The 43,097-nt window shown below is 69.5% G+C and carries 36 protein-coding genes and 1 pseudogene; 24 read left to right on the top strand and 13 right to left on the bottom strand.

Annotated features, from left to right (window positions below):
- The 3 genes from ACLEQD_RS02355 to ACLEQD_RS02365 all read left to right on the top strand — a co-directional run.
- Positions 1-886: ATP-binding protein (locus tag ACLEQD_RS02355; protein ID WP_410381402.1), on the top strand; the 886-nt coding region annotated here is incomplete at its 5' end.
- A 99-nt stretch (positions 887-985) separates the two neighbouring features.
- Positions 986-1,405 carry a hypothetical protein gene (locus ACLEQD_RS02360; RefSeq protein WP_410381404.1) on the top strand — a complete coding sequence of 140 codons (420 nt, stop codon included), beginning with the start codon at positions 986-988 and terminating at the stop codon, positions 1,403-1,405.
- Between the two features lie 306 nt (positions 1,406-1,711).
- Entirely contained in the window at positions 1,712-3,409 is a 1,698-nt protein-coding gene (locus ACLEQD_RS02365; protein ID WP_410381406.1) for a DUF4157 domain-containing protein, read from the top strand.
- A gap of 108 nt (positions 3,410-3,517) precedes the next feature.
- On the opposite strand, the gene ACLEQD_RS02370 is transcribed toward ACLEQD_RS02365, so the two are convergent.
- From ACLEQD_RS02370 to ACLEQD_RS02390, 5 genes are all read right to left on the bottom strand, one after another.
- Complete coding sequence (locus tag ACLEQD_RS02370) at positions 3,518-6,625, bottom strand: efflux RND transporter permease subunit (RefSeq protein WP_410381408.1); 3,108 nt, start codon at positions 6,623-6,625, stop codon at positions 3,518-3,520.
- 20 nt (positions 6,626-6,645) lie between these two features.
- Positions 6,646-7,761: an efflux RND transporter periplasmic adaptor subunit gene (locus tag ACLEQD_RS02375; RefSeq protein WP_410381410.1), complete on the bottom strand. Its 1,116-nt coding sequence runs from the start codon at positions 7,759-7,761 to the stop codon at positions 6,646-6,648.
- A gap of 244 nt (positions 7,762-8,005) precedes the next feature.
- Positions 8,006-9,514, bottom strand: a complete 1,509-nt coding sequence (locus ACLEQD_RS02380; RefSeq protein ID WP_410381412.1) for an aldehyde dehydrogenase family protein — start codon at positions 9,512-9,514, stop codon at positions 8,006-8,008.
- Between the two features lie 164 nt (positions 9,515-9,678).
- On the bottom strand, positions 9,679-10,506 hold the full coding sequence (locus ACLEQD_RS02385) for a hypothetical protein (protein ID WP_410381414.1): 828 nt from the start codon (positions 10,504-10,506) through the stop codon (positions 9,679-9,681).
- 219 nt (positions 10,507-10,725) lie between these two features.
- A complete protein-coding gene (locus tag ACLEQD_RS02390; protein WP_410381416.1) occupies positions 10,726-11,634 on the bottom strand; it encodes an RluA family pseudouridine synthase in 909 nt (302 codons plus the stop codon).
- A 196-nt stretch (positions 11,635-11,830) separates the two neighbouring features.
- Between ACLEQD_RS02390 and ACLEQD_RS02395 the strand changes: the two genes are divergently transcribed.
- Genes ACLEQD_RS02395 through ACLEQD_RS02420 form a run of 6 tightly spaced genes read left to right on the top strand, consistent with a single transcriptional unit; the run spans position 11,831 to position 18,421 of the window.
- Positions 11,831-12,796 (top strand): ATP-binding cassette domain-containing protein, encoded by a 966-nt coding sequence (locus ACLEQD_RS02395; protein ID WP_410381418.1) that lies wholly within the window; start codon positions 11,831-11,833, stop codon positions 12,794-12,796.
- A complete protein-coding gene (locus ACLEQD_RS02400) occupies positions 12,793-13,602 on the top strand; it encodes an ABC transporter permease (protein WP_338263312.1) in 810 nt (269 codons plus the stop codon). The genes ACLEQD_RS02395 and ACLEQD_RS02400 overlap by 4 nt, the downstream gene beginning before the upstream one ends.
- Positions 13,589-14,839, top strand: a complete 1,251-nt coding sequence (locus ACLEQD_RS02405; protein WP_410381421.1) for an aminotransferase class I/II-fold pyridoxal phosphate-dependent enzyme — start codon at positions 13,589-13,591, stop codon at positions 14,837-14,839. The genes ACLEQD_RS02400 and ACLEQD_RS02405 overlap by 14 nt, the downstream gene beginning before the upstream one ends.
- Complete coding sequence (locus ACLEQD_RS02410) at positions 14,836-15,747, top strand: nucleotidyltransferase domain-containing protein (RefSeq protein WP_410381423.1); 912 nt, start codon at positions 14,836-14,838, stop codon at positions 15,745-15,747. Before ACLEQD_RS02405 ends, ACLEQD_RS02410 begins: the two co-directional genes overlap by 4 nt.
- A complete protein-coding gene (locus ACLEQD_RS02415; RefSeq protein WP_410381424.1) occupies positions 15,744-17,435 on the top strand; it encodes an alpha-amylase family glycosyl hydrolase in 1,692 nt (563 codons plus the stop codon). The genes ACLEQD_RS02410 and ACLEQD_RS02415 overlap by 4 nt, the downstream gene beginning before the upstream one ends.
- Positions 17,432-18,421 (top strand): nucleoside-diphosphate kinase, encoded by a 990-nt coding sequence (locus ACLEQD_RS02420; RefSeq protein WP_410381426.1) that lies wholly within the window; start codon positions 17,432-17,434, stop codon positions 18,419-18,421. The genes ACLEQD_RS02415 and ACLEQD_RS02420 overlap by 4 nt, the downstream gene beginning before the upstream one ends.
- A 5-nt stretch (positions 18,422-18,426) precedes the next feature.
- On the opposite strand, the gene ACLEQD_RS02425 is transcribed toward ACLEQD_RS02420, so the two are convergent.
- A complete protein-coding gene (locus ACLEQD_RS02425) occupies positions 18,427-19,215 on the bottom strand; it encodes a hypothetical protein (protein WP_410381428.1) in 789 nt (262 codons plus the stop codon).
- Between the two features lie 176 nt (positions 19,216-19,391).
- On the opposite strand from ACLEQD_RS02425, the gene ACLEQD_RS02430 reads away from it, so the two are divergent.
- The 3 genes from ACLEQD_RS02430 to ACLEQD_RS02440 are packed head-to-tail and all read left to right on the top strand — an operon-like array spanning position 19,392 to position 23,432.
- Entirely contained in the window at positions 19,392-22,043 is a 2,652-nt protein-coding gene (locus ACLEQD_RS02430; RefSeq protein ID WP_410381429.1) for a PEP-utilizing enzyme, read from the top strand.
- Between the two features lie 7 nt (positions 22,044-22,050).
- A complete protein-coding gene (locus ACLEQD_RS02435; RefSeq protein WP_410381431.1) occupies positions 22,051-22,665 on the top strand; it encodes a gamma-glutamyl-gamma-aminobutyrate hydrolase family protein in 615 nt (204 codons plus the stop codon).
- Positions 22,662-23,432: an NTP transferase domain-containing protein gene (locus tag ACLEQD_RS02440; RefSeq protein ID WP_410381432.1), complete on the top strand. Its 771-nt coding sequence runs from the start codon at positions 22,662-22,664 to the stop codon at positions 23,430-23,432. Before ACLEQD_RS02435 ends, ACLEQD_RS02440 begins: the two co-directional genes overlap by 4 nt.
- Here ACLEQD_RS02440 and ACLEQD_RS02445 read toward each other — a convergent pair.
- The 3 genes from ACLEQD_RS02445 to ACLEQD_RS02455 all read right to left on the bottom strand — a co-directional run bounded on the left by ACLEQD_RS02445 (position 23,425) and on the right by ACLEQD_RS02455 (position 25,738).
- On the bottom strand, positions 23,425-23,940 hold the full coding sequence (locus ACLEQD_RS02445; RefSeq protein WP_410381435.1) for a hypothetical protein: 516 nt from the start codon (positions 23,938-23,940) through the stop codon (positions 23,425-23,427). The genes ACLEQD_RS02440 and ACLEQD_RS02445 overlap by 8 nt on opposite strands.
- Positions 23,941-24,444: 504 nt before the next feature.
- Entirely contained in the window at positions 24,445-24,816 is a 372-nt protein-coding gene (locus ACLEQD_RS02450) for a hypothetical protein (RefSeq protein ID WP_410381437.1), read from the bottom strand.
- Between the two features lie 478 nt (positions 24,817-25,294).
- A complete protein-coding gene (locus ACLEQD_RS02455) occupies positions 25,295-25,738 on the bottom strand; it encodes a hypothetical protein (RefSeq protein WP_410381439.1) in 444 nt (147 codons plus the stop codon).
- Between the two features lie 94 nt (positions 25,739-25,832).
- Here ACLEQD_RS02455 and ACLEQD_RS02460 point away from each other — a divergent pair, with 94 nt between their 5' ends.
- Complete coding sequence (locus ACLEQD_RS02460; protein WP_410381441.1) at positions 25,833-26,744, top strand: YybH family protein; 912 nt, start codon at positions 25,833-25,835, stop codon at positions 26,742-26,744.
- A 41-nt stretch (positions 26,745-26,785) separates the two neighbouring features.
- Here ACLEQD_RS02460 and ACLEQD_RS02465 read toward each other — a convergent pair whose 3' ends face one another.
- Positions 26,786-28,102, bottom strand: coding sequence for a hypothetical protein (locus tag ACLEQD_RS02465; protein WP_410381443.1), 1,317 nt, complete (start codon positions 28,100-28,102; stop codon positions 26,786-26,788).
- 410 nt (positions 28,103-28,512) lie between these two features.
- Between ACLEQD_RS02465 and ACLEQD_RS02470 the strand changes: the two genes are divergently transcribed.
- The 6 genes and pseudogenes from ACLEQD_RS02470 to ACLEQD_RS02495 all read left to right on the top strand — a co-directional run bounded on the left by ACLEQD_RS02470 (position 28,513) and on the right by ACLEQD_RS02495 (position 35,737).
- The gene (locus ACLEQD_RS02470) at positions 28,513-30,015 is read left to right on the top strand and encodes a hypothetical protein (protein WP_410381445.1); all 1,503 of its coding nucleotides are present in this window, start codon (positions 28,513-28,515) and stop codon (positions 30,013-30,015) included.
- The gene (locus tag ACLEQD_RS02475; protein ID WP_410381447.1) at positions 30,012-31,202 is read left to right on the top strand and encodes an ARPP-2 domain-containing protein; all 1,191 of its coding nucleotides are present in this window, start codon (positions 30,012-30,014) and stop codon (positions 31,200-31,202) included. The genes ACLEQD_RS02470 and ACLEQD_RS02475 overlap by 4 nt, the downstream gene beginning before the upstream one ends.
- A gap of 115 nt (positions 31,203-31,317) precedes the next feature.
- A pseudogene (locus tag ACLEQD_RS02480) lies at positions 31,318-32,655 on the top strand (LodA/GoxA family CTQ-dependent oxidase); the annotation flags it as partial.
- 232 nt (positions 32,656-32,887) lie between these two features.
- Entirely contained in the window at positions 32,888-33,184 is a 297-nt protein-coding gene (locus ACLEQD_RS02485) for a hypothetical protein (protein WP_410381467.1), read from the top strand.
- A gap of 4 nt (positions 33,185-33,188) precedes the next feature.
- The gene (locus ACLEQD_RS02490; RefSeq protein WP_410381449.1) at positions 33,189-34,280 is read left to right on the top strand and encodes an NAD(P)/FAD-dependent oxidoreductase; all 1,092 of its coding nucleotides are present in this window, start codon (positions 33,189-33,191) and stop codon (positions 34,278-34,280) included.
- A gap of 128 nt (positions 34,281-34,408) precedes the next feature.
- A complete protein-coding gene (locus ACLEQD_RS02495; RefSeq protein ID WP_410381451.1) occupies positions 34,409-35,737 on the top strand; it encodes a DUF418 domain-containing protein in 1,329 nt (442 codons plus the stop codon).
- A gap of 25 nt (positions 35,738-35,762) precedes the next feature.
- Here ACLEQD_RS02495 and ACLEQD_RS02500 read toward each other — a convergent pair whose 3' ends face one another.
- Complete coding sequence (locus ACLEQD_RS02500) at positions 35,763-36,905, bottom strand: hypothetical protein (RefSeq protein ID WP_410381453.1); 1,143 nt, start codon at positions 36,903-36,905, stop codon at positions 35,763-35,765.
- A 141-nt stretch (positions 36,906-37,046) separates the two neighbouring features.
- On the opposite strand from ACLEQD_RS02500, the gene ACLEQD_RS02505 reads away from it, so the two are divergent.
- Complete coding sequence (locus ACLEQD_RS02505) at positions 37,047-37,844, top strand: hypothetical protein (RefSeq protein ID WP_410381455.1); 798 nt, start codon at positions 37,047-37,049, stop codon at positions 37,842-37,844.
- A gap of 140 nt (positions 37,845-37,984) precedes the next feature.
- Positions 37,985-39,556 (top strand): serine hydrolase, encoded by a 1,572-nt coding sequence (locus ACLEQD_RS02510; protein ID WP_410381456.1) that lies wholly within the window; start codon positions 37,985-37,987, stop codon positions 39,554-39,556.
- 2 nt (positions 39,557-39,558) lie between these two features.
- Here ACLEQD_RS02510 and ACLEQD_RS02515 read toward each other — a convergent pair whose 3' ends face one another.
- Positions 39,559-40,314: a DNA alkylation repair protein gene (locus ACLEQD_RS02515; protein WP_410381458.1), complete on the bottom strand. Its 756-nt coding sequence runs from the start codon at positions 40,312-40,314 to the stop codon at positions 39,559-39,561.
- Between the two features lie 163 nt (positions 40,315-40,477).
- Between ACLEQD_RS02515 and ACLEQD_RS02520 the strand changes: the two genes are divergently transcribed.
- On the top strand, positions 40,478-41,584 hold the full coding sequence (locus tag ACLEQD_RS02520; protein WP_410381460.1) for an ATP-binding protein: 1,107 nt from the start codon (positions 40,478-40,480) through the stop codon (positions 41,582-41,584).
- An 85-nt stretch (positions 41,585-41,669) separates the two neighbouring features.
- Here the strand turns inward: ACLEQD_RS02520 and ACLEQD_RS02525 are convergent, their stop codons facing one another.
- On the bottom strand, positions 41,670-41,804 hold the full coding sequence (locus ACLEQD_RS02525) for a hypothetical protein (protein ID WP_410381462.1): 135 nt from the start codon (positions 41,802-41,804) through the stop codon (positions 41,670-41,672).
- 241 nt (positions 41,805-42,045) lie between these two features.
- Between ACLEQD_RS02525 and ACLEQD_RS02530 the strand changes: the two genes are divergently transcribed.
- Together ACLEQD_RS02530 and ACLEQD_RS02535 are read left to right on the top strand one after the other, a co-directional pair.
- Positions 42,046-42,261 carry a hypothetical protein gene (locus ACLEQD_RS02530; protein WP_410381464.1) on the top strand — a complete coding sequence of 72 codons (216 nt, stop codon included), beginning with the start codon at positions 42,046-42,048 and terminating at the stop codon, positions 42,259-42,261.
- Between the two features lie 311 nt (positions 42,262-42,572).
- A partial coding sequence (locus ACLEQD_RS02535) for a hypothetical protein (protein WP_410381466.1) occupies positions 42,573-43,097 on the top strand: 525 nt, incomplete at its 3' end.

A 43,097-nucleotide genomic window follows, 5' to 3' on the forward strand; every position in this document is an offset into this window, starting at 1 on the left:
GCCCCCCGGGGGCGGCGCGGTGACACCGGCGGACGTGGACGCGGCCTGCCGCCAGCACCTGCGCCCACGGCTGGGACCTCTCGTCCGCCGGGTGGCCACGCCCTGGAACTGGGAAGACCTGGTGTTGCCGGCCAGCCGGCTGGAGCAGCTCCGCGAGCTCCGCGACCAGGCGCGGTTCCGGCTCCGCGTCCTGGAGGGCTGGGGCTTCGCGCGCACGCTCGGCGGGAGCCAGGGAATGGTCCTGCTCTTCGCGGGCCCGCCCGGCACCGGGAAGACGCTCACCGCGGGCGTGCTCGCGGCGGACCTGGGGCTGGAGCTGTACCGGATCGACCTGTCCTCGGTGGTGAGCAAGTACATCGGCGAGACGGAGAAGCACCTGGCCCACCTCTTCGACGAAGCCGAGCGCGGTCAGGCCGTCCTGCTCTTCGACGAGGCGGATGCGCTGTTCGCCCGGCGCACCGAGGCGCGCGACGCGCACGACCGCTACGCCAACCTGGAGACCGGCTACCTGCTGCAGCGCCTGGAGGCATTCACCGGGCTGGCCATCCTCACCACCAACCTGCTGTCCAACCTGGACCCGGCGTTCGTGCGCCGGCTGCGGGCCATCGTGGAGTTCCCCCTGCCGGGCGAGCGGGAGCGGCGCCTGCTGTGGCAGCGCATCTGGCCGCAAGGCACGCCACTCGCCCCGGAGCTGGACTGGGACTTCATGGCCCAGCGGTTCGAGCTGTCGGGCGCCTCCATTCGCGACATCGCCCTGGCCGCCGCATTCCTTGCCGCGGCCCAGGGGCACCCCGTCCGCATGGCGCACCTGCTGCACGCCACGCGGCGTGAATGCCAGAAGCTGGGCAGGGTGCTGGACGAAGCACGCTTCTCCTGGCCGCCGTGAACCCCTGCCACCGCCAGTGCATGGGCTGGAGCCAATACCCATATCAGACAGGAGAGGGCCCCTGATACGCGCCACACCGGGCTTTTGAAGGAGCACGCAATGCAAGTGAAGATGACCTTCTACGGCTTCCCAGACAACGATCCCCCCGGCAGAGCCATTGCCTTTCCCCACTCCTCCGACCCGCGAACCCTCCATGAGGAGGCAGGAGGGGTCGGCACCTTCGAGGACCCCATCACGACGGCAGCCGCCACGGGAGGGGCCTTCTCACCCGGCACCCGGCTGTATGTGCCCGACCTGAAGAAGTATCTGATCATCGAGGACATGTGCGCGTCGTGCGAGCCCGACCAGATCGATGTCTGGATGGAGAGCACGGGAGACTGCCCGAGCGACCAGGTGCTGGAGTGCGAGAACACCTGGACGCCCGATGACCCCATCGAGGTGGAGGTGGAGCCGGGCCCGGGACGCGCGCTGGACATGAAGCCCTTCTTCAACATCCAGAACTGCGACTGCGCGAAGTAGCCCTGGGACTTCATGCCCCTCCGAGGCGGGACCATGTCCGTCGGACAGAAAGTGCCAGCGGGAATGAAGAAAGCCACCCTCCCTCCTACCCATTGCCCGGCACCGTGCCAGCGCCAGCGCCGCCTCCAGGACTCTTCGCGGAGCCGAGCAGTGGCGCATTCCCCCTTGCGACCTTCGTTACAGCCCGCTGTCGCGAAGGCGGGAGGCAGGGATGCACATGCTCCGCCTGCGCGGCAGGCCACCCGGATCCAGTTTCTTCAAGGGACCATTGGCAATCGAGCGGTCCAGCGCATCCTGGCGGGACTGTTGTCGCCACGGGAAGAGGACATCTCGGCGGCCAGCATCCATCAAGCCGCGGCGCAGGGCATCCAGACGCCATCCATGCGACTGCCCTTCCTGGAGAAGTTTCAGCCGCTGTTCGGCCGCTACGACCTGAGCCAGGTACGGGCACACGTAGGCCCGGAGGCCACCGCTACCGCCACCGCCATGAATGCCCGTGCCTATTGCACGGGAGCGCACGTGGTGTTCGCCGGGACGCCAGATCCGCGCACCGCCGCGCATGAAGCGGCGCACGTGGTGCAGCAGCGGGCCGGAGTGCGGCTTCCGGGCGGCGGTGGACAGGTGGAGGACATGTACGAGCAGCATGCTGGCGCCGTGGCCGACAGAGTGGCGTCGGGACAGTCGGCGGAAGGACTGCTTCAGCTCACGGCCGCGATGCGCGCCGATGCGCCCGGACCTTCCGTGCAGAGATCGAAGAGGCACGCGGAGAAATACATCCTCGCCAAGAAGCTCGGATTCGAGGCCTCGTGCAAAGAAGTGCTTGCGTACATCAAGAACAAAGAGAATGACAAGGAGTTGCGTCGCGGTCTGCTTCTGGCGTGGAACCTGAATCAGATTAAGACGAACCGCATCGAACCACCCTCGGATCTTGCCCCGACGAGCACCCAGGTCCACGAGATGGAGGACATCGCCGGCTGGAGCTCCGACGAAGACACCGATTGGGATCTGAGCCGGATCAAGGAGAGCCTGTCGAAAGGGCAGGCCAGCCTGCTCCGCTCCGGTCACACGGAGAACCGCACCGGAGTACACGAACTGAGCCCCTTCGACGCCGTTCGCTTCGGGCGGCAGGTCGTCAAACGCGATGCGTACGAGCAGTTGCCAATCATCACCTCGATCGGCGGCTTTCACTTCGAGCTCAACAATCCGGGCACGAAGGACATCTACGCGACGCCCCTGCTGCAGCTGAGCGACATCGAAGAGGAGCAGAAGGAGCGCAGCGCGGAGGTGCTCGGCATCCAGCAGCGTGTCTTCAAGCGAGCGGGGCAGAGCGAGCAGTTCAACTGGCAGAACCTCACCCGGAATCTCCAGACGCGTCACCAGGGCAAGACGCGCGAGACGCTCCATCAGCTCCTGGACTCGTTGCTGAAGAAGGCGACCGTCACGATGAGTCAGGAGATGGCTGAAGCCACCGCTGCCATCCTGGCGGACCTCATGAAAGGGAGCCATGGCGGGCGGCACCACCTGCACCAGATGCGGCGCCACCTTGGGACCGCGTCGGGAAATCCGGGCGACATGGACTTCAAGATGTTCTTCACCGGCGAAAAGCCAATCTACGCGCCAGCAGCGAAGGGTGGACGTAAACGGGTGAAGATGAGCCACACCGAGGTCCAGACGGATGCGGAGCAACTCCTCGGAGTCAATAACTGCCTCATTCACGCGATTTCACAGGCAGCACGTCACCGCAACGCCAGCCTCCGCGAGCTGAAGCTCATCCGGGAGCATCTGAACAACTACGGCGAGATGCTGGTCGCCTCACCCAAGATCATCCGTTTGATTCGCGAGGTGCTGGGGATCGCGCAGCCGATCACCGTCGCGTACAGAGATGTCCCTTGGGAGGACTTTCCGGGGAACGGAACGGGGGTGACGGTCTACCACACGGGCGCGGAGCACTTCGAACACGAGCAACCCCAGGACTACCCGGACCGGCCCAGCCTGCCCCACTGATGAGCGCGGCGGAGTGCACCTCGTGCCTCAGCGCCCTGGCCGAGGATGAGCGCGCCGCCGTGCCCGTGGACCGGCGGCGCTGTCGGACTTCCTCGCGGACGCCTTCCGCTACGCGGCGACCTCGGGCTGCTCCCGCGGCGCCACGGCTTCGCTGGCGGCCACGGTGCGCGTCTTGGCGATGAGCAGGTAGATGGCCGGCACGAAGTAGAGGGTGAAGAGTGTGCCCAGCGCCATGCCCGTCACCAGCACCAGCCCGATGCTGTTGCGCGCCGCCGCGCCCGGGCCCGACACCAGCACCAGCGGGAAGTGGCCCGCGACCGTGGCCACGGTCGTCATCAGGATGGGACGGAGCCGTTCGGCGGCCGCTTCCTTCACCGCCTCCAGCTTCGTCCGGCCCTCCTCCTGGAGGCGGTTGGCGAAGTCCACGATGAGGATGCCGTTCTTCGCGATGAGCCCCACCAGCGTCACCAGCCCCACCTGGGAGTAGATGTTGAGCGTGGTGGTGAAGCTGTCCGTGAAGTACGGCATCGTCGGGTTCGGCATCCGCAGGAACGTGGTCGTCAGCGCGCCGAAGAGCGCCAGCGGCACCGACCCGGCGAGGATGATGAGCGGATCCCGGAAGCTGTTGAACTGCGCCGCCAGCACCAGGAAGATGAGCACCACCGCCAGCCCGAACGCCGGGGCGAACGAGTCACCCTCCAGGCGCAGCTGCCGGGACTCGCCCGTGTAGTCGATGCGGTAGCCCGCGGGCAGGATCTTCGCGGCCTCCGTCTCCAGGTAGGTGAGCGCCTCATCCAGCGGACGGATGGCCACGCCGCTCAGCTTGACGGCGTTGAGCTGCTGGAAGCGGTTGAGCGACCGGGGCGCCACCTTCTCCTTGAGGGACGCGATGGACGACAGCGCCACGAGCTTGCCGTCGGGCCCCGTGACGTGGAGGTCCTTGAGCTGCTCCGGGTTGAGGCGGGAGGTCCGCAGGACCTGCGGGATGACCTTGTAGCTGCGCCCAGCGATGTTGAACCGGTTGACGTAGTTGCCGCCCACGGCCGACCCCAGGTCCATGCCCACCGTCCCCAGGTTCAGCCCCAGCTGCGCGACCTTCTCACGGTCGACCTCCACCTCCGACTGGGGCTGGTCCAGCTTCACGTCGATGATGGGCGGGAAGGCGAACAGCCCGCTCTGCGCCGCCTTCTCCTGGAGCTGCTGCGCGAAGCCCAGCAGCTCATCCGCCTCCGCCGTGGACGCGATGACGAACTCCACCGGGAAGTTGCCACCGCCCGGCAGCGCGGGGGGCTGCAGGGCGAACGTCTGGACCGTCGGGATGGTGCTCACCCGCGCCTGCGCCTCCGCCAGCACCTGCGCCGTGGTGCGCTTGCGCTCCTTGAACGGCTTCAGCACCAGGCCCCAGAAGCCATTGGTCGGCTGCACGATCTGGAAGTTGAAGCTGGACTCCGGCATGTCCATCAGCAGCTCGCTCGTCCGGGTCACGGCCGGCTTCAGCTGATCCAGGGTGGAGTTGGACGGGGTGCTGACGATGCCGATGACGAAGTCCTGGTCCTCCACGGGCGCCAGCTCCCGGGCCGACTGGCTGAACATCACCAGGGCGAGCACGCTCAGGAAGATCCACGCCGCGTAGACGGGCCCGCGGACGAGCAGCGAGCTGTCCAGGGAGCGGGCATACGCGGCCCGCAGGCGCGCGAAGCCGCGGTTGATGACGCCCGCGAACCCCTGGTCCTCGTGGCCCGCCTTCAGGAGCACGGAGGACATCATCGGGGAGAGCGTCAGCGCCACCACGCCCGACAGGGTGACGGCGCCTGCCAGCGTGAGCGCGAACTCGCGGAACAGCGAGCCCGTGAGGCCACCCTGGAAGGCGATGGGCGCGTACACCGCGGCCAGCGTGAGCGTCATCGCGATGATGGGGCCCACCAGCTCCCGCGCGCTCTTGAGGGCGGCGTCCACCGGGCGCAGGCCGTCGCGCAGGTGGCGCTCCACGTTCTCCACCACGACGATGGCGTCGTCCACGACCAGGCCCACCGACAGCACCACCGCGAGCAGCGTGAGCAGGTTCACCGTGAAGCCGAACACCTGCATCAGGAACACCGTGCCGATGAGCGACACCGGGATGGCCACCACCGGCACCAGGATGGAGCGCACGGAGCCCAGGAACAGGAAGATGACCAGGACCACGATGAGCAGCGTCTCGCCGAGCGTGCTCACCACCTCGTCGATGGCGTTCTGGATGTAGTTCGTGCCGTCGAAGGCGACGCCGCCGTGGATCTGCTCGGGCAGGTCCTGCTTGAGCGAGTCCATCTCCTTGCGGATGCGCTGCATGACGTCCAGCGAGTTGGCGTTGGGGAGCGACCAGATGCCGATGAAGACCGCCGTCTTCCCGTTGAGCGTCACGTCGGTGTCGTAGTCCTCGGCGCCGAGCACCACGTCCGCGACGTCCGACAGCCGCACCACCGCGCCCCCGTCCTTGCGGACGATGAGCTGCTTGAACTCCTCCACGGAGCGCAGGCCCGTGTTCGCGGTGAGGTTCACCTGGACGAGCGAGCCCTTCGTCTGGCCCACGGCCGCGAGCGCGTTGTTGGCGGTGAGCGCCTGGCGGACCTGGATGGGGCTGACGTTGAGCGCGGCCATCGCGTCCGGCTTCATCCACACCCGCATGGCGAACGTGCGCGCCCCGAGGATGTCCGCGCGCTGCACGCCCTCCACCGAGGACAGTCGGGGCTGCACCACGCGCACCAGGTAGTCGGACAGCTCGTTCTGTTCGAGGAAGTCGGAGGTGAAGTTGAGGTACGCGATGGCGAACTGGCTGTCCGCGGACTCGATGCTCAGCACGGGGACCTGGGATTCGGGCGGAAGGTCGCCGCGCACCTGGTCCACCTTGGCGCTGATTTCACTCAGGGCGCGGTTGGCGTCGTAGTTGAGCTTGAGCCGGGCACGGATGATGGAGATGTTCTGCGAGCTGGTGGACTCGACGTAGTCGATGCCGTCCGCCGCGGCGATGACGCGCTCCAGCGGCGTGGTGATGAAGCCACGGACGAGCTCCGCGTTGGCGCCGACGTAGACCGTGGTGACGGTGATGTCGGCGTTCTCGCTGCGCGGGTACTGCCGCACGTTGAGGGTGCGCAGGGCCTGCAGGCCCGCGATGATGATGACGAGGTTGACGACCAGCGCCACGACCGGACGCCGGATGAACAGGTCGGTGAAGTTCATGGGTTCGCCTCTCCGCGGCCCTACGGGTTCACCGGCTGGGGCGCGGCCTCGACGGGAGGCGCCAGCGCGTTGTTCACGACGACGGCCGCGCCGTTCTTCAGCTTGAAGACGCCGCTGCTGACCACGGTCTGCCCGGGCTTGAGGCCGGACGTCACCGCGACGTAGTCACCCCGGCGCTCGCCCAGCCGCACGAACTGCTGGCGCGCCAGCAGGGCCGTCTTTCCCGCGGCGTCCTTGCCCTCGGCGAGGGTGAACACCGAGTCGCCATAGGGCGCGAAGAGGACGGCGGTGGCGGGGATGGCGACCACGGGCTCGCTGGCGCCGGAGAGCACCTCCACGCTGGCGAACATGCCCGGCAGGAGCCGGCCGTCCGCGTTGGGCACGGTGGCGCGCATGCGCACGTTGCGCGAGGACATCTCCACCTCCGGGTTGATGGTGGTGAGGTCCCCCTCCCAGGACTCGCCCGGGAAGACGTCGACGCGCAGGCGCACCTTCTGGCCCTGCTTCACCTGGGCCAGCGCCTGCTGGGGGAGCTGGAACTCCACGAGCGCGGGGCTGGTGGACTGGAGGGAGACGACGGGGTTGCCCGGGGAGACGAGCTGCCCCAGCTCCACCTGCCGGATGCCGACGCGGCCCTCGAAGGGCGCGCGGAGGGTCTTCTTCGCGATGAGGGTCTTCAGGTGGGCCACCGTGGCCTCGGCCTGCGTGGCCCGGGCCCGGACGGCATCCAGGTCCGACTGGGTGTTGGCCCCCTGGGCGTTGAGCTTCTCGGCGCGCTCCCGGTTCAGCCGCGCCAGCTGGGCCTCGGCCTCGGCGCCGGCCAGCTGCGCCAGCTCGCTGGAGGTGTCCAGCTGGACGAGCACCTGGCCCTTCTTCACCGACGCGCCGCTGTCGAAGCGGATGTCGCTGACGACGCCCGGCAGCTCCGCGCTCAGGGTCACGCCTCGCAGCGCGATCACCGTGCCGACGGCGCTCCGTGTCCCCTGCCAGTCGAAGGACTCCGCCTGGGCGGACGTGACGGCCTCCGGCGGCGGCACGAAGGTTTCACCGGCGTTGATCATCGCGACAATCTGGCCCGCCTTGACCGCGACGAGCCCGCGAAGACCGCGAGCAGCAGCAGCACGCCGATGACCCACCGCTTGACGCGGCTGGCACGGCGCGGTGGGGAGAGCGTCACTTCAGGAGCAGGAGCATGCATCGTGGGCACTCGAACCGGCTGACAGGAGCAGCCGTCTCAGGGGATGCGCCGCGCTGTAGCCGAATCGCTCCGAGTTTGCGCCCTTGAAAATCCGTTCAGGTTGTGACCTCTTCGGTTGGCCCCCCCGCGGGGCGATTTCCAAGCGAAGAGGTCACGTACCCGTTAGGGGTCCGCGCCTGCCTTCATCCCGGCCAGTTGCCCTCCATGGGATGGGGGCCGTCGGTGAAGGCGCGCACCAGGTGGGTGCCGCCCACGAAGGCGCCCGCCCACGAGCCCCCCTTGCCGCCGAAGGCCTCCTCGCGGTCGCCGCGCGAGCGCAGCGCGTTGATGCCGACCTTGAAGGCGTGGAGCCGCGCGGCGATGCGCCGGGCGAGCCCGGGGTCGTCCGTCGCCACCGAGGCCACGAGCGCGCCGTTGGAGACGTTGGCCTCCCGCACCAGCTCCTCCTCGGAGTCCACCGACACCAGGACATCGACGGGACCGAAGGGCTCGCGCAGGTAGAGCTCGCTGTCTCGCGGAACGCCGAAGAGCAGGACGGGCGGCAGGTACGCGCCCCGCTCCTGCCGCGCGGTGAAGGCGTCCTCCGCGAGCACCCCCTCATGCAGCACCGCCGTGCCCCGCGCCCGCGCTCCGGCGATGAGGGAGCGCAGCTCCTGGGCCTTGCTGGGAGAGATGAGGGGCCCGAAGTCCACGTGCGCGCCCAGGACCGGGTTGCCGACGCGCAGCGTGGAGACGGCGTCGACATAGGTCCGGACGAACCTGGGGACGAGCGAGCGCTCGACGACCCAGCGGGTGTACGCGGTGCAGCGCTGCTTGCCGAAGTCGAAGCCCGCGCGAAGCTGTGCGCCGAGCGCGTCCCAGTCCGTGAAGTGCGTGATGGCGTAGGCGTTCACGCCCTCCATCTCCAGCGCATAGCGCTTGTCCGTGTCGCGCAGGCGGCGGTGGACCTCCGCACCGTTGGCGCGGCCGCCGATGAAGGCGACCCCCGCGATGCGAGGATGGCCGACGAGCGCCTCGGAGAGGTCCCTGCCGCGCCCGCCGACGAGCGAGACGGGAAGGCCCGCGCCGCGCAGCAGGGCGAAGGCGAGCGTGAGTGAGACACCGCCCCCCTGGGTCGGGATCTTCGCGATGACCGAGTTGCCCGCGAGCGTCTGGACGAGCACGTTGAGCAGCAGCACGGAGAAGGGATAGTTCCAGGAGGCGATGTTCGACACGAGGCCGAGCGGCTTCCGGCCGTCGAGCATCGTGCCCATCCGCTCCAGGTACCACGCGATGCCCGCCAGGCACCGGTCCACGTCGTTGGCGGCCGTGGGCAGCGTCTTGCCGATGTCCCAGGCGAGGACCCGGACGAGCAGGTCCCGGTGCGCATGGAGCAGCACCACCGCCTCCGCGACGGAGCGGGCGCGATCCTCGAGCGGACGGGCCGCCCAGGGAGCGAACTCCGCCGCTGCCTGCTCCACGCCTGAAGCGACCTGTCCGGCGCCGAGCAGCGGCAGCTCCGCGAGGACGCTGACGTCGATGGGCGAGACGGCGTCGAACCAGGCAGGCGGCTGGATCCACCTCCCAGCGATGGGCGAGAGCAGCCGGCCCTGGGCGTCGAAGGCTTCCGGGACGGCCCGCCGGGCTTCGGCCAGCAGGCTGCGGCTCTCGAGATGAGGCAGGGGCTCGCCAACGGATTCGGTATTCAGCACGGTTGCTCCTCCTCGCGCGTCGGGGTCGCGACGAATCAGTTGAAGCCGCGGCTCATGACGAGCCGCGGCATGGCTGAATATCGTCACGCGCGCGCCGTGCGTCTGGGGAGGCGGGCAAGGGCCTGGCGGGCGGGAACCGAACGCTCCCGCCCGCGCCCCGGAGCTCAACAGTCGAGCGAGTACGACTGGGTCGCGTCCCCCGGCGAGTCGACCTGGATGGTGTTGGAGCCGTCGAACGTCGTGGTGAACGTCCCTTCGCTCGTCTGCGACGTCACCGTCCCCGCCGAGGGGCACTGGTTGGCGCAGCGCTGGTAGCCCGAGACGTTCGTGGTCGAGCTGCGGTCACCCCGCGTGGACTGCGACTGTTCATCCAGGGTGAAGCACCCGCTGCCCGAAACCCACGTGACGGTGCTCTGGGAGGACCGCGTGTCGAAGCGATCCGGCGAGTAGCTGTTGGAGGTGATGGTCACCTGGCGCTGGTCCCCGTTGGGAGGCGAGCCGGTGATCTGCATGGACAGGTTGTACGGCGCTCCGTTGATGGTGAGGTTGGAGGAGGTGGCGTTGATGGAGAGCTGCCCCTGGTTGTCCGCGAGCACCAGCTGCACGTTGCCGGAGATCTGCTGGAGCGCGACCTGCGCCCCGCAGTTGTTGAAGGTGTAGTTCACCGTCGCGCCCGACGCGGTGGCGGTGGCGCACCCGGCGGGAGTGAAGGTGGAGGAGGCGTTCGCCGCGAGCTGGGCGGCCGCCGCGTTCACGTCGACGGAGTCCTGAGGCAGCCCGCTGACGGTGGACTGCGGCAGCACCCCGCCAATGCTGGAGTACCAATAGCCGTAGACGGGATCGGCCCAGGAGTAGCTCCACGCCGCGTCGTACGCTCCGTAGTACGGGTCGTAATAGGCGGCGTCGTAGTAGTACGGGTCGTAATCGTCGTCGGTGCAGCCAGAGACCGCGAGCAGCGACAAGCACCCCAGCGCCCATTTCAGCTTCTTCATCTTGCCCCCATCCTGTTTGTCTTCAGACCGCGTGCTCACCGAGCGGTGGGCGTGCAGGGCCGACCGATGCACCCGAGCTCTCTCGGGGGGTCGGAACCGGGACGAAGGTGGAAACCGGTGGCCCAAGGAAGAACTGGCCCGAGGACTGGCCCGAGTGAGGGCTGGCGGTCATTCGAGCCACGTGCCCCAGGAAGAGGCGAGCGGGCCAGCGGGGGTACGTCAGCCTTCGGAGGTCCTCAGCCCGGGAGGCGGTGGCGCGTGCAACCGCAGGCGCTCCCCCGTCAGCGGATGGGTGAAGGCGAGCGTCTCCGCGTGGAGCAGGTAGCCGCCATCTCCGGGCAGCCCGGGCGAGTGCTCGCGGGGCAGCCCCCCGCGGCGAACAGCGGGTCTCCGGCGAGCGGGTGGCCGATGAACGCCAGGTGGATGCGGATCTGCTCGGGCGCCCGTGTGGATGTGCACCTCGAAGAGCGTCTGGCCGGCACGCCGCTCCAGCACCCGGGCGCTGCTGCTCGACGCCTTGCCCTGGGGGGTTGCCCCGTGCACGGTGCCCAGCAGGGGATGGGGCACCAGCCCGATGGGCGCGCGGATCTCGTAATGCTCCTGCGTCGCGAGCCCCTCCGAGAGCGCGCGGTAGCGCTTCTCCACGCTGCCCTCGCGCCAGTCGCGCGACAGGCGTGCGGCCGCCTCGCGCGTGCGGGAGAAGAGCACGAGCCCCGAGGTCGCCCGCCCCAGGCGGTGCAGCGCCGAAGCCTCCGGCCAGCGCTTCCGCACGAACGAGAGCAGCGTGTTCTTGAGGAAGCCGCCCGAGGGAATCGTCGGCAAGCCGCCCGGCTTGATGACCGCGAGCAGCGTCTCGTCCTCGTGCACCAGCTCGAAGCTGTCCGGCGTCTCTCCCTCCTGCCAGGGAGGGCGGTGCCAGCACAGCACCTGCCGGGCGCGCAGCACTTCGTCGCCGGTCGCCGTGACGCCATCCAGCTGGACCTCACCGCGCAGGAAGCGGGCGCGCCACTCCGCTTCGGAGGAGTGCCGGTACGTGTCCGTCAGGTAGGCAAGCGCGCTGCGCCCGGCGCCGGCTTCAATCTGCTCGCGATACACGTAGCCGTCGTTCAGGCCTGAGTTGGACGTCACCCGTCCATCCTAACCGGCCCGTCGAGGATCCTCACGGTCCGCGGAGAGCAACCGGAGAGCGCCGCGGCGGCGAGCAGGACGTGCGAGGTGACAAAGGCTTTCATCGGGCGCTCCGTGATGGGTATGGCCAGCGCATCCTCGACGCAGGCTGCTGACGCCGGATGTCAGACCGCATCTGTAGAAGGTCATCCCGACGATGACCGACAAACATTCTTTTCCTGAACAAGAAGCATTTCAGGATCCAATCAAGACACCTGGGCGTCTTCGTCAATCCCTGGGGCCCGCGCACGGAACCGCCCTGCTCTCCGCGGAGCGGCTTTCGTTCGCCTTCGCCCAGGGGACGCCCGTCCTCCGCGATGCCTCCCTCCACTTGAAGGCGGGAACGTCCGTGGGGCTGCTCGGAGCCAACGGCGCGGGCAAGACGACGCTGCTGGGGGCGCTCACCGGCACCGTGCGGGGCACGACGGGAGGCTCGGTGCGGCTCGACGTGGGCGGACTGCCCGCGCGCCGCGCCATCGGGTTCGCGACGCAGGCCATCGCGCTCTATCCCGTGCTCACGGTGGAGGAGAACGTCGGGCACCTGGCCCGGCTGTTGTTGGGGCGCGCGGAGGCGAAGGCCGCCATCGAGCGGACCCTGGAGGAGTTCGCGCTGGGTCCCATTGCCCGCACGCGCGTGCATCACCTGTCAGGGGGGCAGCGGCGGCTGGTGCACCTGGCGGCGAGCTTCGTCCATGCGCCGCCCATCCGGCTGCTGGATGAGCCCACCGTCGCGCTCGACTTCGAGGCCCGCCAGCTGGTGGTGCGCCGGGTGCGCGCGTGGCGCGAGGAGGGCGCCGCGGTGCTGGTCACCGCGCACTACCCCGAGGACATCGAGGAGCTTTCCACGGAGCTGGTGCTGCTGCGCGACGGGAAGACGCGAGACCTGGGCGCGCTGGGAGCGGTCCTGTCGAACCAGGCGCGCACGCTGTCGCTGCGGGGCGCCGAGGCTTCGTGGGAGCTCACGCTCGCCACCAGCAGCCTGGAGGAGGTCCGCTCCAAGCTGGGCGAGGTCCCCTCCGACGTCCATCTGTCCGAGCTGCGCCTGTCCGGCAACCGGCTGCGCGACATCCTGCTGCGGGACCCCTCCCTGAGCGCCTTCGCCCGGGAGTCGGAAGGGCCATGAATCCAGACATCGCTTCCAGTGCCCCCTCCGCGCCCAGCGGCGTGGCGGGCTTTGTCAACGTCGTGCGTTGCTACGCGCTGACGGAGTGGCGGGTGCTCGCGCGCGAGCGCACGGCCATGGTGTTCATCTTCATCCTGCCCGCGGTGCTCTCCGCCATCCTGGGCCCGGGGGTGTCGGGGCTCGACGCGGCCCCGGGCGCCATGGGCCGGGCCACCATCGGCTTCGCGGTGATGTTCAGCTACATGGTGGTGACCTACTCCGGTCACGCCTTCTACCGGGACTTCTGGTACCACACCCACGGCAGGCAGGCGTTGATCCGCCCCGCCCGGCTCGCGTTCGCCATGGGCAAGGTGCTGCCCGCGTGCGCGATGTCTTTCGTGCAGCTGCTGCTCTTCACGGGCTTCGCGGCGGTGTTCCTGGGTCTGCCATTGAATGGCGACGTCCTCCAGGTGGCCCTCACCGGCGCGGCGCTGGTGACCAGCGGTTCGGCGCTGGGCTTCCTCCTCTTCGCCATCACGCGCAGCACCGCCACGCTCTCCAACCTCTCCTACCTGGTGCTGGTGACGTTCAGCGCGGTGGGTGGCGCCATCGTCGCCACCGAAGCGCTGCCGGGTTGGTCGCGCACGCTCGGCTACGCCACGCCGCACTACTGGGCCCTGCGCGCGCTCAACGAAGCCACCTTCGGCCAGGGCCGCTGGAGCGTCGTGCTCCAGAGCACCGCCGTCATCCTCACCTTCACCGCTGTCTGCGCGACCGCCGCGAGTCTGGCGTTCGACTTCCGGGACCAAAAACATGACACGACCTGAACAAGACACGGCGGGCCGCCCTCGGGCGCCCGTCATCCAGCGGCTGCTCGGGGACCCGCGCGTGGCGCAGGCTCGGCTGGGCAAGCGCATTGGCCGCCTCCCCTACTTCACGCGGGTGGAGTCGGCCACCGGCCCCATCACCCGCATGGAGGGCCGGGACATCCTCAACTTCGGCTCCAACAACTACCTGGGGCTCGCGAACGACCCGCGCGTCATCGCCGCCGCGCAGGAGGCGTCCGGCCGCTGGGGCGCGGGCGTGACGGGCTCGCGGTTGCTCAACGGCAACCTGGCGCTCCACGAGGAGCTGGAGGACGCCCTGCGGCGCTTCTACGGCCGCACCGGCGCCATGGTGTTCTCCACGGGCTACGGCGCCAACCTGGGCCTGATGAGCTCGCTCCTGGGCCGCAATGACCGCGCCTGGGTGGACGAGGAGATGCACGCCTCCGTCCTGGACGGGGTGTGGCTGGCGCGCGCGACCATGAAGCGCTTCGGCCACAACGACCCGGAGCACCTGCTGGCCCAGGCGAAGGAGGACACCGCCTCCGGCCTCTGCGTCGTGGAGGGCGTCTATTCCATGCGCGGAGACCGGGCCCCGCTGCGCCGGTTCCTGGAGGTGTGCCGCGAGACGCGGCTGGCGCTCGTCGTGGACGAGGCGCACGGCCTGGGCACGGTGGGGACGCGGGGGCTGGGCACCGTGGAGGAGGACGGCGTCGTCCAGGACGCGGACTTCATCACCATCACCTTCTCCAAGAGCCTGGGCTCCTGCGGCGGCGCCATCATCGGGGACCAGGAGCAGATTGAAGCGCTGCGCGTCCTCACGCGGCCCTTCCTCTTCACCGCCGCCAACACGCCGGCCTCCGTGGCCGCGGCGCTGGCCGCCCTGCGCATCCTCCAGGAGGACCCGGGGCTGGTGGCCCAGCTGAAGGAGCGGGTGCGCTCGCTGCGCGAGGCGCTGGTGGCGCGCGGGCTGCGGCCCCTTCCGTCGGACGGTCCCATCGTCAGCGTGGAGGTGGGCGCGGACTTCGACACGCTCCAGGCGTGGAGGCTGCTGTGGAACCGGGGCATCTACGCCAACCCGGTCATCCACCCGGCCGTCCCTGCGGGCCGCGGCCTGCTGCGCCTGAGCGTGATGCGGACGCATGAGGAGCAGATGGTGCGCACCGTCGCGGACGCGTGCGCGGACGTTTTCTCGGACTTGCAGCTGTCCCATGAGGGACGCGGGAAGGTGGCATCATGAAGCGCACACATCAGCTCTCCAGTGGTCAACCGCTCACCACGCAGACGCTCCGCGCCCACGGCGTGGACGTCGAGCGCATCCTGTCGGAGCTGGTCAGCGACCCCGCCTCGTGCGGCGTGCTGCTGACGGGTTCGCTCGCGGCCGGCAACGGCACGCCCAGCTCGGACGTGGACCTGATGGTGCTGGTGCCGCACCGCACGTCGCTCATCTCCACGAAGGACGGCGTGCGCTTCAAGAACAGCCGCTTCAGCGAAGCGCTCCAGTACTGCGACGGCGTCGAGGTCAACATCGAGCTCGCGGAGCGCGGCCGCGTGGCGGAGATCATGACGTGGATGACGGCCATCGCGCCGGCGCTCTACAAGCCGTCCGAGCTGAAGTTCATCCCCATCATCGACGGCCCGGAGCTGCGCTTCCTGCACCGGCTGCGCGCGGGGCTCCCGCTGCTGAACCCGAGCCTGGTGGCGAGCTGGCGGGACGAGTTCCTGGTGGAGCTGCTGCCCACCTACCTCACCGTGCGGCACTTCATGGAGGTCCACGAGTACCTGGAGGACGCCATCAGCCACCGCGCCGTCAGCGAGGAGTCCAGCCGGCACGTGGCGCGAATCGCGGTGGAGGAGGCGCTGGTCTCCATCCTCGCGGCCCTGGGCGTGACGAGCGCGGCGCGCAAGTGGCTGCTCATCGAGTCGCGCAAGGCGATGGCCACCGCGGGCGAAGTGGACCGGAGCCTGCTCGCGGAGGGGCTCTCCATCCACGCGGACTGCGCGACGGGGCCGCTGGGTGAATGCCTCACGCGCATCGAAGCGCTCCACCAGCGCATGGCCAGGCGCATGGCCGCGGAGCCGGAGCTGGCGCGCGCGGTGGAGTTCCTCCAGGGCAGCATCACCTACGTCCTCGAGCACCAGGGATGAGCGCCTCCGGGAACACGGCGACCCCACTCGTGCTGGCACGGCTGGGGGACGCGCTGGGACAGCTCTACGGGGCGGAGCGCGCGGAGGCGCTCGTCCGGGAGCTGTCCCAGACGGCGGAGGGCGTCCGCGCGCGCCTGAAGCCCGGACGCGCGGCGGTGGACGCGCGGCCCGCGGTCATCGCCGTGTACCCGGACCACGTGGTCGACGGGGAGCTGGCGCCCCTCGCGGCGCTGCGGCGCTTCCTCCTGGAAGAGGTGGGCGGCGTGGGGCCGGCCCTGCTGCATGTGCTGCCGCCCTATGTGTCGGACGGGGATGACGGCTTCGCGGTGGTGGACCACCAGTCCGTGCATCCGCGCCTGGGGGGATGGGAGGACCTGGAGCGGCTGTCGGAGGTGGGCAGCGGGCTGATGCTCGACCTGGTGATGAACCACGTGTCCACGGCGCACCCGGCGTTCCGGGACGTGCTGCGCGGGGAGGGGCGGCCCGGGGACTTCCACCTCTTCTCCGAGCCGCAAGCCATCGAGTGGGGCACGCGGGTGCGGACCTCCTCCATCCTCCAGCGCTTCGACACGGGGATCCGCGCGGTCTGGGCGTGGTGCACGTACGGGCGCGCGCAGGTGGACTTGAACCACGGCTCGCCGGACGTCTTCCTGTCCATGGCGGGGACGCTGCTGCGGCTGGTGGAGGCGGGCGCGCGGGTCGTGCGCCTGGATGCCCTTCCCCACGCGTGGAAGCGCGTCCCCGGAGGGCCGCACCAGCCGGAGGCGAAGCTGCTGGTGCGCGCGCTGCGAGCCGTGACTGACCTGGCGGACCCTTCGGTGCGCCTGCTCGCGGAGACGGACCACCGCACAGGAGACCGGTGCTACCTGGGCGAGGAGCTGGCGCAGCACGACAACCACCTCGCGGTGCCGCTGCTCGTCTTCGCGGCGGCGCTCGCGGGTGAGGCGGGGCCGCTGGTGGACTGGGTGAACGCGTCCGCGGCGGATGCCCACGGCCGTGACGGCTACGCCTTCCTCCAGACACATGACGGCGTGCACCTGCGTCCCATGGATCCGCCGCTGGAGGCCCCGACGCTGCGGCGGGTGCTGGAGCGGATGGAGCGCGCTGGCGTCCGGGTGTCCCACGCGGACGTGGGGGGCGAACCCCGGCCGTACGAGCTCAACAGCTCCCTGCATCGCATCTTCTCCACGGAGGCGGGGCTCGACGTCGAGCGCTACCTGGCCGCGCACGCGCTGCTCTTCGCGCTCCCGGCCACGCCGTGCCTCTACTTCCCCACGCTGTTCGGGTTGCCGGACGCGGTGGGCGTCGAGCCCTCCACCCCCCGCGCCGCGAACCGGCACCGCTACTCGGAGGGCGCCCTGCGTGCGTTGGTCCGGCAGCCGGTGCACGCGCGCATCCGGAAGTCCCTGCTGAACCTCATCCGCCTGCGCGACCGGACGCTCGCGCTGCGGGAGGCCCCTGGCTGCGAGGCGCGGCTGCCGGCGCCTGGGGTCCTGCACCTGGCGCGAGGCCATGGCCGTCAGCCCCTGCACGTCCTGGTGAACTTCGGAGTGGAACCCGTGTCCGTGCCCGTGCCGCTGCGGGAGTGGAAGGACCTGCTCGGCGGGCGTCAGGGGCAGGGAGACGTCCTGCTCGCGCCAGCAGAGGCGCTGTGGCTCGTGGAGCCCGGGAGTGGAGACCGCACATGAGAAACGCAGCCAGTGTGTCCGGACTCGTGGAGGCCTTCGGCTCGCGTCCGGGGAGCGAGGAACTCGTCTTCACGTTCTTCGACCCGTACGCCATCGGGCTCGGGCTCGCGGAAGAGGCGCTCGCGTTCCTGGAGGGCGAGGGCTTCCGCGTCGTGGACCGGCGCTTCGTCCACTACACGCAGAGCAGCATCGAGGCGGTGTACAGCCCCAACCGTCCCATCGCGCTCGACAAGACGTGGGCCGTCCCCAGCGAGGTGTACCTGCTGGAGTCCTCCTGCGCGCTCATCCTCCGCACCCCGGGCCGGTCGGCCTGCGCGGCGTTCAAGTCGCTCAAGGGGTCGGCGGATCCGCGCAAGCGCTCACCGCTCCACCTGCGCAGCCGGCTACAGGCCCCGACGCGTGCGCTGAGCCTCATGCACTCCTCGGACGACACGCGCGCCATGATTGAAGAGGCCGCCACGGCCTTCGACCCGCGAGAGCTGCGCATGCTCCTGGAGTCGGAAGGACGCCCCACCCGGCGCGCGGGCTCCGCCATCCAGCAGTTGCCGGGGGCCGTCGTGGGGCGGGCGTGGCGGCCTTCGCCCACGGAGTTCCTGGTCCACCTCCGCCTGCGCCTCGCGGAGGAGGTGGAGCTCGTCGCCCCCTGGCCGGAGGAGCTGGTCGCGCCGTGGCGTGAGGCCGTGGGCGAACTGGAGGGCCTCCGCTCCGAACCTTCCGCATCCCGCGAGGTGTACCTGCGCGTCGTCGCCCGCGAGGCGGCGCTGGTGGACGACGCGGTCCAGGGGGGGCTTTCGCATCCGCGCCGGCCCGGGATGTTCGACTACCGCGTGGAGCCGGCGCTCGCCGCCACGGTGCTGGAGCTGCTCCACCACCCGGCGCTGTACCGCGAGACGGACCTCACGCGGCTCATCGGTCCGCTGGGGGCGCTGGTCCGCAACGCCTACGAGCGCGTGCTCCTGCGCAGCGCGCTCCAGGAGTTCGAATGAACCCGTCACCCCGTCAGCGGCACGCGTTCGAGCACCCGGCTCTTGAGGATGAGGTCGTCGTGCGTGCGCAGGATGGAGAGCTCGGTCACGTCGAGCTCTACGATGGTCGTCTCCCGGAAGCCGCGCAGCACGCCGAAGAGCTCGTCCGCCTCGTGCACGTCCAGCTCGGAGTTGAAGCGCAGGTGGTCCATCAACTGGAGACAGCCGATGTAGAAGCCCGGGTGGAGCGAGTGGCCCAGGCGCGTCTGGACCTCGGTGAGGTGGTCCACGGGGTTCGGGCCGTCCGTCAGCTCCGGGTAGACGGGGAAGTAGATGCGGCCGTTCTTCTTGCCCCAGAACCAGCCGCCCTTCACCTGGATGCGGAAGCGGGGGAAGCCCTCCAGCCGCTGCTTCACGAACGGCACGATGTCCGCGATGGGCAGGCGTTCGTGCAGCCCGTTGCAGATGGTGAAGTGGTGTCTGTATTTGCGCCGCTCGACGGTCTCCCAGGAGATCTTCCGCGCCGCGGCGGTCATGGCCACTGCGTTCATGAAGCGGTTGAACTGGGGGCTCTGGGCGAAGGCGCCGAAGTCCACGAAGCCCACCAGCGAGACGCGGGGCGCGCGGTAGGTGCCCAGCCAGTCGTAGCCGGCCTTGAGGTCGAACGGCACGACCTCCGGGTGGTCGGGCCGCACCAGCGGCAGCTGCATCAAGCGGTACTCGTAGGAGAGGACATGGTCCTCGGACGGGCGGGGCTGAAGCTCATTGCCCGGGCGGCGGTACGCCAGCCGTTCATCCGTGGCGAAGGTTCTCATGCATCGAATCCACCACACGTGGGCAGGGGCCACAATGCGCTGCCGCGCACGCGCCATGCACCACGTCCGCTCGTGCGAGGTCTCCCGTGACAGCCCTGGACCGCGAAGCCGCGACGCTTCGCCCCACCCCTCCGGTTGGAATTGCGCCGGACTGCCGCATCCGGGGCGTCGGCCCCGTGCACGCCTCCATGTGGATCTGGGCCGAGCGCGTCCTGGACACGCTCGCCCAGACGTACGGCGGCGTGCCGCTGACGCTCGCGTTCAAGGGGACTGTGCTCCCGCGTCCGCGCGCGCTCCGCGTGCGGCTCCAGGCGGCCTCCGCCGTCATCGCGACCTGGCGGGGAGAGTGCCGCTTCATCGTCGGAAGGACCCAGGCGGTGCGGGAAGCGCTGGAGGGAGCGGACCTGGACGCGGCGGCGGACCGGCTGCTCCGGACCGGAGACGTGGCGCGCTTCGAGCTGGAAGCGACCGAGGCTTCGAGCGAGTCCCTGGCCCCCGTGGGCCGGCTCGTCCTGGGGGACAAGGCGCGCACGCTCGACATCCTGTCGGAGCTGCACGGGCCGTGGTGCATCTCCCCGCCGCACATCGTGCGGGGTGAGGACTGGGTCCGGGACCGGGACGCCGTGCTCCAGCGTGTGCGGGAGCGCTTCGGAAGCGAGCGCGTCGTGGTGCGCTCCTCCTGCTCCGCGGAGGATGCGTGGACGGAGTCGAACGCGGGACGCTTCCTCTCGGTGCTCGACGTGGACGCGGGCGATGCCGTGGCCGTGGGCAGCGCCATCTCGGACGTGTTCGGTTCGTACGGTCCTGGGGCTGAGGAGGAGAAGGTCTTCCTCCAGTCCTACGTCCACCCCGTGAGCGAGAGCGGCGTGCTGATGGCGCGGCACCCGGAGACGCTGGCCTCGTACTGGGTGGTGGCGTCGGACGTCTCCAGCGGGCGCACGGATCAGATTACTTCCGGCGCATTGGAGAAGCCCTCCTCCGCGTACGTGGAGCACGGCGTGCCCCGGGGCCTGTTGCCGGACTCGCTCCGTCGCGTCGTCACCGTGGGGCGTGAGCTGGTGAAGCTCATGGGCGTGGATGCGCTGGACATCGAGTTCGCGCTGGCGGGCGGTGACTTCCACCTCTTCCAGGTGCGCCCCATCGCCAAGGGGTCGTCGCAGCCGGAGGGGAACGAGGTCCGCCGGGCGCTGCTGCTGGCGGATGCCTGCACGGCGCACCAGGCGCTGCTGCGGCCCCAGGCCCCCGTCGTCGGAGAGGGGCCCGTCTACAGCACGATGACGGACTGGAACCCGGCGGAGATGATTGGCCGGCGCCCGCTCCCGCTCGCGAGGACGCTCTACGGCAGGCTCATCACAGACCGGACCTGGGCGGAGCAGCGCGCGGCCTACGGCTACCGCGACCTGCGCGGCACGCCCCTGCTGCGCGACTTCGCGGGGCACGCCTACGTGGACGTCCGCGCCTCCCTCAACTCCTTCATCCCGGCCGTCACCCCGGCGCGCGTGGCGGAGGTCCTGGTCTCCCGGCAGCTGGCCCGGCTGGCCCACGCCCCCGAGCTGCATGACAAGGTGGAGTTCGAGATCGCGGACACGTGCGCGAGCCTCGGCCTGCGCGAGCGGCTTCGGAGGCTCTACGCGTCCTCGTTGGATGCAGGGGAGCTGGACGCCCTGGCCACCGCGCTGCGGGACATCACGCTCCACGGCCTTGCGGACCTGCCCGCGCAGGTGGAGCAGGTGGAGCGGCTGCGGTCCCATCCGTTCGCGCCGGGCTTCGAGGGCGGGCTCGGCCCCATCCTCGCGCGCCTGCGAGAGCTGGGCACCCTGCCCTTCGCACACCTGGCACGGACGGCGTTCGTGGTGACCGCGCTGCTCAAGAGCTTCGTGCGCGAAGGCGTGATGGACTCAAGCGAGCAGCGCGAAGTGCTCCAGCGCATCCGGACGGTGGCGGGGCAACTGCAAGCGGACGCGCTCCGCGTGCGGCGGGGCGAGCTGGGCCTGGAGGCGCTCGTCGCGGAGTTCGGGCACCTGCGCCCGGGGACCTATGACATCCGGATGCCCCGCTATGACGCGGACCCGGAGCGCTACTTCGGCCCGCTCATCTCCGGAGCGGAGGAGCCGTTCAGGCACGAGGCCCCCCTGCCCCGGAGCCTCCACGAGCGGCTGAGTGCGGGCCTGCGGAGCGCCGGCCTGTCGATGACCAGCGAGGTGTTCCTCGCACACCTGGGCGCGGGCATCGCGGGGCGCGAGTACGGCAAGCACGTGTTCACGAAGACGCTGAGTGGCGTGCTCGAACATCTGGCGGATTGGGGCGAGCCGCTGGGGCTGAGCCGGGATGACCTGGCGCACCTGTCGCTGGAGCAGGTGGAGGCCGCCCTGGCGCTTCCGCCGCGCGAAGCCCGGTCGCGGTGCCGCGACGCCGTGGAGGAGGCCCGCGAGCACGCCGCCGCCGTCAACCTCATCGAGTTGCCGGACATCCTGGTGCGCACGTCGCACCTGCTCTTCCACGTGAGCAGTGGAGAGCAGCCCCTGTTCGTCACCAAGGCGTGCGTGCGCGCGCCGGTGCTGGTCGCGGATGGGCTGCCGGACCCGGAGCGCGTGCGCGGCAACATCGTGCTGCTGGAGCGCGCCGACCCCGGCTACGACGGGCTGCTCGCGCTGGGCGTCGCCGGCATCGTCACGGCGTACGGGGGCGCGAACTCGCACATGGCGGTGCGCTGCACCGAGCTGCAGCTGCCCGCCGCCATCGGCGTGGGCCGGGAGCAGTTCCGGCGGCTGTCGGGTGGGCGGGTGATGACGCTGGACTGCGGGGGGCGCAGGCTCGTCCATGAGTGAGCGCCGCGTGGCACTGATCACCCAGCGCAGCGACCGTGTTCCGGGGCGTCCGGAGGTGCGGGAGGCGCTCGAGGACTCCTGGGCTTCAGGCCTGTGGGAGGCCGGCTGGGTGCCCTTCCCCGCGGTGAACGTGGCCGCCGCGGCCGTGGCGCAGTTCGAAGCCCTGCGTCCAGGGCTCGTCATCCTGAGTGGAGGCAACGACGCGCCGGGGACGGGACCGGATGCGGTTCCCGCGCGCGACGAGACGGAGTCGGTCCTGTTGTCGCTCGCCGCCCGGACGCGAACGCCGGTGCTGGGCGTGTGCCGGGGCGCGCAGATGCTCGCGCGCTTCGCGGGGATGCTGCTGGTGCCTGTCGAAGGCCACGTGCGCGTGCGCCACGTGCTGACGGGTCCCCTTGCCCATGCGTGGCGGGGCCCGGCGCAGGTGGCGAGCTTCCACCACTGGGGCGTGGCGGAGGACTCGATGCCTGACGGATGGGACGTCCTCGCGCGCTCGGAGGACGGCGCGGTGGAGGCCTTCGCGAGCCGGGAGCGGCGCTCGCTGGGCGTCCTCTGGCACCCCGAGCGTGAGCCCCGTCACCTTCCCGCGGTCCTTGAAGTCATGGAGGCATACGAACCATGAAAGCCATCATCCTGGCCGCAGGCCTGGGCACCCGCATGGGGCCGCTCGCGGCGAACCGTCCGAAGTGCCTGGTGGAGCTGGCGGGAGCCCCGCTGCTCGACCATCAACTGGCGGTCTACGAGCACTTCGGCGTGGACGTCGCGGTGATGGCCGGCGCGTATCCCGAGCTGACGCAAGCGGGCCGCAACGTGCGCGTCGTGGTGAACCCGGCGTACACGACGGGCAACATGGTCTCCACGCTGCGCTTCAGCCTGCCGGTGGTGTCGCGGACGGAGCCGGTCCTCGTCTCCTATGGGGACATCGTCTTCTCGTACGAGGTGCTGGCGCGGATGCTGGCCGCGTCCCGGGACGTGGAGGTCGCCATCGACACGCAGTGGCGCCGGCTCTGGGAGCTGCGGATGGAGGACCCCACGACGGACTGCGAGTCCTTGCGCCTGGAAGGCGAGCGCATCGTGGACATCGGCGCGAGGGTGCGTTCGGTGGAGGAGGTGCAGGGGCAGTACATCGGGCTGCTGCGCTTCGGCCCCGGCGTCCTGCACGCGCTGATGGAGCGCTTCGAGCAGCGAGTGGCGAAGGACCCGCGCTACTGGAACATCTCCATGACAGCCTTCCTCCAGGACCTCATCTCCGACGGAGTGGCGATCCACGCCGTGCCCATCGCGTCCGGCTGGCTGGAGGCGGACAACGCGGAGGACCTGCGCCGCTACACCGAGGCCCACGCCTCGGGAGCACTGGCGAACTTCTGGTCCCCCACGGCGGTCAGATGAGGCGAACCCGGGGATCCCCCGCGTCCTGGAGCAGGGAGAAGCCAGCGAGGTAGCGCTCCTGGATGTCGGGGACGGAGGTCAGCGCCCGGACAGCCGCGTCCCAGTCCGGCCAGGTGAGCTGCTCCGAGCGGACGGCGTCGCTGAAGGGCGTGTCGTCCGTGAGGTGGAAGTGCACCTGCCCTACGTCCTGCCGGGGACCCGCGTTGACGAGCACCGACGCAGGGGCCCGCTGCCGTGCACCGGCGATGAGCGCGAAGAGGCCCGCGCGAAGCCCGGCGTGGCGAGGGTGCGCCAGGGCGAAGACGTCCGGCACGCCCCGAAGGGGGACGGCGATGTGGTGGAAGGTGCCGTAGACGGGACGCGGATGGCGGTAGATGGCGGCCAGTTCCGAGCGGTCCACGGAGGTGAGGGGCAGGAGCCGGTCCGCGTGCGCGAAGCCAAAGCGCACCAGGGAGCCGGAGGCAGGGGTCCGCGCCATCCGGAACGCCAGCTGTTTCAGGGTTGCCATGAACGTCCTTCGCTCGGGTGCCAGTCGAAGGAAGCTTGCCCTCGCGGTCTGACAGTCTGCTCCGGTGGTTCTACCCCAGGCGGGATGCTCAAGGTCCCTGGAGCACCTCGTACAATGGGACGCCGCACGGAGGGCGCTGGACGTGTGGGCCTGCGTGAGATGTGGCGGCAGGCGCCGGGTGCTGGCGTACCTGACAGCTCCCGGTGGGTGAGCGCCATTCTGGAGCACCTGGGACTGCCCTCTGAGCCTGTGAAGCGGGCCCCTCCAAGCCGCAGGGTGTTGAAGCTCAAGCCGTCAGGCCCCTGCCGCGCACCTCATGGGCGGGCGGCCAGGGCCAGCGTGTACCCCAAGGGGCTCAAGCCGCTTCTCCACCCGCCTGGATCACTGTTTGGGCGGCCCTCGTCCGCGGCCCTCCTCGGCACCTCCGCTCCAGCCCTCACCCTCCACATGGCCTCCATCCCCGCCTATACGCGACGCGCGGATGGATGTTTCGTGAGAGCCTTTTCAGAGCATGGGAGAGAAGGGCTTCTTGAGGGTCAGCGTGAGGCCCACCTCCCGGCCATACGGGAGGCGGCCTGACAGGTCCCGCTCGGTCTCCAGCGGGACGCTGAAGCGGACGCCCACGGAGCCGTAGACGAAGCCGAGGAAGGGCGCCAGGTGGAGCGACGTCGTGGCCCGGCGGGCCGCCGTCGCCGTCTCGTAGGCCACGCCCGTCTCCAGCCCGAAGATGAGGAAGGTGCCTTGCACTCCACCGCACAGCCGCGCGTGGTCACCCTCCATCCACTGGCCCTGCCCGAAAACGCCCAGCGCACCCGACCTGAAAGAACCCATGCGATTGTTGTGCATCGCCAGGTTGAGGGTGGACTCCACGCCCATGCCCCATGCGGCTTCCTCCTGACGTCGGCTCACGCTCACCAGCGGCCCTACCGTGAACCAGGGCTGCGGGGAGCCGTCGTCCGACGACGCGGCCGGGACGACCAGAGCGAGCAGAGCAAGAGCGTTCATGGCGCCAGGATATGAGAAGGCATCCACCCCACCGTGGCTCCGCTCCGGACACAGTCCGTACTTCTCGGCGCGGGGAGCCGTAGCCGAGGCATCCCCTCATTTGAATCAGCTGAGGCCGAAGGCTTCGCGCAGCACGGCGTGCTCGCGGACGAGCTGACCGAATCGCTCTACCAGCGGGTGCAGCCGCTTGAGGCTCCCCGGGCAAGCGCAGAGGGCCAAGGCACGAAGCCTCAAGTTCTTCAAACGCCAGATGTACGGTCGCGCCAGCTTCAACTTACTGCGTCGCCACGTGCTGCTCGCCGCTTGCGTCTACCCTTTACATAAGTGGGGGAAAGCCAACCGGCCCGCCTCACTGCTTGGGCGGCCCCGTGTGCGGTGGCGCATCCAGGGATCGCGACAGGGCCCGACCCAGGGACTCCACCCGCGGCGGCTGGAGCACGGAGGAGTGCGTGCCGGGCACGTCCACCACCTCGATGCTGTCCGTGAGCGCCGCCCAGCCCCGGGTGCGGTCGCCGCCCTCGTCCACGTTCGCCTCGGTGCCGCGCAGCATCAGCACGGGCAGCCGCAGCGGGCCAGCACGTGGCCGGAGAGCGCGGCGATGCAGGCGTTGAATACGCGTTGGCGTCGCTGGAGCCAGGCGAGGCCCACCTCCGGTGGCCTTCCAATTCGAAGCGGAGAGAGAGTCCGTGCTGCCCTGCTTCATCAGCGGGACGAAGGAGTCCCGCGCGAGATGCCCCAGCGGGGTCTCGGGCCAGGTGCACGCGTCGACGTTGCGCTCGTCACGGAGAATCATGAATAAGTCACGACTGCGTGTATCGCGAGACGAATCAAGGTAGGCAAGGAGGGCCTGAGTCCCGGCTCTGCATGTCTAGAAAAGGAAGAGGACAATGAATCCGATGTTCGCGGGCGCGATGGGAGGCAGCGGGACGGGAAGCACCGGAGCGAGCACCGACGCGCGAGGGCGGCTGCGGGAGGCGGACCAGGCCATGTCGGACGCCAGCGCGAAGGCGGGCTCCGCGCAGGGGTTCGCGCAGTTCCTCGCGGAGGACGCGGTGATGCTCGTGGAAGGGGCGTACGCGCTCCGGGGGCGCGACGCCATCCAGGCCTGGCTGACCGCGCATCCGCTGGAGCAGGGCGGCACGGTGCACTGGGAGCCGGTGCGCTGGGACGTGAGCGCGGACGGGACGCTGGGCTATTCCGTGGGGCACTCGACGGTGGACGCGGCGGGCGCGACGGCGAAGTCGCTGGGGCGCTACATCTCCATGTGGAGGCGGCAGCCGGACGGGGCGTGGCGGGTGGCGGTGACGGTGCGCAACGCCGCGAAGACGCCCATGACGCCGCCGGCGGGCTTCTCCGCGTCACACACGCTGCCGGCCGCCGCGCCGCGCACGCTGGCGAAGGACGCGGTGCTCGCGGAGGCGAAGGCCGCGGACAGCGCCTTCTCCGAGCTGTCCACGAAGGAGGGCATGGGCCAGGCGTTCATCACCTACGCCGCCGAGGACGCGGTGCTGCTGGGCGGCCCCGCGGGCCTCTTCGGCCGTGAGGCCATCGCGCAGGCCTACACCCCGTTCACGCTCGACAAGCTCGACCTGCGCTGGGAGCCGGTGCTGGGTGACGCGGCGGCGTCCGGGGACCTCGCGTACACGGTGGGCCGCGCCGTGTCCTCGGGCAAGAACGCCGAAGGCACGCCGGAGACGGACTACGTGAAGTACCTCACCGTGTGGCGCCGGCAGGCGGACGGGCAGTGGCGCTACGTCACCGACGGCGGCAACTCCAACCCCGGCCCGCAGGGGCCCTGACGCCGCGGCTTCCTCCCCACCGGCAGTGAGCAGCCCGTACTTCAGGGCACGTCCATGGCCGTCGGGTCGGCCTTCCAGCGCTGGAGCTGCTCCTTGGAGGGAAAGCCCTGCACGCGGTAGCGCTCCGGATACACGCCCAGCTCGGGCATCAGCAGCGTTCCGGCGTCGCGCACCACCAGGTCCCAGCGGACCGTGGCCACCGGGGGCGCGTCCGGGCCCAGCGCCGCGTCGATGAAGACGATGACGTCCGCTCGCGGGAGCAGGGCCTCGCCTTCATTCGACCAGACGGTCTGACCGAAGTAGCGGCCCCGGGCGTCCTTGTCCGGCACGAGGCTGGCGACGAAGACCTCGCGGTGCTCCTGCTCCAGTTGCTTCCGCAACCGCTCGGTCTGCTCCTGGTAGCCGCGCACCCGGCTGGCGAACGCGAGGTTCTCCAGGATGCTCCGCGACGGGCTCTCCGGTTCGGGGAGGAAGGGCTTCCATCCGTCGGCGGTGAGGCGCAGCGCGTGGCCATCCACGGGGCGCGGCGCCTGGACGCCCTCCAGGGCCGCCTCCGCCACCGTGAGCAGGCCCGTGGCGTCGTCGGCGCCGGTGATGAGCACCGTGTCCCGGTTGGGGACGACCACCACCGGATCGCCCTTCACCTCGCAGCCGCGCACGACGTCGTCCAGCAGCAGCCGTGAGGCGCCGTAGCTGTCGTTCGTGAAGAGGCCGCAGGCGCCCAGCGTCAGGTTCCGGAGCGGCGCGGCCTCCAGCCGCCGCAGGTTGGCCATCGCATCGGCGCGGGCCTGCTCGTAGGAGATGCCCCAGCGCGCCAGCTCCTCCGTGGGCACGTAGCGCATGGCGTCCGGGGTGTCCTGGACGAGCGCCTCCGCCAGCACCTCGCCCACCGGCCGCCACGACACCGGAGAGGACTCACCGTCCTGCTGGGAGAACGCCTCGAAGGTGTCGCGGGCGCGCACCACGAGCATCAACAGGGGACGCGCCTGTTCATAGGTGGCCGGGGCCTCCGGGAGCACGCCCGCCCGGCCCAACCGCGCGAGCACCTGGCCGCGCCGCTCGGGCGGAGTGTCCTGGTACTCGCGGTAGAAGTTCGCGAGGTAGAGGGACATCCCCAGACCGCCGTCCGGGGCGAAGCGCTGGATGAGGAATTGCTCCGGGTCGTACTTCAGCTCGCCCGTGGGGTCCGCGGCGCGGAGGGCCGCCAGGGCCAGCTGGGCGTATTCATCCCGCTCGCTCTGCTCCGAGGACAGCGTTCCAGGAACCGCATGCGAGCCGTTGGCGAAGACCAGCGCGGCGGCGAGCACCAGGGCCGACACACCGAAGCCGGCCACCTTCCACTGCGTGTTGCGTGACATGGGCCCGGCAGCAGACACCCGCCGGGCCGCATCGCGCAACCCGCGCGGGGTGTGGCTCCGCGCCCAGACGGGCGTCAATTCGGCTTCGTCCTCGAAGAAGCGCCAGGCACGCCTGTCGCAAGGGGCTGACAAGCCCTGCTCTGTAGCTGGCACTGTCAGGCGGCATCGCCTCAGCCATTGCGCGGCGGATTGCTGACGGCTCCCTGTCAGCATTCACGCACACCGGGGAGTCCATGTCCGAGACGCCATGGCCGTGTCAGCCCGCGCCCGGCTGCCACGTCATGCTACGGTCAGGGGCGCCGCTCGCGGGACTGTGATGCGATTTCCGAACCGAGCCTTTGTAGCTTGACTAGCTGATCGTGTCCGCCTTCCCCGAGCGGCGCTCCCTCCTCATGAAGGGTGAACCTCCGATGGACATCGCGGGCGCACGTGCCGAGCAGGTCGCCCGTGAGGACCTGGTCATGTTCGTCAACGCGTGCTTCTCGTGCACCGGGCAGCGCGAGTTCTACAACGACGGGCGCGGGCAGGCGGTGTCCATCGAGTTCCTGCACGCCTACATCCTCGGCAACTACCGCCGCCTCTACACGCGCACGCTGGCCGCGGGCATCAACCACTTCAACCAGGCGCAGATCATCCTCAACCTGCTGGCGAGCGGAAAGCAGACCCCGTCCGCGGACCGGCACGAGGAGGGCGCGCTCATCGCGGCGGCGCTCCGGGCCCTGCCGCCCCAGCGGGCCTACCGGGTGCTGGACGTGCTGCGCGAGCGGCGCATCAACAACCGCCGCGCCCGCGCCATCGTGCGCGAGTTCCTGAAGGGGCGCGCGGACCTGCACTTCGACGCGGTGAAGTATCGCTCCAAGCTGCGCGCCGCCGTGGCGCACGGCCACCTCAAGCTGCCCGGAGAGCTCAACCCCTTCCTCTTCCACGGCTGGCGCAAGCGCGTGTTCCAGGCCCCCCTGCTGGAGACGTTCCGCAAGGCCCACTACGACGCCTCCGCCCTCTTCGAGCTGCCCTACACCGTCGCCGAGGGGCTCGCCGCGAAGCACCAGCTCCCCCGGGACGTCTTCCTGAAGAAGATCGAGCCGCGCCTCACCGCCGCCGAGCGGCTGCGCCTGCAGGGCTCGGCCACGCGCGCCCAGGGGACCATCACCATGGACCTGGGGCGCACGCCGCTCACCCGGCTGGCGCTCTACGTGCTCTCCCTCCCCCTGGAGGTGCGACAGGAGCGGCTGGCGGAGCTGCACACCGCGCTCGAGCGGGCGGCGGTGAACAGCTTGCGCCGGGCCTCGGTGCCCCTGGGCCGGGTGGCGGCCGTGCTGGACAACAGCTACTCCGCCTCGGGCTCGAGCGAGAAGCGCCGCCGGCCGCTCGGGGTGGCGCTCGCGGCGCACTACCTGCTGGCCGCCACGGCGCGTGAATACCGCGCTTTCTGGATGCACCCTCCCGAGCATCCCCTGCTCTCGCGCGCCCGGGGACAGACGGACCTCGCCACCCCGCTGCTGGACGCGCTGGACTGGATGCCCGAGCTGGTGGTCGTCGTGTCGGATGGCTACGACAATGATCCGCCCAACGCCGTGGCCGAGGTCACCCGCCTGTTTCGCACGAAGCTGGACCCCGCCCGCCGCACCACCATCATCCACGCCAACCCCGTGTTCGCCTCGGAGCTCTACGCGCCCCGGGGCATCGGGATGCACGTGCCCACCGTGGGCGTGCGGGACGCGGAGGACCTGCCCACGGTGCTCGGCTTCGCGCGCTTCGCCGAGGGGGCCTCGCCCCTGGCGGAGCTCGAGGACTACCTGGCGGCGCGCGTGCGGCGGATGCTCGAGCACGCGCCCACGGGCCACGCCGGGACCGAGCCCCCGAGGGCCCTGTCCGAGCTTTCGGAAGAGTCGCTCGACGAGGAGGTGGCATGAGGGAGGGCGGCAAGAGCGCGGTGCGGCGGCTGCCGCTCACGGGGCTGCGGCTCGCGCCCTCGCAGGTCTGGGGGAGCATCCGCCTGGTGCCCGTGCTGCGCGATGACATCCCCGGAGACCTGCGCATCACCCGCAGGAGCTACGACGAGGACGTGAGCGTCGTGTCGCTCCAGGGCGGGTTGATGGAGCCCGGGCTCCACTACGCGTCCTACGTCCCCCATGGCCTGGTGGTGGACTGGGACGACAAGGGCACGGCGGTGACGCCCGAGACCCGGCTGCGCAAGCCCGCGGGCAAGGAGGGAAAGAGCCTCAAGTACGGGCCCTTCTTGTCGACGCGGGTGCTGCACCGCATGGTGCACCGCGAGGACAAGAACCGGCTGCGGCTGCTGCCCATGCACCTGACGATGGAGGGCTTCCTCGCGCTGTACTTCGGCGGGCCGCAGGTGGCGTGGAGCGAGTATTCCCAGGAGGCCCTCTCCCAGGGGCTCAACCCCCGGAGCGAGTGGGCCTATTCGGGCTGGGCCAGCGCGGCCTTCGCGGAGGCGCTGCGCATCTTCGAGCTGCACGAGCGCCAGGTGGGCATGCTCATCTTCCAGGCGGACGCGCTGCTCTCCTGCGCCATCGTCTCGCACCCCGAGGACTATCGCGCCCTGCACCGGGCCCTGCTCGAGGACTTCTACGGGGATCTGCTCGTGCAGTACGGCTTCCTTGGAGACGTGCCCGTGCTGGGGCTGGGCGTGGAGGATGCGCGGGTGAACTCGGTGAAGGACCTGCGGTCCGCCATCGAGCGCATGCGCGCGGACTGGGCGGACTTCATGGGCTTCATGGCCGAGGGCATCATCGGCGCCGAGGTGGTCACCTCCCCCGTCTACGAGGCCGGCCCCTTCCACCTCCAGCGCTTCATCACGGGCCTGTCGCCCTCGGAGGAGAACCACATGGGTGAGGCCATCCTGCGCGGTGACGGCACGGTCGAGTACCTCAAGACCTACCGGCTCTCGGCGGCGCAGACGCGGCGGGCCTACCTGCTCAAGCAGCTCGCGCAGGGGGGCTGGAGCCTGGAGCGCACCGCCGAGCAGCTCAAGACGACCCGGGACGAGCTCATCGTCCGCCTGCGCAACGCGGGCTTCGGCTACCTGCTCAAGGAGCACGTCCTCAAGGCAGCCGAGACCCGGCTCGCGCGGCGCTGAGCGCTACACCCCGGGCAGCTCCTCTCCCGCGGGGGCGTGCATGCCCTGACGTGTCTCATTGACACCCACCAAGCCGGTCACAAATGATGACGTCTATCTTTCCTTGGGGGGCGTCATGAGCGAATCGCAGGCAATCACGCAGTTCGCCATCTATCCGTCGATTGGTGTCGCGAGAGTTGGCAACAGCCCGGATGGGTATTTCTTCGGGCCCGAGCTGCCCGGTGCTCCGCGTGACCGGGGCGCCTACCGCGACACGAGCGGCCGCATCAAACGGCAAGCCGCCCGCTTCCGCGTCTACGGGCTCGATGCGCGGGGGCAGGTCGTCAAGGAGATCACGGCCGACGACGCCCACATCACCTGGAAGGTCGAGGTCGCCAACAAGAAGGCCGCGTGGTTCGACTTCGACCAGGCGCTCGACATCCCCGAGTCACAAGGCCTCGTCGCCGGCACCCCGGGCATCGCGAGCATCCTGCGCAACGCGAACGTGAAGGGCCCCGAGCGCGCGAGCCTGGCCATCACCCCGCCCACCGCCACCATCGCCGGCAAGAACATCAACACGCTGGGCGCCGAGGCCTCCTTCGCGCTCACCGGCCGCTTCATGAACAAGTCGGTCTACCTGGGTGAGCTCCGCACCGACGCCGAGGGCCGCCTGGTGTTCCTGGGCGGCCGTGGCGAGGCGGCGAGCTTCGATGGCCAGCCAGCGACCACGTTCGCCAACAACACCGGCTGGCACGATGACATCTCCGATGGACCGGTCGACGCGACCGTTGAGTACGCGGGCAAGACCTACCAGGCGAAGGGGGCCTGGGTCCTCGTCGGACCGCCCGACTACGCGCCCGGCGTGCAGTCCATCGTCACCGGCTGGGATCTGCTGTTCCAGGTCGCGACGGAGCTCGATCCCTCCCGGATGCCCGAGCGCCCGAAGTTCTCCGAGCACATCTATCCCCTGCTCCGGCGGTTCACGCTCAACCAGTGGGTGAACGCGGGCTTCGCGCGTGACTTCGGCTTTGGCACGCCCAATGACTTCACGGACCCCGCGCTCGCCGCGCGCCTCAACGACCCCTCCGACGCTTCGCGCTCACTGCGCTTCAGCATCTTCAACGGGTTCAGGAACGCCAACTACGACCATCCCCAGCCGGCCGCCCTGCCCGCCTACTACGGCGACGGGACGACGCTCAACACCACGCAGACCGGTCCCCGCGAGTGGATGGCCATCCTGCCGACGCAATACAAGTGGCTCGAACAGTGGGCGGAGGGCGACTTCGTGGCCGACGGGCCGCCCAAGGCACCCCCCGCCTGGACGAGCTTGAGCGCGGAGGAACAGGTGCGGGGCATCGACCGCGCCGTGCTCGACGAGGTGCTCGGCGGGCCCTTCCATCCCGGCGCGGAGTTCACCTGGCCCATGCGCCACGCGATGCTCTACGCGGAGCCGTTCCGCATCAAGCGCCGCGCCGCTCCCGAACCGGACTGGGCCCCAGCTCATCTCCTCCATCGCGCTCATGCGCGGCGGCCCGCTGGATGGCTCGACGGCGGGCGACCTCACCCGCTGGATGGCGACGCCGTGGCAGACGGACACCTCGTCGTGCCTGTCGGCCTACGTGCCCTACGTCGACGACTACCTGCCGACGTTCTGGCCCGCGCGCGTGCCCAACGACGTGCTCAGCGAGGAGCAATACCAGAAGGTGATGGACCCGAAGACGCCCGCCAATGAGAAGGAGCGGGTGCTCGCCTTCGACCAGCGCGTGAAGTGGCTGCGCGGCATCCGCTACCCGATGAAGCCGACCTACCCGCCGCAGATCTACCCCTCGAAGGAAGCCATCAACAAGTTCGTCCGTGAGTGGGCGCAGGTTGGCATCATCGAAGCGTTGCCCGGACCGGGTGGCCCGCTGCCCGGCCAGCTCTGGGTGGAGACAGGCCGGCAGGTGGAACACAGCCAGCCGGCGATGACGGCGCTCCGCCCCATCTGGGCCTCCGAAGACTGACGCAGTGGCGCGCGAACTCGAGGCGGACGTGGTCATCATCGGCGCGGGGCCGGCCGGGTGCGCGTCCGCCATCACGCTCGCCCACGCGGGGCTGCGTGTGGCTGTCTTTGGCCGCACGCAGGCGGGTGAACGCATCGGCGAAAGCCTGTCGCCAGGGGCTCCAGCTCTCCTCGCGCGGCTGGGGCTTGGCGAGCGGTTCATCGAGGATGGGCCCCTGCCCTGCCACGCGAACGCCTCCGCCTGGGGCAGCCCCGTTCTGACGTGGCACGACTTTGTCCGAGACCCGCGCGGACACGGCTTCCACGTTGACCGCATGCGCTTCGAGGCCATGTTGCGCGAGAGAGCCGCCGCGGTAGGGGCGCGGTTGTTCGAAGGCGACGCGCCGCGCGACCTTGAGTACGAGGCCGGGGTCTGGCGGGCGGAGGCGACCGACAGACACCCCGCGGTCCGAGCCCGCTACGTCGTCGATGCGTCAGGGAGAGCGGCCTCTTTTCCTCGACGTCAGGGAGTGTCGCGCCAGCTTGCCTGGGAGCAGGTGGCGCTCTTCGCATTCTCGCGGGTGACCCGGCAGCTCGACGAGGCGTTCACGCTCATCGAGGCGGTGCCCGAGGGCTTCTGGTACTCGGCGCCCATTCCCGGTGGACGTTTCATCCTCTCGCTTTTCACCGAGGCTTCCCTGCACCACCCGGCAAGCGTGCGCACGCCGGACGGGCTTGGCGCGCTCCTCGCCAACGCGCCGCATACGCGGCTCCGCCTCGAGGCCCATGGCGCCAGGCTCGAAGGTGTCCCGCGGTTCGTTGACGCCAGCAGTGCCCGCCTCGCGACGGTGTGCGGCCCGGGCTGGGTCGCCGTCGGAGATGCCGCGCTCACCTACGACCCCATCGCCGCGCATGGACTGACGCTCGCGCTGCGCACGGGCATCGACGCCGCGGATGCGCTTGTCGCCGACGCACAAGGCGATGCCTCCGCGCTGCCGGCCTACAGCACCCGTCTTGCGCGTGCTTTCGATACGTACCGGCGCGAAGCCCTGCGCCTCTATCGCGACGAGCAGCGTTGGCCGGATGCGCCATACTGGCACACGCGCCACAGGCTCTGAGGACCGCGAGTGCCAACCGCATGGGGCAGACGGAGAGGCCTTCGTTGGCGCCACGCCTCCGGCGCTCACGTGACGCGCTCTCATGGAATACGGTCAGGCGGGTTCACGTTGCCCATTCTTTTCCGAATATGACCCCAGTCCCTTCCGAGGCCTCGCTCCCCAGCGCCGAAGCCCGTCCCGTGGATTCCAGCGAGCGGCTGGCGCTCCTCGACACGCTGCGCGGCTTTGCCCTGTGCGGCGTGTTCATCTCCAATGTGATGGTGTGGTTCAGCGGCAGGATTTTCCTGCCGCGAGAGCAGGTCCTCACGGCGATGAACAACGCGCCGCTCGTCGACACTGTCGCCTGGCAGGTGTTCTCGACGCTGGTGGCAGGGAAGTTCATCACCCTCTTCTCGTTCTTCTTCGGCCTCGGCTTCGCGGTGCAGCTGGGCCGCGCCGAAGCACGAGGGGCCTCCATCACGCCGCTCTATGTCCGGCGGCTGGGGGTGATGCTGGTGATGGGGCTCTCCCACCTGTTCCTCATCTGGTACGGAGACATCCTCAGCACCTACGCCGTGCTGGGCTTCGGCCTGTTCCTGTTCCGGCGTCGCTCGGACCGGACGCTGCTCATCAGCGCCCTGCTATTGGCCCTGGGGTGGTCCGTCATCAGCGTGGTCATCCTCAAGCTTCCGCAGCTGATGGCGGACACGCCGGAGGCCGGCGCGGCCCTCCTCAAGGCGGCCAACGAGAAGTCCGCGGCCATCAAGGCGGAGACGCTGTCTGCCTTCACCCATGGAAGCTGGCTGGACGCGGTGAAGGCGACCGGGAACTTCTTCTTTCGCGACTACTTCCCGCTGCTGCTGTCCATCCTGCTCCCTGTATTTGGCCGGTTCCTGCTGGGCCTGCTGGCGGGGCGGCGCCGCATCTTCCACGACGTGCCCCAGCACCTGCGGCTGTTCCGCCGGCTGCTCGGGTGGGGGCTCGTGGCCGGGGTGATTGGCAGCGGCAGCGGGCTGGTGCTGCAACAGCTCATGCTGAAGCAGGTCTTCACCCCGGAGACGCTGCCGAAGTGGGTGGCCTTCGCCATGGCGCCGCTGAGGAACCTGGGCGAGCTGGGCTTCGCGGCCGTCTACGTGTCCGGCATCACCCTGCTCTTCCAGCGAACCCCCTGGCAGCGGGCGCTGGGGCTGCTCGCACCGGTGGGGCGCATGGCGCTGACGAACTACCTGTCACAGTCGATCATCAGCGTGCTGTTCTTCTACGGCTACGGACTGGGCTTCATCACCAAGCTGGGCCCCGCAGCGTGCATGGCGTACTGCCTGTCCGTCTTCGCCGTCCAGGTGGTGTGGAGCCACCTGTGGCTGTCGAGGTTCCGCTTCGGCCCCGCGGAGTGGGTGTGGCGCTCGCTGACGTATGGAAAGGCCCAGCCGATGCGCCGGGATGACGCCGCGGGACAGCGGACGACGGCGCCGGCGTAGCGCTTCGACGAAGAGGACTGCCGACCTACAGGCCTACCTGGAACAGGAGGATGAGCCGCGAGAAGGAGTCCGTGCCCTCCCGCAGCGCCGGATAGTGGTCCCAGCTGAGCGCGGCCCCCAGCGGACCGAAGTGCAGGTCCGCGAGGAGCCGCAGACCCGGCCGGACTTCGGGGAGCACCTGCACCGGTATCCCCAGGCCGAGCCCGAAGCTCGGGATGATGGCGACCTGGGGCGTCGCATACTGCGTGAGGGGCGTGAGGACGACCTCTTCTCGAAAGTCCGTCTCCACCGAGAGCGAATGCAGGAAGGACTCGGGTGCGGCGAGCTGGTAGCCGAGCCGGGCCATGAAGCGGGAACCGTCCCCGAGCCGCGCGCCCAGCCCCAGTTGCACACCGCCCGGAGTCCACCACGGCCTGGGCTTCGTCAGCGTGACGTTGAGCCACTCGGGCGCGCTCGCCGCCGTGAGGCTCCGCTCCGCCACCACCTGCTCGCCCTCGTGCCGAAGCTTCCAGCCCGTGGCCACCGGCAGCGTGCGCGCGGATGCGTCCGGGCTGCTGCCCACCTCCCACGAGGAAGGGACACGCACCGTGATGTGGAGCTCGGGGTTGCCCGCCCAGGTCCGGATGGGCCCCAGCAGATAATCGATGTCCCAGTGCGTGGCCCGCGGCGGTCCAGAGGACAGCAGGACGTGACGCGCCTGGACCGCGGGCCACACGTACCCCGAGGGCAGGAAGCGCCGCTCGAGCTGCATCAGGCCCCGTACCACCAGCTCCCCCTCCCGCCCGGGCGGAAGCGTGAGGGTGAAGCCGAAGCGTTCCACCGGCGACGTCGGGCCCATCGAGTCCGCCTGACCCTCCGTCACCGGGAGAGGCTCCTCGTCGAAGCGCACGCGAACCTCGCGCGTACGGGCTCCCAGGAAGGCGGCATCGATGACCTCCGCCTCGGGGGTCCCGTTGCGCAGCCGGTAGCGCGCCTCGAAGCGGCAGACCGCCTCCTGCTCCGCCTCCGCGCAATCGAAGTCCAGCTTCTCGCTGAGCACCTCCGTGCGCGTGCGTGCAGTCCCCGATGACAGGGTGAAGGTCACCGGCATCCGCGTGGAGGCAGCCACGTTGGCGGCGGCGGGCAATGCAGCGAGGAGACACACGATGGACACAAGGCGGACCGCCATGTCCGCCATTGTCGCTCAAATCGAAGGCTCGTCAGCAACCTGGGAGGTCGTTGGAAAAGCCAGCGGGCGGCCGTTTTACAGGCAATCGAGACGCGTGTTATTCTAAACGCCCATATGCCATTGAAATTTCAGTATGTTCCAATGAACTTCGTTGGAATCCTCGGCGACGAAACCGACGTCCTGAAGACCGGCGGCGTGGGCACCTGCGTTGCCATCGCCATCCAGTATCGCGACAACCAGGGCCCTCTTCAGTATGCGCTCGCGCACGTCCCCTATGACAGCGATGCTCTCGTTGGGAACGGCCAGGGAGCCGTAGATGATTACATCGACTCCGTTCTCGCCTGCCTGGGCACCCCCACCGGGATGTCAGTGCGAGTGTTTGAAAACACCTCCACCAACATGACTGGCATGATCGCAACGAAGTTGAGGAGCCATGGCCAGGTTCGCGACTGCATCGTTTCCAGCCATGGCAACACCACCCAGTCGGTGCCACGGATGAATGTCGTGATCCTGCGGAACGCCTCAGGGACCAACGGAAAGGTGTTCTGCTATGCGAGCAACAAGACCGAGTTCCGTGACGAGAGTGAGGCGGCGACCGACGCCCTGGCGCGAGGAACGAACCTGATCAGCGTGATGGACGTCATGAAGCGAAAGGACAAGCACACCTTCAGAAGACAGGTCGACCTCTACGGCCAAGCAAGAAGTTCCAAGGGGCATGACTACTCTCAAGGGACGAACCCGTACACGCTCGCGCTGAAGGAGTCGAACGAGGCGAATTTTTCGCCAGTCCTGGCGGACACCAGCATGTTCACCCGAGACAAGACGGAGCCGTGGTCGAAGAACAAGTCCAAGCCGGCTCTGGTTTTCGATTACCAGGCTTGGGAGACTCGCATCGCCAGCAAGATCCTGCGCCCGCTGCCCACGCCGTTCACAGGGTGAGCGAGCGGGTCACTCCATCAAACGCAGGAGGGCGTCCCGCTCCACACAGGAGGCCTCCACGGGAAAAGGGGTTCGGACCGGCAATCGACAGGTGGGGATGGCGTACACCTCGCGTCCCACTCCCTTCCTTCGGTGAACCCATGCGCCGTTCCCTGTCCCGCCTCGTGCTCGCGGCCCTCCTGTTCAGCCCGGGAGGTGCGGCCCTCGCGGCGGAGGGGACGAAGAAGCCCGCCACGCAATGGTTGGCCAGCCCTGCTCAAGCGGCCCGCGCGGCGCGAGTGGAGGCGGGCCTGGCCCCGGTCGCCATCGAAGGCGAGAAGCCCCAGAGCCTGACGCTCCCGCAGTGGATGGCGCTGTACCGGATCCCCGGGCTGAGCATCGCCGTCTTCGACAAGCACGCCATCGTCTGGGCCAGGACCTATGGCGTGAGAGAGGCGGGTGGCTCGGAGCCCGTCACCCTGGAGACGCTGTTCCAGGCGGGGTCCATCAGCAAGCCGGTGACGGCCCTGGCGGCGCTGCACTTCGTCGAGGCCGGCAAATGGTCGCTCGACGAGAACATCAACGACAAGCTGCGCTCGTGGAAGCTCCCCGAGAACGACTTCACGAAGGAGCAGAAGGTCACCCTGCGCCGGCTGCTCAGCCACAGCGCGGGGACGACCGTGCACGGCTTCCCCGGGTACGCCGTCGACGCGCCCATGCCCACGCTGGTGCAGGTGCTGGAGGGCGCGGCGCCCGCGAACACCGGCCCGGTGCGCGTCGACCTCGTGCCCGGGACGAAGACGCGCTACAGCGGCGGTGGCACGTCCATCGTCCAGCTGATGATGGTGGATCAGCTCCAGAAGCCGTTCCCCCAGGTCATGCGGGAGACGGTGCTGAAGCCGCTCGGCATGACCCGCAGTTCCTACGAGCAGCCCCTGCCTCCGGCGCTCGCCGCCAGGACGGCGACCGGGACGTACGCCAGCGGGAAGAGCGTCGCGGGGCGCTGGCACGTGTACCCGGAGATGGCCGCGGCCGGACTGTGGACCACGCCGTCCGAACTCGCGCGGGTCGCCCTCGAGGTGTCCAGCGCGAAGGCGGGGAAGTCCCAGCGCGTGCTGTCGCAGGCGATGATGCAGCAGATGCTGACGCGGCAGTCGGAACGGTTCGGGCTGGGCTTCCAGGTGGAGCCCGGCACTGACCGCTTCTGGCACGGAGGCTCGGACGAAGGGTTCCAGGCCGCGTTCATGGCCTTCAGCGACACGGGCAGCGGCGTGGTCGTCATGGCCAACTCCGACAACGGCTTCCTGCTCTTCGACCGCCTCATCGCGAGCGTGGCGGCCGAGTATGCCTGGACCGCGTTCAAGCCCGAGCCCGTGTCGCCGTCCGCCCAGGTGGATGTGCGCATGCGGTTCAAGGGCGTCGACACCGCGCTCGCCTGGTACACCGCGAAGCATCGCGAGGGCATGAAGGGCCTGGAGTCGGGGGACCTGAACCAGCTCGGCTACCGGTTGCTGGCAGACGGCAAGGGCGCGGAAGCGGTGCGGGTGTTCGAAGCGACCGTGAAGCTCTTCCCCACGGATGCGAATGCCTACGACAGCCTGGGCGAGGCACAGCTCCAACTGGGACAGAAGGAAGCGGCCATCGCGAGCTACAGGAAGTCACTCGCCCTGGACGCGGGGAACGCCAACGCGGTGAAGGTCCTCGGAAAGCTGGGCGTGCCCACCGGGAAGTGAGCTCAGGGCCTCCTGGACTCCAGCGCTAGCAATGCCTTGCGTTGCTCCGGCGCCAGCCGCTCAATGGCATAGCGCAGGGTGTCCCGCTGCATCCTGGAGATGTTCTCCTGGATGAACCCCACCACCGCCTCCCGGTGGTGGTCCGTCGCCACCTTCAGCAGCCATCCCACGCTCTTCTGCACGTACGGCTCTGGATCCGATAGCAATTGGCGTGCGTTGCCGAGGATGACCTCAAGGGGAAGCATGTACCGGGATGAGCGGATGTCGCGGCTCACGAACTTCACGAGCGCGACGTTCGCCGCCCTCCGGCACCAGGGGGAACGGGACCCGGTCCAGTGCTGGATCCGGGTGATGGCGGGCGTCCGGGCAAGGAAGAACGGGTACATCACCGTCAGGCACAGGTCGTCGCACTGGGCCCAGTTCCAGACGGTGTGCTCCAACCAGTACCGGAAGCGGTCCAGCAACGATTCGTCGAACGCGCGCCCGACCGCCTTGCGGACCATGGCGAACCCCAGGAGCACCTCTTCATGGTGGGTCGCCTGGGCGAGCAGGTCCTCGGTCACCGCGAGGCAGTCCTCGGGCGACAGGCCCCGCTGCTTGACGAGCGCATCAGCGATGCGCCGAACCTCCGCGTTGCCGACCCCCAGGGCTCGGATGTCCGTGGGGAAGTAACGGCGGGTCGCCTCGGCGAGGCGCGGGTCGCTCCGCGACGTCAGGGTGCTTCGAAGCTCGTCGATGACGGCAGCGGTCGCGCGCATGGGCCCATCCCGTGAATGGAGGGCCCAGGGTTGTACGGATGTCCGGGGCAGGTCCAGGGCCAGCCTGAGCAGTGGCCAGGCAACACCCCTGGCTTCCTCCGGCCCGGGCGGAGCGGATTGGGACTACGGTGGCGCCTGGTGGCACTTCCCAAGAGGCTTCTCCATGGCGACCCAGGACGCAGCACCGAAGCTCCCGCGGGCCCAAACGGACGAAGGCCTCCGCGTGGAGCGGGAGAAGGCGGACCGGGAGTACGCCCAGCGGCAGAACGCGATTGAAGAGGGCTCGGACGCCGCCATCAACAAAGCCCGGGAGCAGGCGGACGAGGCCCTCCAGGCGGCCCGCGACACCGCGGACGCGAGGAGGGCGCGGAACGCGGCGCCCGTGGCGAAGGAGACCCTCACGCAGGAGCGGGCCGACGAGGACGCGGCCCTCCAGGGAGAGCGGGACACCGCGGACGCGGAGCTGCGGGACGAACGCGAGGAGCGGGTGCACGCCCTGGAGGCCCTCCTCCACCTGGAGCGCGCGGAGACCGACCTGCGGCTGTTGGGAGAGCGCACGCACGCCGACGAAGCGCTCGCGACCCGGGACCACTTCATGGGCATGGTCAGCCATGACCTGCGCACGCTGCTGGGGGGCATCGCGTTGCAGGCGGCCCTGCTCAAGCGCGGCGCTGGCGAGGACGAGGCGGGCCGCAAGGCGACCCAGGCCGCGGAGAAGATCCAGCGCTTCACCGCGCGGATGAACCGGCTGATTGGAGACCTGGTGGACGTGGCCAGCATCGAGGCGGGGAGGATCCACGTCGCCCCCGCGCTGCAGGACGCGACCGCGCTGGTGAAGGACTCCCTGGAGGCGTTCCAGCCGCTGGCCTCCGCCCAGGGCCTCACGCTCGACGTGGAGCTGCGTGGGAACACGCTGATGGCGAAGTTCGACCATGAGCGCGTCCTCCAGGTGCTCGCCAACCTGCTGTCCAACGCCATCAAGTTCACGCCAGGCGGCGGCAGGATCTCCCTCCGGGTGGAGCCGGTGCACCATTCCGTCCGCTTCTCCGTGACGGACACCGGCCCCGGAATCCCGAGCCACCAGTTGGAGGTGGTGTTCGACCGGTTCTGGCAGGCCCGCAGCGAGGACCGACGGGGGCTGGGGCTGGGGCTCTACATCTCCAAGGGCATCGTGGAGGCGCACGGCGGGCGCATCTGGGCGGAGAGCCAGCCCGGCCAGGGCAGCACCTTCCTCTTCACGCTTCCTGGGGCGGCGGCCACCGCGACGTAGCCGCGCTCAGGGCTTCGGCGGCTTCTGGGTCGGCGGAGGTGGGTTCGAGTCGATGCGCGGCGGGCGGCGGGCGACGGAGAGGACATCACCCGCGTCCGTCCAGCACCCGCAGGAAGGCGTCACGCTCCACGACGAGTTTCTTCGAGTTGATGGCCTTGCGGATGATGCGCAGGGCCTGCGGACGCACCTCGGCGTCGGTCAGCCGGGGGAGCCAGTGCACACGGAGTTCCTCCAATTGCTGCCGCCGGGCAAGCTCCGTGGTCGCCAGCCACCGTTCAAGCTCGAGGATGACGCCCAACCGGGGAGGCGGAAGCTGCCCGGTATCGAGGTCTCCGGGCTTCGGAGTGTGGCGGCGTGCGACCCAGTCCTCTGGGAGCGGGCCCCGCCTCTCCGCGAGGTTGCGCAGGCCCTGCTGGACGCCGACGAGAAAGTCCTCGTACCTCGGGGGCAGAGGGCATGCCGTGGGCCTCCAGCCACTCGCGCACGGACCCCTGACCCTGCATCTAGTCGTCAACGACGTCTCCCAATTCGGCCTTTCCCCACACGTCAAAGTGATGGTTGTGGTTCAGGGCCGCACTCTCGACGGAGGCGTCGCCAAAGACATAGGTGCCAAGCGGCTCGCCCTGGCCGAACAACTGCCGGACGCGAAGCTCTCCGAGGACGATGAGGTAGCCTGAGCCTTCCCCGGCGGTCTCAAATGGTGAACGCACCACCAGGCGGCTGAGCAGGTCACCCTACTCAAGAGGAGGCACTGGGTGCGAGGCCGAGGGAAGGCAGCAAGGCTGACGCGCGAGGACAGGTTGGAGATTCGGCGGCGTGTCATGGCGGGTAAGAGCTTCGAGCAAGCGGCGCTGAACCTGTTGTCACCCTGGAGGGAGCCCTTTATCTTCGCGCCATGCCTCCATCCGCTGCGCTCATACGTTCAGGCCCCTCCTTGCGTCTAAAGGAGTTCGCGATCACCAATTTCCGGACCTTCACGGCACGGACTGTGATTCCTTTCTGCGGAAGCGCAGAAGAACCGGATGCCATCGCCACATTCCATGGGGACAACGGCTCAGGGAAGTCCAATGCGCTCAAGGCACTCAGTTTGTTCTTCCATGCCCTGATTCGCTATTTGGACTCCGAAGAAATCAGCACCGACAAGGATGTAACGCTGGATTGGGGAAGAGGAAGGGAGGACGACCGTTTTGCTCTTACCCCCAGGGATCGGTCTGTGGACATGGATGGGCCCACCGAGCTGGAAGCCTGGTTCACGGACACACGCCTCGGCTCCATCGTCGTGCGATTTACACCTGCTGGGAAGCGTTTACGGCTGCGAGCTGAAAGCAACGACGTCTCCCTTTCTTCCGATACGAATCGATTCCTGACCTGGATCGAAACCCCCTTCGGTCCTAATAGTTACCCTTGCGCAATCCTTGATTCCCATGCGGCCGCAACGCGCCGCGCCTTCGGCTACGAGTCATCGGACCGGTGGCGCTGCGCATCGACATCGTGGAGCGGCTGGGGAGGGATT

This window comes from Corallococcus sp. 4LFB (assembly GCF_046520365.1).
GTDB classification, from domain to species: domain Bacteria; phylum Myxococcota; class Myxococcia; order Myxococcales; family Myxococcaceae; genus Corallococcus; species Corallococcus caeni.

Excerpts from the sequence above, each read along its gene's own strand:
- ACLEQD_RS02360 (WP_410381404.1), top strand. The coding sequence starts at position 986 with ATGCAAGTGAAGATGACCTTCTACGGCTTCCCAGACAACGATCCCCCC.
- ACLEQD_RS02370 (WP_410381408.1), bottom strand. The coding sequence starts at position 6,625 with ATGAACTTCACCGACCTGTTCATCCGGCGTCCGGTCGTGGCGCTGGTC.
- ACLEQD_RS02385 (WP_410381414.1), bottom strand. The coding sequence starts at position 10,506 with ATGAAGAAGCTGAAATGGGCGCTGGGGTGCTTGTCGCTGCTCGCGGTC.
- ACLEQD_RS02395 (WP_410381418.1), top strand. The coding sequence starts at position 11,831 with ATGACCGACAAACATTCTTTTCCTGAACAAGAAGCATTTCAGGATCCA.
- ACLEQD_RS02400 (WP_338263312.1), top strand. The coding sequence starts at position 12,793 with ATGAATCCAGACATCGCTTCCAGTGCCCCCTCCGCGCCCAGCGGCGTG.
- ACLEQD_RS02405 (WP_410381421.1), top strand. The coding sequence starts at position 13,589 with ATGACACGACCTGAACAAGACACGGCGGGCCGCCCTCGGGCGCCCGTC.
- ACLEQD_RS02410 (WP_410381423.1), top strand. The coding sequence starts at position 14,836 with ATGAAGCGCACACATCAGCTCTCCAGTGGTCAACCGCTCACCACGCAG.
- ACLEQD_RS02415 (WP_410381424.1), top strand. The coding sequence starts at position 15,744 with ATGAGCGCCTCCGGGAACACGGCGACCCCACTCGTGCTGGCACGGCTG.
- ACLEQD_RS02420 (WP_410381426.1), top strand. The coding sequence starts at position 17,432 with ATGAGAAACGCAGCCAGTGTGTCCGGACTCGTGGAGGCCTTCGGCTCG.
- ACLEQD_RS02425 (WP_410381428.1), bottom strand. The coding sequence starts at position 19,215 with ATGAGAACCTTCGCCACGGATGAACGGCTGGCGTACCGCCGCCCGGGC.
- ACLEQD_RS02440 (WP_410381432.1), top strand. The coding sequence starts at position 22,662 with ATGAAAGCCATCATCCTGGCCGCAGGCCTGGGCACCCGCATGGGGCCG.
- ACLEQD_RS02445 (WP_410381435.1), bottom strand. The coding sequence starts at position 23,940 with ATGGCAACCCTGAAACAGCTGGCGTTCCGGATGGCGCGGACCCCTGCC.
- ACLEQD_RS02450 (WP_410381437.1), bottom strand. The coding sequence starts at position 24,816 with ATGGGCGTGGAGTCCACCCTCAACCTGGCGATGCACAACAATCGCATG.
- ACLEQD_RS02455 (WP_410381439.1), bottom strand. The coding sequence starts at position 25,738 with ATGATTCTCCGTGACGAGCGCAACGTCGACGCGTGCACCTGGCCCGAG.
- ACLEQD_RS02460 (WP_410381441.1), top strand. The coding sequence starts at position 25,833 with ATGAATCCGATGTTCGCGGGCGCGATGGGAGGCAGCGGGACGGGAAGC.
- ACLEQD_RS02465 (WP_410381443.1), bottom strand. The coding sequence starts at position 28,102 with ATGTCACGCAACACGCAGTGGAAGGTGGCCGGCTTCGGTGTGTCGGCC.
- ACLEQD_RS02470 (WP_410381445.1), top strand. The coding sequence starts at position 28,513 with ATGGACATCGCGGGCGCACGTGCCGAGCAGGTCGCCCGTGAGGACCTG.
- ACLEQD_RS02475 (WP_410381447.1), top strand. The coding sequence starts at position 30,012 with ATGAGGGAGGGCGGCAAGAGCGCGGTGCGGCGGCTGCCGCTCACGGGG.
- ACLEQD_RS02485 (WP_410381467.1), top strand. The coding sequence starts at position 32,888 with ATGGACCCGAAGACGCCCGCCAATGAGAAGGAGCGGGTGCTCGCCTTC.
- ACLEQD_RS02495 (WP_410381451.1), top strand. The coding sequence starts at position 34,409 with ATGACCCCAGTCCCTTCCGAGGCCTCGCTCCCCAGCGCCGAAGCCCGT.
- ACLEQD_RS02500 (WP_410381453.1), bottom strand. The coding sequence starts at position 36,905 with ATGGCGGTCCGCCTTGTGTCCATCGTGTGTCTCCTCGCTGCATTGCCC.
- ACLEQD_RS02505 (WP_410381455.1), top strand. The coding sequence starts at position 37,047 with ATGAACTTCGTTGGAATCCTCGGCGACGAAACCGACGTCCTGAAGACC.
- ACLEQD_RS02510 (WP_410381456.1), top strand. The coding sequence starts at position 37,985 with ATGCGCCGTTCCCTGTCCCGCCTCGTGCTCGCGGCCCTCCTGTTCAGC.
- ACLEQD_RS02515 (WP_410381458.1), bottom strand. The coding sequence starts at position 40,314 with ATGCGCGCGACCGCTGCCGTCATCGACGAGCTTCGAAGCACCCTGACG.
- ACLEQD_RS02520 (WP_410381460.1), top strand. The coding sequence starts at position 40,478 with ATGGCGACCCAGGACGCAGCACCGAAGCTCCCGCGGGCCCAAACGGAC.